The sequence below is a fragment of the Microbacterium sp. YJN-G genome, assembly GCF_015040615.1.
GTDB lineage: Bacteria > Actinomycetota > Actinomycetes > Actinomycetales > Microbacteriaceae > Microbacterium.
The window spans coordinates 2,108,965-2,165,773 of sequence record NZ_CP060402.1; the positions used below are offsets into that span (position 1 = coordinate 2,108,965).

A 56,809-nucleotide genomic window follows, 5' to 3' on the forward strand; every position below is an offset into this window, starting at 1 on the left:
GAGAAGAGCGCGGGGCTCCATTCGAAGGCGCGGTCAGGGTCGAGTTCGGGGATCTCGAGCTCGCCGAGGGCCAGCTCGGTCTCGCCGCGGTCCAGACGCGCGCCGGACATGGCGATCGCGAGGGCGACGCGCACGTCGGGCGTGAGCGCGGCACGGTCCACGCCGCGCCCCTCCTCGAGGGCACGGTCCGGACGGCCGACGCCGCGTTCGCTGTCGACGATGAGGGCGATCATGTCATCCTTGCCGGAGATGCGCCGGTAGGTGCGCAGCTCACGCAGCGCCAGGGCGAAGTCGCCGATGCCGTACGCGGTGATCGCGAGGGTCTCCCGCACGACGGCGATGCGACCGGCACGGCGGGATGCCGCGAGAGCATGCGAGTGAGCGCGCTCGGGGTCCTCGTCGATCAGCTGCGCGGCCATCGCCAGATGACGGGCGGTCTGCTCGGCGTTCTCCTTGCTGAGGGTCTTCAGCTCGTTGCGCGCCGATGGGTGCAGGTCACGTGCGGTGATCTCCTCGGGCAGCGGCGGCTCGGGGATCCGCTCGCGGACGGGCGCGTACTCGTTGTGCGGACGGTCGACGCCACCACGCGGCCGGTCGCGGTACGAGGGGCGCTCACCGGACTGGTCACGATCGCCGTACGAGCGACGCTCGCCCTGCGGGCGGTCGCCACGGTAGGGGCGGTCCCCCTGCGGGCGGTCGCCATAGGGACGACGGTCGCCCTGGGGGCGGTCGCCACGGTAGGGGCGGTCGCCCTGGGGGCGGTCACCGTAGGAGCGACGCTCGCCTTGGGGGCGGTCTCCCTGCGGGCGGTCACCGCGGTACGGACGGTCTCCCTGCGGGCGGTCGCCATAGGGACGACGGTCGCCCTGCGGGCGGTCGCCACGGTAGGGGCGGTCGCCCTGGGGGCGGTCTCCGTGCGGACGACGCTCACCCTGCGGACGGTCGCCGCCACGGTACGGCCGGTCACCCTGCCGGCGGTCACCATACGCGCGGCGCTCACCCTGAGGCCGGTCACCGTACGGGCGGCGCTCACCCTGAGGCCGGTCACCATATGGGCGACGCTCACCCTGCGGGCGGTCGCCACGGTACGGATGGTCTCCCTGCGGGCGGTCCCCATACGGGCGACGCTCACCCTGCGGGCGGTCGCCACGGTACGGCCGGTCACCCTGCGGGCGGTCCCCATACGGGCGACGCTCACCCTGCGGGCGGTCACCACGGTACGGCCGGTCTCCCTGCGGGCGGTCTCCACGGTACGGGCGGTCGCCCTGGGGGCGGTCACCGTAGGGACGGCGGTCTCCCTGAGGGCGGTCACCGCGGTACGGACGGTCCCCCTGCGGACGGTCCCCCTGCCGGCGGTCACCGTAGGGGCGACGCTCACCCGACTGGTTCCTGTCACCGTAAGGGCGATGCTCACCCGACTGGTTCCTGTCGCCATAAGGGCGACGCTCACCGTCTCGTGCGCCCTGGCCGTCGCCGCGACGCGGTGTGCGCGAGGACGAATCCGAGTAGCGCGGCCTGCGATCGGAGCCCGAACGTCGTTCGTGCGCGCCCTCGCCGTCTCGGCGGTTCCGCTGCTCTTCCGACATACTGACTCCCTGTTTGCTTGTTAACGCAAGATGGCCACCCAACCTTGGGTGGCCATCTTGCTTAAGAGAAGTCCGGCGGTGTCCTACTCTCCCACAGGGTCCCCCCTGCAGTACCATCGGCGCTGTGAGGCTTAGCTTCCGGGTTCGGAATGTGACCGGGCGTTTCCCTCACGCTATGGCCGCCGAAACACTATTGACGTGTATCAGGCAACTCACACTGTGCGTGTGGTTGTCGGTTCCCGACCGTACGTCGAGAACCACAAAGTGGACGCGTTCATCTCGCAGAAGAACAAAAGTGTTATCAAGTCATCGGCTTATTAGTACCAGTCAGCTGCACACGTTGCCGTGCTTCCACATCTGGCCTATCAACCCAGTCGTCTGGCTGGGAGCCTCTCCACCCGAAGGTGATGGAAGTCTCATCTTGAGGCCGGCTTCCCGCTTAGATGCTTTCAGCGGTTATCCATCCCGAACGTAGCTAACCAGCGGTGCTCCTGGCGGAACAACTGGCACACCAGAGGTTCGTCCAACCCGGTCCTCTCGTACTAGGGTCAGATCCTCTCAAACTTCCTACGCGCGCAGCGGATAGGGACCGAACTGTCTCACGACGTTCTAAACCCAGCTCGCGTACCGCTTTAATGGGCGAACAGCCCAACCCTTGGGACCTACTCCAGCCCCAGGATGCGACGAGCCGACATCGAGGTGCCAAACCATGCCGTCGATATGGACTCTTGGGCAAGATCAGCCTGTTATCCCCGAGGTACCTTTTATCCGTTGAGCGACAGCGCTTCCACAAGCCACTGCCGGATCACTAGTCCCGACTTTCGTCCCTGCTCGACCTGTCAGTCTCACAGTCAAGCTCCCTTGTGCACTTACACTCGCCACCTGATTGCCAACCAGGTTGAGGGAACCTTTGGGCGCCTCCGTTACTTTTTGGGAGGCAACCGCCCCAGTTAAACTACCCACCAGGCACTGTCCCTGAACCGGATCACGGTTCGAAGTTAGATATCCAGAGTGACCAGAGTGGTATTTCAACAATGACTCCACGAATACTGGCGTATCCGCTTCACAGTCTCCCACCTATCCTACACAAGCCACACCGAACACCAATACCAAGCTGTAGTAAAGGTCACGGGGTCTTTCCGTCCTGCTGCGCGTAACGAGCATCTTTACTCGTAGTGCAATTTCGCCGAGTTCGCGGTTGAGACAGTTGGGAAGTCGTTACGCCATTCGTGCAGGTCGGAACTTACCCGACAAGGAATTTCGCTACCTTAGGATGGTTATAGTTACCACCGCCGTTTACTGGGGCTTAAATTCTCAGCTTCGCCTTGCGGCTAACCGGTCCTCTTAACCTTCCAGCACCGGGCAGGCGTCAGTCCGTATACATCGACTTGCGTCTTCGCACGGACCTGTGTTTTTAGTAAACAGTCGCTACCCACTAGTCTCTGCGGCCACCACACCCTTTTCCCAGCAAGTGGGTATAAGTGGATGGCCCCCCTTCTCCCGAAGTTACGGGGGCATTTTGCCGAGTTCCTTAACCACGATTCTCTCGATCTCCTTGGTATTCTCTACCTGACCACCTGAGTCGGTTTGGGGTACGGGCGGCTTGAACCTCGCGTCGATGCTTTTCTCGGCAGCATAGGATCACCCACTTTTCATCCGCATCGTGTCTCAGCCTTGATGAACGGCGGATTTGCCTACCGTTCGGCCTACGCACTTGCACCAGGACAACCATCGCCTGGCTTGGGCTACCTTCCTGCGTCACACCTGTTAATACGCTAGCCGCACCAGCATAGGGTCGTGTGCTCCACCTCCCGGTGCCACCCGAAGGTGACGATGGAAGGCTTCGGACACTTAGCATCACTGGATTGACTTGGGCGGTTCTTCGCCGGTACGGGAATATCAACCCGTTGTCCATCGACTACGCCTGTCGGCCTCGCCTTAGGTCCCGACTTACCCAGGGAAGATTAGCTTGACCCTGGAACCCTTGGTCTTCCGGAGGACGTGTTTCTCACACGTCTTTCGCTACTCATGCCTGCATTCTCACTCGTGTGGCGTCCACGGCTGGATCACTCCGCCGCTTCACCCGCCACACGACGCTCTCCTACCCATCAACACGGCTGGACCACGAAGGCCTACCAAAAATGTCAATGCCACAACTTCGGTGGCGTGCTTGAGCCCCGTTACATTGTCGGCGCGGAATCACTTGACCAGTGAGCTATTACGCACTCTTTCAAGGGTGGCTGCTTCTAAGCCAACCTCCTGGTTGTCTAAGCAACTCCACATCCTTTTCCACTTAGCACGCGCTTTGGGACCTTAGATGGTGGTCTGGGTTGTTTCCCTCTCGACTATGAAGCTTATCCCCCACAGTCTCACTGCTGCGCTCTCACTTACCGGCATTCGGAGTTTGGCTGACGTCAGTAACCTGGTGAGGCCCATCGGCCATCCAGTAGCTCTACCTCCGGCAAGAAACACGCAACGCTGCACCTAAATGCATTTCGGAGAGAACCAGCTATCACGAAGTTTGATTGGCCTTTCACCCCTATCCACAGCTCATCCCCTCAGTTTTCAACCTAAGTGGGTTCGGCCCTCCACGACGTCTTACCGTCGCTTCAGCCTGGCCATGGATAGATCACTTCGCTTCGGGTCTAGGACATGCGACTGAATCGCCCTATTCAGACTCGCTTTCGCTACGGCTACCCCACACGGGTTAACCTCGCCACATATCACTAACTCGCAGGCTCATTCTTCAAAAGGCACGCTGTCACCCCTACTAAGGAGGCTCCAACGGTTTGTAAGCAAACGGTTTCAGGTACTATTTCACTCCCCTCCCGGGGTACTTTTCACCTTTCCCTCACGGTACTTGTCCGCTATCGGTCATCTGGGAGTATTTAGGCTTATCAGGTGGTCCTGACAGATTCACACGGGATTTCTCGGGCCCCGTGCTACTTGGGATACTCTTCACGCTGCACACGACATTTCGACTACGGGGCTGGCACCCACTACGGCCCGCCTTTCAAGACGGTTCGTCTATATCGTCACATCACGTTCACCACTCGGCAGAATGGTACGAAAAGTCCCGCAACCCCGGGCATGCAACGCCTGCCGGCTATCACACACACCCGGTTTAGCCTCATCCGCTTTCGCTCGCCACTACTCACGGAATCACTGTTGTTTTCTCTTCCTGTGGGTACTGAGATGTTTCACTTCCCCACGTTCCCTCTACCCGCCCTATATATTCAGGCGGGAGTCACCAGGTCGCACAAACGCCTGGCGGGGTTTCCCCATTCGGAAATCCTCGGATCAAAACTCGCTTATCAATTCCCCGAGGCTTATCGCAGATTGCTACGTCCTTCTTCGGCTCCAGATGCCAAGGCATCCACCGTTTGCTCTTAAAGACTTGAAATCACATGAGATGAGTCAGACCCAGGAAAAGATCTGACTCGGTTTTCTTTAAGATGCTCGCGTCCACTGTGTAGTTCTCAAAGTACGGGCGGTCCCCCAACCCCGAACCCCAACCGGGGAAACAGGAAAAGGGGCCTCGAGGTTCAGTCCCACCCACCCCCCGAAAAGAGAGCAGGCCGGCCCGGTCCCTCAGGACCCAACAGCGTGCAGCAGCCCCGCTCACCAACCCCCACGTTCCAGATCCGAAGACCGTACTAGCAGAAGTCAGCCGCGCTGACCGCATGTCAAATGTTCCACCCATGAGCTCCCGTCACACACATCCGGTGTGAATCGGGCTCTGTCAGAACCGAAGTCCTGCAGTGCTCCTTAGAAAGGAGGTGATCCAGCCGCACCTTCCGGTACGGCTACCTTGTTACGACTTAGTCCTAATTACCAATCCCACCTTCGACGGCTCCCTCCACAAGGGTTAGGCCACCGGCTTCAGGTGTTACCGACTTTCATGACTTGACGGGCGGTGTGTACAAGACCCGGGAACGTATTCACCGCAGCGTTGCTGATCTGCGATTACTAGCGACTCCGACTTCATGAGGTCGAGTTGCAGACCTCAATCCGAACTGGGACCGGCTTTTTGGGATTCGCTCCACCTCACGGTATTGCAGCCCATTGTACCGGCCATTGTAGCATGCGTGAAGCCCAAGACATAAGGGGCATGATGATTTGACGTCATCCCCACCTTCCTCCGAGTTGACCCCGGCAGTATCCCATGAGTTCCCACCATTACGTGCTGGCAACATAGAACGAGGGTTGCGCTCGTTGCGGGACTTAACCCAACATCTCACGACACGAGCTGACGACAACCATGCACCACCTGTTCACGAGTGTCCAAAGAGTTGACCATTTCTGGCCCGTTCTCGTGTATGTCAAGCCTTGGTAAGGTTCTTCGCGTTGCATCGAATTAATCCGCATGCTCCGCCGCTTGTGCGGGTCCCCGTCAATTCCTTTGAGTTTTAGCCTTGCGGCCGTACTCCCCAGGCGGGGAACTTAATGCGTTAGCTGCGTCACGGAATCCGTGGAAAGGACCCCACAACTAGTTCCCAACGTTTACGGGGTGGACTACCAGGGTATCTAAGCCTGTTTGCTCCCCACCCTTTCGCTCCTCAGCGTCAGTTACGGCCCAGAGATCTGCCTTCGCCATCGGTGTTCCTCCTGATATCTGCGCATTCCACCGCTACACCAGGAATTCCAATCTCCCCTACCGCACTCTAGTCTGCCCGTACCCACTGCAAGCCCGAGGTTGAGCCTCGGGATTTCACAGCAGACGCGACAAACCGCCTACGAGCTCTTTACGCCCAATAATTCCGGATAACGCTTGCGCCCTACGTATTACCGCGGCTGCTGGCACGTAGTTAGCCGGCGCTTTTTCTGCAGGTACCGTCACTCTCGCTTCTTCCCTGCTAAAAGAGGTTTACAACCCGAAGGCCGTCATCCCTCACGCGGCGTTGCTGCATCAGGCTTCCGCCCATTGTGCAATATTCCCCACTGCTGCCTCCCGTAGGAGTCTGGGCCGTGTCTCAGTCCCAGTGTGGCCGGTCACCCTCTCAGGCCGGCTACCCGTCGACGCCTTGGTGAGCCATTACCTCACCAACAAGCTGATAGGCCGCGAGCCCATCCCCAACCGAAAAATCTTTCCACCCACACACCATGCGGTGATGGGACATATCCAGTATTAGACACCGTTTCCAGCGCTTATCCCAGAGTCAGGGGCAGGTTGCTCACGTGTTACTCACCCGTTCGCCACTAATCCACCCCAGCAAGCTGGAGCTTCATCGTTCGACTTGCATGTGTTAAGCACGCCGCCAGCGTTCATCCTGAGCCAGGATCAAACTCTCCGTAAAAAAGAAATGCATACAACCCGGGGAAAAACCAGGCCGCAGCGAGTTTGAAACTGACCAAAGAGACAAAATCAACTGACTTCATCCAATGCCAGGCCCGAAGACCTGGTCTTTGATCCAAAGGAATTCTCAACCGACCCAAAGGCCGGACGAGGATAATTTGGCATTTGACAAGTGCACGCTGTTGAGTTCTCAAGGATCGGACGCACCCACACACCCACCCGCAAGAGCAGGACGCGCAGGGCAACTTCACTAACCTAACCGGCATCCGCGGCCGCTGTCAAAGCGGCCTGATCGGTGCCGGGTCCTCCATCCTACACCCGGGAAGTCCCGACTGAGAAGGAGGAAGTCTGTTCGCTGCTTGGAGGGGAGCCAGGCCTTCCGGCCTTCCGCTCAACCGCTTGGGGCGAACAAGTAATAATTTACGTGGATCCGGGCAGTCCGGCAAATCGCCCCAGCATCCCGGGCGTGTCGCGCTCCTCGCGCGGGCCCCGCGGGCGCTCTGTGAACCCGCCGCGCGGGCGTACAGTCGCCGCATGGACACGCACCACGAACGGCCCCGCGCCGGGCTGCGCGAACGCCTCGCTGACGAGCTCGGGCTCGACACCGCCGTCATGCCCCCACCGCCGAGACCCGTGCCGCTCTCCTCCCGGCTCGCGGTCGGTGGGCTCGCGTGGTGGAGCGTCAGTGCCGCGGGTGCCGCCCTCAGCGGCGGGGGTTCCTCGCAGCCCGACCCGGATGCGATCGCCGCGGCCTTTCGCAGCGACCGTCACCTGCTCATCGACGGCGTGCATCCCGACCCGTGGAGCCCGCTGTCCGGGTTCTGGCGCACCGCGGACGGCTGGCTGCGCACTCATGGGAACTACCCGCATCACGCGGCGGCGCTGCGCTCCGCGCTCGGGCTCACACCAGATGCCGATGCCGAGGCGGTCGGTGCGGCGCTGCAGACCACGGCATCCGGCACCGCCGAGGCCGCCATCCGCGCCGCGGGAGGCGTCGCAGTCACCGTCCGGCGGGAGGATCCGGCAGCGGATGCCGCACTGCGACAGCATCCGCTCATCGACGTCACCCGCATCGGCGACTCGGAAGCGCAGCCACTCCCCCGGTCGACCGCGGCCGCGCCGCTCGCCGGCGTGCGGGTGCTGGATCTCACCCGGGTTCTCGCTGGCCCGATCGCCACCCGCACCCTCGCGTACGCCGGCGCGGATGTGCTTCGGGTCGATCCTCCGCAGCTGCTCGAACCGGAGTGGCAGCATCTCGACACCGGGCATGGCAAGCGGTCGGCGCTGCTGGACATCGCAGCGGACCGGCCCCGGTTCGACGCCCTGCTCGCATCGGCCGACGTGGTCGTGCTCGGCTACCGGCCATCCGGACTGCGCCGGCTCGGCCTGACCCCGCGAATGCTGGCGGCACAGCATCCGCATCTCGTCGTCGCCCAGCTCAGCGCCTGGCCGGGCGAGGATTCGCCGCGCGGCTTCGACAGCATCGTGCAGGCCGACAGCGGCATCTCGTGGATCGAATCCTCTGCCGGCGACGTTCCCGGCGCCATGCCCGCGCAGGCGCTGGACCACTCCGCCGGGTACCTGCTGGCCGCCGGAGTGGCGACCGCCCTGCGGCGTCGCGCGGAGGACGGCGGTGCGTGGCTCGTGCGCACTTCGCTCCGCCGGGTCGCGGCCGAACTGCTCGGGATGCCGCGGTCGGCACCTGCACCGGCGGCGGAAGGGCCGCCTGTGACACAGAGCTTCGACGTCGGCGGACGGCAGGTGACCACGGTCGGTCCCGCCGTCCGCTGGCCGGGCTCACCCGATTCGTTCGCAGCGCTACGTCCCTGGGGTGCCGATCCTGCCGAGTGGTGAGCGCCTCTGGCCTCAGCGTGTGCCGGGCTGACGCCCCGCGCGTCCTTCCCGGCCGCGCGCCGCACGGCCCGATGCCACCACGATGGCCACGCACAGCAGCACCGTCAGCGCGCCCCACGCCCCGCACGCCCGCGGGAGCATGCGATACGCGAGATGCTGCACGGTGAACTCCTCGGTGGGCGGCCCGTACACGGCGAGCCCGATCAGCCAGGCGGTCACCAGGAACACCGGCAGCGTGAGGTACCAGGCCCAGCGCATCCAGCCGGGCAGCAGGCGCGGTCGGGCAGCCGGGCGACGCCGGCGCAGCCACAGCAGCATCCAGATCCCGATGATCAGCAGGCCGGCGACGCTCGAACCGTGCTGCAGCCACTTGTAGCCCAGCAGCGGACCCCACTGCTGCTGCAGCACCGGCACGTTCTCGACGCCCCAGCGCCCCTCGTGCGTGAACAGGTCCCACACGATGTGGGTGAGCACGCCGAGCATCAGCGAGACGACCACGACAAGCGGGTACCCGAAGCGCTCGCGCGGCGCCATCGTCTCGCGCACGGCATCCCACCCGGTGCGGCGCCATTCCGAGGGCAGCCGGGCCGCGAGAGCATCCGGTGAGAGCTCGACCAGCGCCGGCCGCAGCACCACCCGCCAGAGCAGCATCAGGACCAGCGCGATGACCGTCGTGAAGACGATGCTCGTCGCATCGTGCGTGAAGCCGTACGACAGCCCGATCCCCCGCACGAACAGCGGCAGATCGGGTGTCATCGCACCGATCGCGACGGCCGCCGGAACCAGCGGCGTGCGCATGAACGGCAGCGCGACGACCGCATGGCTCGGCGTGAACGGCATCCGTCGCCCGGGCTCAGCCGGTGAAGACGCCGGCGAGGGTCTTCTTCCCGCGGCGCAGCACCGACACCCCGCCGGGCAGTGAGCCCTGCACGGTCGCGGTGTCGTCGGCGACGCGTTCGCCGTCGAGCGTGACCCCGCCCTGGCCGATGGCGCGACGCGCCTCCGAGATGCTGGCCACCAGGCCGGTCTCGACGAGTGCGTCGGTCACCGCCGTCCCGGCGGGCAGCGTGGCGTTCGGCAGCTCCTCCAGAGCCGTGCGCAGCGTGGCGGCGTCGAGCGTCGACAGGTCGCCCTGGCCGAACAGCGCCTCGGATGCCGCGATGACGGCGGCCGTGGCCTCGAGTCCGTGCACGGTGGCGCACACCTCCAGCGCGAGGCGCTTCTGCGCCGCGCGGCGGAACGGCTCGGTCTCGACGAACTTCGCGTACTCCTCGATCTCGGCCCGGCTCAGGAAGGTGAACACCTTCAGCCGGTCGATGACGTCGGCATCCGCGGTGCCCAGCCAGAACTGGTACATGCGGTACGGGCTGCACATCTCGGCGTCCAGCCAGATCGCGTTGCCCTCGCTCTTGCCGAACTTGGTGCCGTCGCTGTTGGTGATCAGCGGGGTGCCGATCGCGTGCGCCGAGACGCCCTCGACGCGGTGGATGAGGTCGGTACCGCTGGTGAGGTTGCCCCACTGGTCGCTGCCGCCGGTCTGCAGCACGCAGCCGTACTGCCGGTACAGCTCGAGGAAGTCCATGCCCTGCAGGATCTGGTAGCTGAACTCGGTGTAGCTGATGCCGGCGTCGGAGTTCAGGCGCGCGGCGACAGCATCCTTCTTGAGCATCGTCCCGACGCGGTAGTGCTTGCCGATCTCGCGCAGGAAGTCGATCGCGCTCAGCGGCGCCGTCCAGTCGAGGTTGTTCACGATGCGCGCGGCGTTGTCGCCCTCGAAGCTGAGGAACCGCTCGACCTGCGCGCGCAGCCGGCCCACCCACTCCTCGACGGTCTCGCGGGTGTTCAGCGTGCGCTCGGCAGTCGGGCGCGGGTCGCCGATGAGGCCGGTCGACCCGCCCACCAGACCGAGCGGCTTGTGGCCGGCCAGCTGGATGCGACGCAGCGTGAGCAGCTGCACGAGGTTGCCCAGGTGCAGGCTGGGGGCGGTCGGGTCGAAGCCGCAGTAATACGTGATCGGATCCCCGCCGAGAAGGGCGCGCAGCGCCTCCTGATCGGTGGACACGTGGACCAGGCCGCGCCACAGCAGCTCGTCCCACACGTTCTCGAACGTGGGGTCGAGCGCCACGGTGCTGGTCGTCAGCGCCGTGCTCGTGGAGAGCGCGGCGGTCGTCAGAGCGGGATTCGACACGCGTTCCAGGCTATCAGCGGTGCTCCGCTCAGCTGCGCACTCCCCACCAGACCAGGAAAGCCGCTCCCAGGGCGACGACCCAGCTGACCAGGCTGCCGACGAGGAAGTACTCGGCGCGCGCGCCGGTCTCGCCGTCCTTCGATATCTCGGGGAAGCGCACGATGCCCTTCGCCGCCAGCATCGCGGCCAGCAGCGAGTATGCGGCGGCGAGGGTGAGGACTACGACGAGGATGCGCTCGAGCGGCCCGATGAGCCGGCCGCCCTGGAAGCCGGTGGCCGCCTGCTGCGGCTGGCGCAGCCGCCCGCCGCGCAGTGCGCCGCCCTGGTCGGCGGGCCGCCAGGTGCCCTCGCGGTCGAGGGCCGCCCGCACGATGAGGTTGGCGGATTCCGCCACGAACAGCACGACGCCCAGTGCCAGCATCGCGACGTCGAACCCGATCTCGCCGTCCGGTGCGGGCAGGTGCCAGACACCGCCGACGATCCCGGGGTCGGGCCGCGAAGGCATCAGCGCGGTCACCGAGACGGTCACCCCGGCCAGCAGCACGGCGGGCCAGAAGGATGCCGGGCCCGTGGCATCCAGTGGCATGGACCAGATCCACAGCGCCGCCAGCGCCACGCCGATCAGCGCCGGGACGATCGCGTCGGCGAGGACGCCGGTCGCGATCACGGCGGCGGCGAGCACGAGCAGGGCGGCGATGCGCAGCGGCCGCCTGGGCACGAAGCGGCGCAGCAGGTCGGCACCGCCGATCGCGATCAGGGTGAGGGCGGCGAGGATCATGCGGTCACTCCCCGGAACAGCGTGAGCCCCTCCAGGAGCGCGGCGGCCCCCGAGCTGCGCAGCGCCTTCGACACGGCGGGCTGGGTGATGTCCTCCTGCTCGGCGAGCGCGCGCTGCGACATCCCGCCGAGGCGCCCGTAGGCCAGCCGCCGTTCGCGTTCGCTCATGCGCACGACGATCTCGTCGCGCGCCAGCAGGTACGCGTTTGATGCGGTGACCACGGTGTCCATGACCTCATCCTGCCCGGGGCCTGCGACGATCCAGGTGCGCGCGGTCGGCACGGCGCGCTGCTGCCTGGCCTGCACGATCTCGATCGCCTCGCGCGCTGCCCACCACCCCGGTCCGTCGGAGAGCTCGCGGTGCTCGGACTCGATGGTGCGGATCTCGCCGATGCCGAGCCCGAAGCGGAACTCCACGCCTTCGGGCAGGGCCAGCTGCAGCAGCAGCAGACCGGTCAGCGCGTCATCGAGCGTGCGGTAGACGCCCTGCTGCTCGTCCCCTACCGTGGGCCTGAGAGCGCTCTCGGCAAGAGGATGCTCGCGCTCGACGCGCGCGATGGTCTCATCGAACATCCGCTGGGCCGCGGCCCTGTCGCGGAGCCGACGCGAGCCGACGATGTCGGCGATCACGGCTGCCACCATGCGATGAGCGTATCACGAATAATCACAATATATAGCTGATGGAGTTATAAGTGGCCGATATGCCCGAGACCGACATCCCTGACGGCGACGTCACCGCAGCCCACAGCGAGCAGCCTGCGGCGGCGACCCCGATCGCGTGGTCCGAGGGCACCTGGAGCGCTCCCCCCGCATCCGCCGTCGAGACCGGCGCGGATCTCGTGGTCACCGCGGTCGAGGGCAGCGACGCCTGGCGTCGCACCGCGTACGGATTCGTGCACGACGACGCACACGGGCTGCTGGCTCCGCTGGCGGTCGGCGAGGCGATGGAGGTGTCGTTCCGCGCGCGCTGGGAGGGCCAGTTCGACCAGGCCGGGATCCTCGTGCGAGCGGACGAGGAGCGCTGGATGAAGACGGGCGTGGAATACGCCGACGGTCACCTCGGTCTCGGCGCGGTCGTCACCGACACGGTGTCGGACTGGTCGGTCGGCTTCGCCGACGAATGGGCGGATGCCGTGATCACCGTGCGTGTGAGCCGCTGGCCGGACGCGCTCATCGTGCGCGCCCGAGCCGACGACGGCGACTGGCGCCTGGTGCGCGTCGCGCCGTTCGACGGCTCTGCCGCAGCATCCGCCGGTCCGTTCCTCGCCGCTCCCACCTGGGCGGGGCTGGAGGTCACGTTCTCACGCTGGGTGCGCACCGACGCGGATGCCGCCCTGCACTGACATCGCCGTCGCGGGGCCCCGATCACGGGGCCCCGCGAGGGATGTCAGAGGCGGATCTCAGAGGCCCAGGGCGTGCGCGGCGGCCTGAGCCCGCGTGATGAGCTCGGCGCGCTGCTCGGCCACCCGCACCGGGGCGGTGCCGCCCGCGCCCGTGCGCGAGGCCACCGAGCCCTCGATGGTGAGCACCTCGCGCACCTCGGGAGCCAGGTGCTCCGAGACCGAGCGCAGCAGCTCGTCGTCGGCATCCTCCAGTCCGATGCCGCGCTGCTCGCAGGCGCGCACCAGCGCGCCGGAGATCTCGTGCGCGTCACGGAAGGGCACCCGGCGCTTGACGAGCCACTCGGCCACGTCGGTCGCCAGTGAGAAGCCCTGCGGGGCGAGCTCGGCCATCCGGGCCGTGTCGAAGCGCAGCGTCGCGATCATGCCCGCGAACGCCGGCAGCACCACCTCGAGGGTCTGCACGGAGTCGAAGACCGGCTCCTTGTCCTCCTGCAGGTCGCGGTTGTACGCCAGGGGCAGGCCCTTCAGCGTCGCCAGCAGGCCCGACAGGTTGCCGATCAGGCGCCCCGACTTGCCGCGCGCGAGCTCGGCGATGTCGGGGTTCTTCTTCTGCGGCATGATGCTCGAGCCCGTCGAGTAGCCGTCGTCGAGGGTGACGAAGCCGAACTCGCGGGTGTTCCAGAGGATGATCTCCTCGCTGAGGCGGGAGAGGTCGATGCCGGTCATCGCGGCGATGAAGGCGAACTCTGCCACGACATCGCGTGCGGCGGTGCCGTCGAGCGAGTTCTCGGCCGGGCGGTCCAGACCCAGCTCCCGGGCGACGAGGGCCGGGTCGAGCCCGAGCGTGGAGCCGGCGAGCGCTCCCCCGCCGTAGGGCGAGAAGCCCGCGCGGCGGCGCCAGTCGACCAGGCGCTCCAGCTCGCGCACCAGCGGCCAGGCGTGCGCCTGCAGGTGGTGGGCGAGCAGCACCGGCTGGGCGTGCTGCAGGTGGGTGCGGCCGGGCAGGATCGCATCCGGGTGCGCCTCGGCCTGCGCGACCAGCGCGTCGATCAGGCGCAGCAGGTCGCGGGCGATGATCTGCGCGTGGTCGATGAGGTACATCCGCACGAGCGTGGCGATCTGGTCGTTGCGGCTGCGGCCCGCGCGCAGCCGGCCGCCGAGCTCGGGGCCGAGCTCGGCGATCAGCGCCTGCTCGAGCGCGCCGTGCACGTCCTCGTCACCGGGGGCGGGGCGCAGGGTGCCGTCGGCCACCCGGCCCGCCACGGCATCCAGCCCCTCGTGCATGCGGGCGGCCTCATCGGCATCCAGGTATCCGGCGGCCTCGAGGGCCTTGGCGTGGGCGTGCGACCCGGCGATGTCGTAGTGGGCGAGGATCCAGTCGAAGTGCGTCGAGCGGCTCAGCGCCGCGAGCTCGGGCGAGGGTCCGCTCGCGAACCGCGCACCCCACAGGGCGCCCTCGTTCGTGCCGTGCTCCTCGCTCACTTCTCGTCCTTCTTCGCCAGCAGCCAGACCAGCAGGGCCTTCTGCGCGTGCAGCCGGTTCTCGGCCTCGTCCCAGACGACGCTCTGCGGGCCGTCGATGACCTCGGAGTCGACCTCGTAGCCGCGGTCGGCGGGAAGGCAGTGGATGAAGATCGACTCGGGGTCGGCGAGATCCATGATCTCGGTGGTGACCTTGTAGCCGCCCAGATCCCGCAGGCGCTCGATCTTCTCCTCCTCCTTGCCCATCGACACCCAGGTGTCGGTGACGACGACGTCGGCGCCGAGCGCCGCCTCGCGCGGATCGGTGAGCAGGGTGATCGAACCGCCGGTCTCGGCCGCACGCTTCTCGGCGGCGGCGACCACGTCGGGGCGAGGGGCGTAGGCGGCGGGCGACGCGATGCGCACGTGCATGCCCGCGGTGACCCCGGCGAGCACGTAGGAGTGCGCCATGTTGCTGCGGCCGTCGCCGAAGAAGGTCAGGGTCAGTCCGCTCAGGCGCCCCTTGTGCTCGCGGATGGTGAGCAGGTCGGCCAGCAGCTGGCACGGGTGGAAGTCGTCGGAGAGCGCGTTGACGACGGGCACGCGGGTGCCGCGGGCCATCTCCTCGAGCCCGGCCTGCGCGTAGGTGCGCCACACGATCGCGGCGACCTGCCGCTCGAGCACGCGTGCGGTGTCGGCGGGGGTCTCCTTGCCGCCGAGCTGGCTGTTCGCGGTGGAGATGATCAGCGGCGAGCCGCCGAGGTCGGCGATGCCGACGGCGAAGGAGACGCGGGTGCGGGTGGAGGACTTGTCGAAGATCACCGCGACCGTCTGCGGTCCCGCCAGCGCCTTGTTCGCCCAGCGGTCCTTCTTCAGCTCGAGGGCGAGGTCGAGCACCTCGGCCTGTTCGGCCGGGGTCAGGTCGTCGTCGCGCAGCAGGTGGCGGGTCACGCGGGGTTCTCCTTGGTCGAGAGGTCGGATGCGACGGCGGCGAGCGCCGCGCCGAAGAGGGTGAGGAACTCCGCCACCTCGGCGTCGCCGATGGTGTACGCCGGGGCGATGCGGATGATGTCCTCGGTGGGGGCGTTGATGATGAGGCCTCGCTCGTGCGCGGCGGCGCGCACCTGGGCGGCCACGGGGGCGGACAGGCGGATGCCGATGAGCAGCCCGGCCCCGGTGGTGCCGGTGACCAGCGGATGCTCGGCGACGCCGGCGCGCAGCTGCGCGCCCCTGGCGTTCACGTTCTCGAGCAGCTTCGCGTCCTCGATGTGGCCGAGGACCGCGTTCGCCACGGCGCTGGCGAGCGGGTTGCCGCCGAACGTCGAGTTGTGCGTGCCGGGGTAGAACAGCTCGCTCGCCGCGCCGAAGGTGATCAGCGCGCCCAGCGGGAAGCCGGCGCCGATGCTCTTGGCGAGGGTCACGGCATCCGGCACAATTCCCTCGCGCTGGAACGCGAACCACTCGCCGGTGCGGCCCGAGCCGGTCTGCACCTCGTCGAGGATGAGCAGCGCGTCGTGCTCGGCGGTCAGCTGCCTGGCCCGGGCGAGGAAGCCCTCGGGCAGCTCGACCACACCGGCCTCGCCCTGAATGGGCTCGACGATGATCGCGGCGATGCCGCCCTCGGCAGCGGCGGCGAACCGGGCGAAAGCAGCCTCGAGGCTGTCGATCGACCGCTGCACGGTGACCACGTCGGGCACGGCGGGCAGGAAGGGGTCACGGTACACGGCCTTGGGCGTCAGCGACAGCGTGCCCATGGTGCGGCCGTGGAAGGCGCCCTCCACGACGAGGATCGTGGTGCGCCCGCGCGGGTTGCCGTGCAGCCGGGCGAGCTTGATGGCCATCTCATTGGCCTCGGTGCCCGAGTTCGCCAGGAACACGCGTCCGCTCTCACCGGTGCCGGCCAGGCGCTTCAGGCGAGCGGCGAGCTCGAGCTGCCCCGGGGATGCGAAGTAGTTCGACACGTGCGCGAGAGTGGCGGCCTGACGTGAGACCGCCTCGACGAAAACCGGATGCGCGTGACCGAGGCAGTTCACGGCGATGCCGCCGAGGAAGTCGAGGTACCGGTTGCCGTCGGCATCCCACACCCACGAGCCCTCACCGCGGGTGAGCAGTGCGAGCCGCCCGCCCAAGCTCATCAGATCGCGCGATGCGTCATCGTTCCAGTCAGTCACTTCTTCTCGTTCCGCTCGCTCGATTCATCGGCGACCACTTCCGTGCCGATCCCCTTGCTGGTGAACAGCTCGACCAGCACCGAGTGCGGCACGCGTCCGTCGATGATGGCCGCCGCGTCGACCCCGCCCTCGACCGCGTCGAGGCAGGCGCGCATCTTCGGAATCATGCCCGACTCCAGCGACGGCAGCATCTCGGTGAGTGCGCTGGAGGTGATGTGCGAGACCAGCGAGTCACGGTTCGGCCAGTCGGCGTACAGGCCCGCGACGTCGGTGAGGATGACGAGCTTGCGGGCGCCCAGCGCCGTGGCGAGGGCTGCGGCCGCGGCATCCGCGTTGACGTTCAGCGACTGACCGGGGTGGTCGAGGTCGGGAGCGATCGACGAGACGACGGGGATGCGCCCGGCTGCCAGGTGGTCGAGCACGGGAGTCGGGTCGACCTGCACGACGTCGCCGACGCGGCCGAGGTCGACCTCTTCGCCGTCCACGACGATGCCACGGCGGCGGCCGCCGAACAGGCCCGCGTCCTCGCCGCTCAGCCCCGTGGCGATCGGGCCGTGGGAGTTGATCTTCGCGACCAGGGTGGGGTTGATCTGCCCGGTGAGCACCATCCGCACGACGCTGATGGCCTCGGTGGAGGTGACCCGGTACCCGCCCTTGAACTCGCTGGGGATGGCCAGCCGGTCGAGCATGCTGGAGATCTGCGGTCCGCCGCCGTGCACGACGACCGGCTGCACGCCCACGTACCGCAGGTAGGCGATGTCCTGCGCGAAGGCCTCCTGCAGCTCGTCACTGACCATCGCGTTGCCGCCGTACTTGACGACGACGATCTGGTCGCGGAAGCGCTTGAGCCAGGGCAGCGATTCGATGAGGGTGGCCGCCTTGTACGCGGCCTCCTCGGGGGCGGTCTGCTGCAGATCTGTCATGAGGCGTAGGCGCTGTTCTCGTGCACGTAGTCGTGGGTCAGGTCGTTGGTGAGGATCGTCGCGGTGGCCTCGCCGGCCTTCAGATCGATCTCGATGAGCGTCGCACGCGGGGTGAGGTCGACGTCCTCGCGCGGGCGGTCGGGGCCGCCAGCCGAGCAGACCCGGATGCCGTTCATCGACACGTCCACGTCGTACGGGTCGAACTGCGCCGAGGTGGTGCCGATCGCGGCCAGCACGCGGCCCCAGTTCGGGTCGTTGCCGAAGATGGCCGCCTTGAAGAGGTTGTTGCGGGCCACCGAGCGGCCGACCTCGACCGCCTCCTCCTCGGTGGCGGCGTTCTGCACCTCGATGGTGATGTCGTGGCTGGCGCCCTCGGCATCCTTCTGCAGCTTCTGCGCGAGGTCGCGGCACAGCTCGGTGAGCGCGGCGGCGAACTCCTCGAGGTCGGGGCGGATGCCGCTGGCGCCGCTGACGAGCAGGGTGACCTGGTCGTTGGTCGACATGCAGCCGTCGGAGTCGAGCCTGTCGAAGCTCACGCCGGTCGCGCTGCGCAGGGCCGCGTCGGCCTCGGCGGCCTCGAGGTCGGCGTCGGTGGTGAGGACGACGAGCATGGTGGCAAGGCCGGGGGCCAGCATCCCCGCCCCCTTGGCCATGCCGCCGATCGTCCAGCCGTCGCGGCTGACGACCGCGGTCTTCGAGACCGTGTCGGTGGTCATGATGGCCTCGGCGGCGGACTGCCCGCCGTCGGCGCTGAGGGCGGCGATCCCCTGCTCGACGCCGTCGAGCACCTTGCCGCGGAAGACCTCGTCACCGGTGCCGATCAGCCCGGTGGAGCACACCAGGATGTCGCCGGCGCTGACCTCGAGCAGCTCGGCGGTCCGCTCGGCGGTGAGGTGCGTGGTCTGGAAGCCGAAGGGGCCGGTGAAGCAGTTCGCGCCGCCGGAGTTGAGCACGATCGCCTCGACCGTGCGGTCGGCGATGACCTGCTGCGACCACAGGATCGGGTTGGCCTTGGCGCGGTTGGTGGTGAACACCGCCGCGCCGACCTTGCGGGGTCCGCGGTTGACGACGACGGCGACGTCGGGCTTTCCGGTGCTCTTCAGGCCGGCTGCGACGCCGGCCGCCTCGAATCCCTGGGGTGCGGTGACGCTCACGGCGCTACTCCGTTCACGGTGAGGGCGCGGTCCTCGGGAAGGCCCAGCGCGATGTTCATGGACTGCACGGCGGCGCCGGCGGTTCCCTTGACGAGGTTGTCGACGGCGGTGACGACGGTGACGCGGTTGGCCGCGCGGTCGATCGCGAGGCCCATCAGGGCCGTGTTGGCTCCCAGCACGTCGGCGGTGCGCGGGAAACGCCCCTCCGGCAGCAGCTGCACGAAGGTCTCGTCGCCGTAGGCGTTCTGCCAGGCGTCGCGGATCTGCGCGTCGGTGGCGCCGGGGGCGATCGGTGCGGTGGAGGTGGCGAGGATGCCGCGTGCCATCGGCACGATCACGGGGGTGAAGGAGATGCGGATGTCCTCGGGCGCGACGGCCCGGGTCCCTGAGCCCGCACCACCCTGGGTCCCTGAGCCCGTCGAAGGGCCCGCGGCCGCGAGCGCTTGCCGGATCTCGGGGATGTGGCGATGCGTGCCGCCCACCGCGTACGGGTTGGCCGTGCCGAGGATCTCGCTGCCGAGCAGATGCGTCTTCAGGCTCTTGCCCGCGCCCGACGGGCCGACGGCCAGGACGCTGACGATGTCGGACGGGTCGATGACCCCCGCGGCGACACCGGGTGCCAGGCTGAGGCTCACGGTGGAGGCGTTGCAGCCGGGAGCGGCGATCCGGTGTGCGTCCCGCAGCACCTCGCGCTGCTTGCCCTCGCCGACGAGCAGCTCGGGGACGCCGTAGGCCCACGGCTCGTGGAACGCTCCGCCGTAGAACGCATCCCAGGAGTCCCGCGAGGTGAGCCGGTGATCGGCGCCGGCGTCGATCACCAGCGGGGTGTCGGCCAGCGCATCCGTGTACTGGCCGGACTGGCCGTGCGGCAGCGCGAGGAAGACGATGTCGTGTCCGGCGAGGATCTCGGGGGTGGTGTCCTGCAGCGTGAGGTGCGCGAGCGAGCGCAGGTGCGGCTGGTGCTCGGAGAGGGGCTGTCCCGCGTTCGAGTGCGCGGTGACGGTGCGGATCTCGATGTCGGGATGGGCTGCGAGAAGCCGCAGGATCTCGCCTCCCGCATAGCCGGATGCGCCGGAGACGGCGACGGAGTACGTCATGTATCTACCTTAACGGTCGAGGTTCGCCCGATGACGGGCCTTGCCGGGGCGGCGACACCGGCACTGTGCCCGTCGACGCACGACGGGAGCGCGGGGTCGCCTAGAGTCGGCGGTCGCCGCGGCGTCGGCGCACGGAAGTGACGCTCGCGGCGTCGTGGGCTTCGCCGTGCTCGCTCAGGAACCGCTGAGCGGGAGCGAGTGCGACCGAAGACATGCCGCGACAGTAGCGCCCCTGCCGCGGCATCCGCAAATCCGGCACGTCACATGGCGCACCGCCCCCTGCTCGACGCGCGGTCGGCGGGTGGTCAGCGCCGGGTCATCGCAGGTCGAAGAACGCCCTCTCGTGCTCGCACGCGGCGAGGAACGCGCGGTGCATGCGTGCGCGCTGCTCCCCGTCGGCTGCGACGGCAGCCGCCGCGACGTATCCGATCGCCCGCTCGTTCGCCGCCTCGAAATCCGGGTCGGCGTACGTCGCCAGCCACGACGCGTACGGATGCTCGGGATCGCGCGCGTACGCGCCGAAGTCGCCGGCATGCAGCCGCAGCCCGAGGTCGGTGTACAGCCAGAAGCAGGGCAGGATCGCGGCGATCAGCACGCGGTAGTCGCCGGTGAAGGCGGCGGCGCGCAGGTGGTCGAGGTACGCGGTGCACACCGCGCTCGGCGGGGTGTCGAAAGTGCCGACTGAGACGCCGGTGGCCGGCGTCAGCCATCCCGCGTGCAGTTCGAGTTCGACGGCGATCGCACCGTGCGCCGAGTCGGCCCAGAACGCCTGCTCCTGAGGGGTCGGTGCGAGCCGGGCGGCCTCGGCGAGCACCCGGGCGTACTCGCGGAGGTAGAGCGCATCCTGCGCGAGGTACTCGAGGAACAGCCTGCGCTCGAGCGTGCCGTCGGCGAGCGCACGGATGAAGGGCAGCTCGTCGATGTCGCGCCGGATGTGCTCGGCGCTGCGCCACCACTCCTCGCGGATGCTCTCGGCTGAGGGACGCGTCTCCAGGCCGCCGCGCCGCCACAGCCCCGCGAAGTGGCTGATCGGACCGTGGCCGCGGCCGACGTCGAGGGCATCCGCGTCGGTCAGCGACTCTCGCAGCCAGGCACGGCTGGAGGCGACCGCCTGCGTCCAGTCGAGCCCCCGCGCGCGCGTCGTGGCGAGGGCGGCCGAGAGTGAGCATCCGGTGCCGTGCGTGCTGGTGGTGGCGATCCGCGCACCGTCATACCCGGCGATGACGCCGCCCGGCCCGACCAGGGCATCCGGTGACTGGTCACCATCGAGGTGGCCACCCTTGGCCAGCACGAGCGCTCCGGTGCGCGCGGCGACCTCGCGAGCGGCGTCGAGCGCGTCGTCCCAGCCCTCGAGCGTCCGGCCGGCGAGCACCGCGAGCTCACCGAGGTTCGGGGTGATCAGATCGGCGCGCGCGGCGAGATCGACGAGGGCGCTCTCGGCTGCGGTGTCGAGCAGCCGGTCGCCGCTGGTGGCGACCATCACCGGGTCGAGCACGACGACCGGCGGTCGCTGCTCGTCGAGCCACGCGATGACCGTCTCGATGATCTCGGTGCCGGCGAGCATCCCGATCTTCACCGCGTCGATGCCGATGTCGTCTGCGATCGCGTCGAGCTGGGCGCGCAGGAACGAGGTCGGCGGCACGTGCACGTCGCGCACGCCCTGCGTGTTCTGCGCGGTGAGGGCGGTGATCGCCGCCATGCCGTAGCCGCCGTTCGCGGCGATCGACTTCAGATCGGCCTGGATGCCCGCCCCGCCCGACGGGTCGCTGCCGGCGATGCTGAGCACCCGCGGCGTGCGCGCTCCTCGCCATTCCCGCCGCAGTGCGCGGGCCGCGGCGCGCGGGTCGTCGGTCGCGCACAGCGCGGACACCACGGCCACGCCCGCCGCCCCGGCATCCCGCAGCGCGGCGACGTCGTCGATGCCGACCCCGCCGATCGCGACGGCGGGGACCGGGCTGGATGCGGCGAGCGCGCGGAACCCGTCGATGCCGAGTGCCGGCGGATGGTCGGGCTTGGTGGAGGTGGGCCGGATCACCCCGACGCCCACGTAGTCGACGGTGCCGGCGGGCAGCCCGCGCACGGCGTCGAGGTGCTCGGGGGTGTTCGCGGTGAGTCCGATGACGGCATCCGCTCCGAGCAGAGCACGGGCGTGCCGGACCGCGGCATCCGACTGGCCGAGGTGCACGCCGTCGACGCGCGCTCCGCGACGGCGCGCCTCGACGGCCGCGTCGAGCCGGTCGTTGACGAGCAGGAGCGCCCGCCCGTCGATCGCGTCGGACAGTTCGACGAGGCGGTCTGCGGTCTCGGCGTCGGAGGCGTGCTTGTCGCGCAGCTGCACGACCGTGACTCCGCCGGCCAGGGCTTCGCGGACGGTCTGCACCACCCCGCGGTCGCCGCAGAGCGCGTCGTCGGTGACGAGATAGAGCGACAGGTCGAGGCTCATCGCGCCGACTCCCCCGAGAGAGCGGCCTCGTCGACGCGAGCGGCATCGGCGAGCTCGGCGGGCTGGATCGCCGCCAGTTCGTCGAGCAGCGCGACGGCGAAGCTGCCGGGGCCGGATGCCGTGACGGCCGCGCGTTCCGCGGCGACCGTATAGACGAGAGTGGCGGCGGCGACGGCATCCAGCGGATCGGTGCCTGTTGCGCGGGCGGTGCCGAGGAACGCGGCCATCACCGCGCCGAGCGCGCAGCCGCCGCCGGTCACCCGGGTCAGCAGCGCATCGCCGTTGGCGATGCGCACGATCCGCTGCCCGTTCGTGATGTGGTCGACCGGGCCCGACACGGCCACGACGCTCCCCCACTCGGAGGCGAGCGTGCGGGCGGCGTCGAGGGCGGCATCCGGGGTGTCGGTGGCGTCGACTCCCCTGCCGCCTGCGCTCAGACCGGCGAGCGCGAGGATCTCGGACGCATTGCCGCGGATCGCCGTCGGCCGCTGCGCGACGAGGTCGTGTGCGAGGGCGGTGCGTACCGGCAGCGCGCCGACGGCGACCGGGTCGAGCACCCAGGGCGTCCCCGCGGCGTTCGCGCCGGCGACCGCCTCGCGTGCCGCCTCGCGCTGCTCGGGGCCGGGGGTGCCGAGGTTCACCAGCAGTCCGGAGGCGATGCCGGCGAACATGCCGGATTCGCCGACGATGTCGACCATCGCGGGTGCGGCACCCAGGGCGAGCAGCACGTTCGCGGTGAAGCCGGTCACCACCTTGTTGGTGATGCAGTGCGTGAGGGGCGCTGCCGCGCGCAGCTCTCCCAGCAGCTCGGCGGCCGTGGCCGCGATTTCGGTCGGTGGACGCAGAAGATCGCTCATTCGCGACATCCCTTCGCTAGTACGAACTAGATCAGGTTCGACGGGTGTGATCTCAGCCGCGGATGCGGCACCCCGTGTCACTCGTGGCGAGTCTAGCCCGCCTCTGACGCCGAAACCCCTCGTGGCTGCCGATACCCCTCGTGAATCACGCGATTCAGGACGGGTGTGGGCAATTAGGAGGGGTCTCGGCGGAAGGGGGACGGACGGCTCAGGCGTCGGGCCAGGGCATCGGGCGGTCGGGGTCGCGCTTGCTGTCATCGGGCAGGTGCGGCAGCTGCTCGCCGCCGGCGCGGATGCAGAGCCAGCGCAGCTCGCCGGGACTGTCGGGGTGCGCGCGCCAGGTGCGCCAGACGTCCTGGCCGACCCGGACGACCGACCCCGCGCGCACGTCGACGACATCGTCGTCGAGGCCCATCTGGCCCTGACCCTCCAGGAACACATAGAGCTCCTCGACGCGGCTGTGGGCGTGCCAGTACCCGGCCTCCTCGCCCGGCTGGAGCGCGTTGGCCGTCATGCCGATGTACTGCATGGTCAGCTCGTGGTCCACGACCCTCCTGCCGTCGCGGGAGCGTGCGGGCGCGAAGCCTCCGTAGTGTGCGCGCCAGTCATCCAGCCCGCCGATCTCGGTCACCTGATAGTCGCTCATCGCCGCTCCTTCACCGCTCGCTCTTCGTGGTCTCGCCGTTCACGATACTGCGGGTCCACGCACGGTCGGCCCGCTCGTAGACGATCCGCAGGTGCCTGCGGTCGGAGGCTCCCTGCCAGAACTCCACCCGCTGCGGTTCGAGCCACCAGCGCACCCATTCGCCGGGCTGCAGCCCCTCGCGCGCGGCTGCGGAGCGGGCGGCGAGATCGGCGTCGCTCTCCTGCCGGGGAGCCTCCTGCACCCTTCCGCGCACGCGCACGGCGCGACGGAGCGGCTGCCACCACAGGCTCAGCGCGGCGGCGGGGGCGGCGGCGAGCTGGCCGCCCTTGGCCGAGCCGCGCGGGCCGGCGAAGGCCCAGCCGCGGTCGGTGACGTCCTTGACGATCAGTGTGCGCGCGTCCGGCATCCCCTCGGCGTCGACCGTCGCGAGGGTCGCGGCGTGCGGTTCGGCGACGCCCGCCCCGGCCGCCTCGCGGATCCAGCGTTCGAACAGCACGACCGGGTCATCCGGCAGCGCATCCGTGTCGAGCGCGGGCGGCTCGCCCGCCAATGCAGGCAGGGCGCGCAGCCAGGCGGCGAACGTCGAGCTTGAGGTCATGCCCCCATCCTGCCCCGCCCCCACGACTCCCGCGCCCCTAAGCGTCGAAACCCCTCACCAGTGCCGACACCCCTCGTGAATCACGTGATTCAGGAGGGGTCTCGGCAACCAGGAGGGGTTTCGGCGGAGGAAGCGGTCAGTCGCGGATCGTGGCGGCGAAGCGCTCGGTCGCGACCGCGACACCGGCGAGCTTGGCCTCGGTGGCCTCGGCCGCGGTGAGCGTGCGGTCGGGTGCGCGGAACCGCAGCGCGAAGCTGAGGCTCTTCTGCCCCTCGCCGAGTCCCTCGCCGCGGTAGTCGTCAACCAGTCGCGCGGCCTCGAGCAGGTCGCCGGCGCCCTCGACGAGCGCGGCGCGCACCTCGGATGCCGGGACCTCGACGCCCACGACCAGCGACACGTCCTGCGTGGCGGCGGGGAACGTCGACAGGGATGCCGCGACCACCCGGTCGCCTGCGAGCGTCAGCACGCGATCCAGATCGAGCTCGAGCACCACGGCGCGGCCCGGCAGATCGGCATCCGCCGAGACCTGCGGATGCAGTTCGCCGACGTAGCCGACCTCCTCGCCGCGCACCGACAGCACACCGGCACGGCCGGGATGCAGGGCGGCGCGGCTGGTCTGTGCGACGTCGATCTCGACGCCGGCGGCCACGCCGATCACGCGCACGGCATCCAGTGCATCACCCAGGCTCGCCGGCTGCGCCGGGCGCCCCGGCTGGCGGGGGGTCATGCTGCCCGTCAGCAGAACGGCGACGTGACGCGGCTGCGGCGGGATCGACGCATTCAGCGCGGCGAGGGTCTCGTCGTCGGGACGCCGCCCCAGCGGCGGGATGAAGTCGGTGCCGTAGACCACACCCTGCTCGGGCGTGAACACGGAGCCGCTCTCGAAGATCGCGAGATCCACGAGACCGCGCGAGATGTTGCGGTGCGCGGTCTGCAGCAGGCCCGGAAGCAGCGAGCGGCGCAGGTACGGCGCCTGCCCGTCGAGCGGGTTGGCGAGGCGGATGCTGGGCAGCCGCTCCCCCGTGGCCGAGCCGTGCAGATCGTTCTGCTCCTCGGTCGTGAACGGGAACGCCGGGGTCTCGACGAACCCGGCGGCCGCCAGCGCGTCGGCGACGCGGCGGCGCCCCTGCTGCAGCGCGGTGTACCCGCGGCCCGACGGCGGGGTGGGCAGCTCGGAGGGGATGCGGTCGAGCCCGTGGATGCGGGCGACCTCTTCGACGAGGGTCCACTTGTCGGTGAGGTCGGGACGCCAGCTCGGCGGGATGACGAACCAGCCATCGCCCTGCTCGGCTCCCGAGTCCGCCGAAGGGGTGATCTCGGCGCCGATCGTCTGCAGCGCACCGGTGATCTCATCGTCGGAGTAGTCGACGCCCACGACGCCCTGCGTGAACCCGCGGGGCAGGTCGATCCCGGGGATCTCCACCTCGGCGTACAGCGCACCGCCCTCGTCGGTCAGGGTGCCGCCGGCGAGTTCGACCATGAGGTCGGCCACGCGGCGGGCGGCGACGAACGGGATCAGCGGGTCGACACCGCGCTCGAAGCGCTTGGACGCTTCGCTGGGCAGCTTGTGCCTGCGTGCGGTGCGGGCGATCGTGACCGAGTCGAACACGGCCGCCTCGATGAGCACGTTGCGCGTGTCGTCGCTCATCTCGGTGGTGCCGCCGCCCATGACGCCGGCGAGGCCGATCGGGCCCGAGCCGTCGGTGATCAGCAGGTCCTCGACGTGCAGCGTGCGCTGCTGGCCGTCGAGCGTCGTCAGCCGCTCACCCTCGTGCGCGCGCCGGACGACGATGCCGCCCTGCAGCTTGTCGAGGTCGTAGCCGTGGATCGGGTTGCCGAGCTCGAGCATGACGTAGTTCGTGATGTCGATGAGCACGCCCAGCGAGCGCATGCCGGCCAGCGACAGGCGCGCGATCATCCACGGCGGCGTGGGGCGCGACGGATCGACGTCGCGCACCACGCGCGCCACGAACTCGCGGGCGCCCGCGTTGCCGCGGATCGGATTGCGGTCGTCGACGCTGATCGCGAAGCCCGAGCCGGGCTGCAGCTCGGCGAAGTCGCGCTCGGCGGGGTCGCGGAACGCCGCGCCGGTGGCGTGCGAGTACTCACGGGCCACACCGCGCAGCGAGAACGCGTAGCCGCGGTCGGGCGTCACGTTGATCTCGACGGCGACGTCGTTCAGGTGCAGCAGCGCGATGGCATCCGTCCCGACCTCGGCATCGATGCCCAGTTCGGACAGGACCAGGATGCCGTTGTGCTCGTCACCGAGGCCCAGCTCGCGGGCCGAGGCGATCATGCCGTCGGAGACGTGGCCGTAGGTCTTGCGGGCCGCGATCGGGAACGGCCCCGGCAGCACCGAACCGGGCAGGGTCGCGACGATCCGGTCGCCCACGGCGAAGTTGCTCGCACCGCAGACGATGCCGCGGACGCCACCGTTCGAAGGGCCGACGTCGACCTGGCACCAGCGGATGGTCTTGCCGTTCTTCTGCGGCTCCTCCTCGAAGGAGAGCACCTCGCCGACCACGATCGGGCCGGAGATCTCGAAGCGGTGGATATCCTCCTCCTCGAATCCGACGGAGACGAGGGCGGCCAGCACCTCCTCCGGTGCGGCATCCGCCGCCACGTCGACGTACTCGCGCAGCCAGGAAAGCGGAACGCGCATCACACCACCATCCCGAACTGCTCGCTGAAGCGCACATCGCCCTCGGCCATGTCGCGCATGTCCTGCACATCACTGCGGAACATCAGGGTCCGCTCGATCCCCATGCCGAACGCGAAGCCGCTGTACTCCTCGGGGTCGATCCCCGCCGCGCGCAGCACGTTCGGGTTCACCATGCCGCATCCGCCCCACTCGATCCAGCGCGCGCCGCCCTTGAAGGTCGGGTGCCACAGGTCGAGCTCAGCGGAGGGCTCGGTGAACGGGAAGTAGTTGGTGCGCAGGCGGGTCTTGGCCTCGGGGCCGAACATCTGCCGCGCGAAGTGGTCGAGGGTGCCCTTCAGGTGCGCCATCGTGATGCCCTTGTCGATGACGAGTCCCTCGAACTGGCTGAACACCGGCAGGTGCGTCGCGTCGAACTCGTCGGTGCGGTACGTGCGGCCGGGGCACAGCACGTAGATCGGCACGTCGCGGTCGAGCATCGAGCGCACCTGGACGGGGCTGGTGTGCGTGCGCATCACCAGGTGCCGCGAGGTGGGGTCGACGTAGAAGGTGTCCTGCTCCTGACGGGCGGGGTGGTCGACGTCGAAGTTCAGCGCGTCGAAGTTGAACCACTCGTGCTCGAGCTCGGGTCCCTCCGCGATCTCCCAGCCCATTCCGACGAAGACGTCGCAGACCTGCTCCTGCAGGAGGGTCAGCGGATGCCGTGCACCGACGCGCGCGTGCGAGGCGACGGCCGTGATGTCGACCCGCTCGGCCTCCAGTCGCGCGGCGGTCTCGGCCTCGGCCAGCTCGCCCTCCTTGGCGGCGAGCGCCTGGGTGACCCGGCCCCGGCCCTGCCCGATGAGCTTGCCGAACGCGGCCTTGTGCTCGGGCGCGACCTGGCGCATGGAGGCGTTGAGCACCGCGAGGGGCGAGCCCTCGGCGACGTGCGCGGCACGGGCCGCCTTCAGCTGCGCGGTGTCGGCTGCGGCCTCGATCGCGGCGAGGGCTGCGGTGACCGCGGACTCCACCGCATCTGGTGTGATCTCTGCAGGCGAGGAGCTGGCTGGGATGTCTGACACGAGAATCGAGTCTACCGGCGCGCACCGACCCCGCTCGCGCGCCGACTCACACGGCATCCGGCCCTGCCGTCGGCGATAGGATCGGCGGCAACCGCGATGCATGACGACGGGAGCCCGACCATGACTGACCCGGCGATCCCCACGGCGCACAGCATCCCGCACGAGTCGGCGGTCGCGCCGTTCGTGCTGGCTATCGACATCGGCTCCGGATCCACGCGCGGATGCCTGTACGACGCCTACGCGCGACCGATCAAGAAGCGCACCGTGACGGTGTCGCACATCTTCACCGAGGATGCCGACGGCACCGCCGAGATCGACGCCGACCAGGTCGTCGCCGAGGCGGCCGAGGTCATCGACGGCGTCATCGCGGGCATCGGACCGGGACTCATCCGCGGCGTGGTGATGGACACGTTCGCCTCGTCACTGATCTGCGTCGACGACAGCGGCGACGCGATCACCCCCTGCTACACCTACGCCGACTCGCGCCCGGCGGACCAGCTCGATCGCCTGCGGGCGAGCCTGGACGAATCGGCGGTGCATCAGCGCACCGGCACCCGGCTGCACACCAGCTATCACGCGCCGAGGCTGCTGTGGCTGCAGGAGGAGCTGCCGGAGGTGTACGCCCGCACAGCCCGGTTCGTCTCCCTCGGCGAGTACGCGTTCGCGAAGCTGGCGGGTGTCGAGGGCGCCGCCACGTCGACGATGGCATGGGCGGGCATCCTCAACCGCCACACCTGCGAGCTGGATGACGAGCTGCTCGCCGCGGTCGGCGTCGACCGCTCGCGTTTCGCGCCGATCGTCGACCCCGACGAGCCGATCACCGACGTGTCGCCCGAGGTCGCGCGGCGCTGGCCCGCCCTCGCCGGCGCCGCCTGGTTCCCGGCCGTGCCGGACGGCTTCGCCTCCAACATCGGAGTGGGTGCCGCCGATCCCGCCACCGCCGCCATGTCGGCCGCCACCTCGGGCGCGATCCGCGTGATCGTCGACGGGACGCCGGAATCGCTGCCGGACGGACTGTGGGCGTACCGGGTCTCGCGGTCCCAGTCGATCGTCGGCGGGGCGCTCAACGACGTCGGACGGGTCACGCTGTGGCTGCAGAGCACGCTCGCCCCGCTGACACCGGACGAGATCGACGACGTGATGCGCGCCGAACCGGAGGAGGGCACCCCGCTGATGCTGCCCTTCCTGACCGGAGAGCGCTCGACGGGCTGGGCGGGCGATGCGCGCGCGGTGCTCACCGGCGTCTCCTCCTCGTCGGGTCCGCGTGAACTGTGGCGCGGCGCCGCCGAGGGCATCGCGATCTCCTATGCGCGGTTGTTCGATCAGCTGCGCGAGGTGAGCCCCGGGATCACCCGGCTGATCGCCTCCGGAGGCGTATCGAGCACCTACCCCGGCTTCATGCAGGTGGTGGCGCAGGCGCTGGACTTTCCCGTGCAGGTCGTCGAAGTCAAGCGCGTCACCATGCGGGGAGCCGCCGCGTTCGCGCTGTCGGTGCTGCAGCCGGGACGCCCACTGGCCACGGTCCCGGCGACGGCACTCACGGAACCGGATGCCGCGCAGCAGCCGTACTACGACCACCTGCGCCGGCGCTTCGCCGAGGCGTACCGGGCGAACGTCGCCGATTGATGAGGCCGGACGGTCCGATCAATGGCCGTTCGAGTCGCGCCTGCGCCCGCCACGTCGCTGCATGGCGATGACCTCGGTCACCGTGGACCCGTCGTGCGCGCGCGGATCGGCGGCAGCATCCGGGGTGTAGCCCTTCAGCTTCGGCGAGTGCCGGGTGCGGATCTCCAGCCACTTCGCGACGCCGGCGAGGATCAGGCAGAGCAGGATGTAGATGCCGCCGATCACGAACGCGGACTGCAGGATCGGGCGCCCCTGCTGCGAACTGAGCAGCTTGGCGTAGTAGAGCAGTTCGGGGTAGGTGATGATGAACCCGAGCGCGGTGTCCTTCAGCGTGACGACCAGCTGCGCGACGATCACCGGCAGCATGGCGCGGATCGCCTGCGGCAGCAGGATCAGCCGCATGACGCCGCTCTTGCGCAGGCCGATCGCGTAGCCGGCCTCCTTCTGCCCCTTCGGCAGCGCCTCGATGCCGGCGCGCAGCACCTCGGCGAGCACGGAGCCGTTGTAGACCATGAGCGCGAGGACGACAGCCCAGTACGGGTCCATCTTGACGCCCACGACCGGCAGTCCGTAATACAGCAGCATCATGAACACCAGCACAGGCACCGCACGGAACAGCTCGGTGATGACCGCGACGGGGACGCGCACCCAGGCGTGATCGGAGAGCCGGCCGATGGCCAGCACGAAGCCGAGCACGAGGCTCAGCACACCTGCCAGCGCGAACGCGCCGAGTGTCCGGCCCAGTGCCTCGAAGATGCTCATCCACACGTTCGTGAACGTGAAGACGTACCACTTCTGCGGCTCGAACTGTCCCGTCACGAACATGCGGTACAGGACGAAGCCGATCGCCGCGAGCACCACCAGGACGGTGAGCACCGCGAGGATGCGGTTGCGGGCGATCGCCCGCGGGCCGGGGACGTCGTACAGCACCGAGCTCATCGTGCGATCCTCCATCGGTTCTCGAGATACCGCTGCACGCCGCTCATGGCCATGACCAGCACGACGAACACGACGGCGACCCAGAGCAGCACTTCCATCGGGTTGCCAGGCCGGTCGGGTGCATCGTTGATCGTGGCGCGCAGCGCGGCCAGCTCCGCGATGGAGAAGCCGGCTGCAACCGTCGTGTTCTTCAGCAGGGCGATGAACACGCTCATCATCGGCGGCACGACCGAGCGGAAGGCCTGCGGCAGGATGACGAGCGTCATCACCTGACCGAACGGCAGGCCGATCGCACGGGCGGCCTCGGCCTGCCCGACGTGCACGGTGTTGATCCCGGCGCGCAGCACCTCGGCGACGTAGGTCGCCGTGTAGATGCCGATCGCGAGGATGCCGAGAACGGTGTTGCCCAGCTCCGGCAGCCCGAGCTGCGGGTAGCCGAAGACGAAGAAGAAGAAGACGAGGGTGAGCGGGGTGTTGCGGATGATGTTCACGTAGGCGGTGCCCACGGCCCGCGCGATCGGCACCGGCGAGACGCGCATGGCGCCGACGATGATGCCGAGCACCAGCGCGATGACGCCGCCGACGAAGAACACCAGCAGAGTGTTCCCGATGGCGTCGCCCCACAGGTCGAGGTTCCCGAAGATGACGTCCACGCCACCCTCCCCTTCTCAGGCTGTCCCGGGGCGGCCCGGTCGTGCCGGACCGCCCCGGAGGATGATCAGTACGCGTCGACCTGCGGCTGGTCGACCTTGATCCCGGACGAGCCGAGGTTCTTGTCGAAGATCGCCTGCCAGGTGTCGCCGCCCTCGGTGAAGAGGTCGTTGATGTGCGCACGCAGCGCGTCATCGCCCTTCGTCAGGCCGACGCCGTAGCGCTCCTCGGTGAACAGGCCGCCGGTGACCTTGAGCTCGTCGGGGTACTGGGCCGCGTAGCCGATCAGGATCGCCTGGTCGGTGGTGACAGCGTCGACCTTGCCGTCGAGCAGGTCCTGCACGCAGGCGGAGTACAGGTCGTACTCCTGCGTCTGGATCTCGGGGAAGTTGGCCTTGATGTTCTGGATCGGCGTGGAGCCGGTCGCCGAGCAGACCTTCTTGCCGTTGAAGTCCTCGAGCTTGTCGGCCTCGGGTGCGTCCTTCGCGACGAGCAGTCCCTGCCCGGTGATGAAGTAGGGACCGGCGAAGTCGATCTGCTCCTTGCGCTTGTCGTTGATCGAGTAGGTGCCGACGTAGTAGTCGATGTCGCCGTTCACGATCGCCTGCTCGCGGTTGGCCGAGGCGATCGGCTTGTACTCGATCTGGTCGTCGCCGAAGCCGAGCGAGGCGGCGATCCAGCGTGCGATGTCGATGTCGAAACCGCTGCGCTCACCGGTGGTCGCGTCGAGGTAGCCCAGACCCGGCTGATCCTCCTTGACGCCGATGATCACGCCGTCGCGCTCGGTCATCGCCTCGAATGTGGGGCTGCCGTCGAGCGAGACGTCCTCGGCGACCTCGAACAGCGGCTTGTCGCCGCCGTCACCGCCGTCGCCGGTGCCGCCGCCCGGCGTCGCGGGGCTGCCGCTGTTGCAGGCGGTGAGGGCGAGCAGTGCCGCCGCGCCGATTCCGATACCTGCGAGTGCTCGTGTGCGTCGCATGTCCGTCTCCTTCTTGTGCTGTGATGCGGATGGTTCAGGGATGTCAGTGAGTGAGCAGCTTGGAGAGGAAGTCCTTCGCCCGGTCACTCTTCGGGTTCGTGAAGAACTCCTCGGGCGTCGCCTCTTCGACGATCTGCCCGTCGGCCATGAACACCACGCGGTTCGCGGCCTTGCGGGCGAAGCCCATCTCGTGGGTGACGACGATCATCGTCATGCCGTCCTTGGCCAGGCCGACCATGACGTCGAGCACCTCGTTGATCATCTCGGGGTCGAGCGCGCTGGTCGGCTCGTCGAAGAGCATCACCTTCGGGTGCATCGCCAGGGCGCGCGCTATCGCCACGCGCTGCTGCTGACCGCCGGAGAGCTGGGCGGGTAGCTTGGACGCCTGCTGAGCGACGCCGACGCGTTCGAGCAGTGCCATGGCCTCCTTCTCGGCATCCGCCTTCTTGAGACCTCGCACCTTGATCGGGCCGAGGGTGACGTTCTCGAGGATCGTCAGGTGCGCGAAGAGGTTGAACGACTGGAACACCATGCCGACCTCGGCGCGCAGGTTCGCCAGACCCCTGCCTTCGGCGGGGAGCGGCTTGCCGTCGATCGAGATCGTCCCGCTGGTGATCGTCTCAAGCCTGTTGATCGTGCGGCACAGCGTCGACTTGCCCGAACCGGACGGACCGATGACGACGACGACCTCTCCCTTGTCGACCGTGAGGTTGATGTCCTTCAGAGCCTGAAAATCGCCGTAGTGCTTCTGCACGTTGTCGACGACGACCAGCGCTTCCGCTGTGCTCATGCTGTCTCCTTCGGGACGGGTGATCCGACGGAGCCGCGCCTTGTGGCCGTGCGCGATGTCAAAGGTCTCCGTCGAATCCACTGATCGCTTCAGGATATGCACGCGGTGATGGCCGGGCCAGTCCCTTGAGTGTTTCTTGAGTGTGCCGGAGTGTTTCTTGAGTGTGCGGACGCTCAGCCGTGCGCGCCGCGGTAGTACTCCGCTGCGCCGGGATGCAGCTGGATGGGATCGGTGAAGATCGCCAGGCGCCGATCCAGGAGGGCTGCCGCCGGCACCTCGCGGGCGATCTCGGTGCGCGAGGAGAACAGCACTGTCAGCACGTCGCGGATGAGCCCGTCGGGGGCGTCGGCCGAGGTGACGAGGTAGTTCGGCACGGTCATCGCGGCGGTGGGCTGGTCACCGCCGTAGGCTCCCACCGGGAATTCGGCCTCACGGTAGGAACCGGCGTGGGCCAGGCCCGCCCGCTCGACAGCATCCGCATCGATCGAGAGCAGCCGGATCTCGACCTCTGCGGCGAGCCTCTCGATCCCCGGCGTCGGCAGTCCGCCGACCCAGAAGAACGCGTCGATCCGCCGTCCGGTCAGAGCGGCGATCGAGGCGTCCAGGCCGAGTCGGTGATCATCGACGGTCGACTCGTCGACGCCGGAGGCCGCCAGCACCCGCCGTGCGACCACGCTCACTCCCGAGCCGGTCGCGCCGAGTGAGAGGCGACGGCCCGCGAGGTCAGAGATGTGGCGGATGCCGGAGTCGTCGCGCACGACGACGTGCACGTACTCGTCGTACAGACGCGCCACCGCGCGGATCGGCAGCGGACTACCGAACTCACCGGCCCCGGCGACCGCGTCGGCGACGACATCGCTCTGGGCGAAGCCCAGCTGTGCCTCGCCCGCGGCGATCCGGCGCAGATTGTCGACTGAGCCGTTCGTCTCGATGAAGCGGACGTCGGCGTCGAAGTCATCGGAGAGCTTCTGCACCAACTGCTGACCATAGTCGTAGTACACGCCGGTGACGCTTCCGCCTGCGAGGCGGAAGGGTTCGCCCGCCCACTCCGGGTGCACCGGTGCGCATCCGGAAGCCAGCAGCAGAGCGGCCGTGACGAGGGTCGCCCAGGCACTCCGGCCCGGCCACCGCAGCGGTCGCCACGGCTTCACGCGGTGCCGGCGCGTGCTCATCGTCGCTCCTCGTCGGGCAGGTCGAAGCAGACGCGAAGGCCGCCTCCCTCCGCCCCCTCGACGCTCACACGCCCGCCGACGGAACGCAGCAGGTCACTCGCGATGGCGAGGCCGAGGCCGGAGCCGGGCGTGTTCTGATCGCGGGAGCTGCGCCAGAAGCGGTCTGTCGCCTGATCGAGCTCGCCGGGTTCGAGCCCCGGACCCCGGTCGCGCACCGAGATGCGGCATCCCTCCGCGGTGCGGACGGCGCTGACGTCGATCCGTCCGCCGTCCGGCGAGAACTTCACGGCGTTGTCGAGCACCGCATCCAGGGCACTCTCGACGATCGCGGCATCTGTGAGTGTGCGCACGGTGGCATCCCCGTCGGTGACGAACCTGACGTCCCTGCGTGCCGCGACCTCCTGCCACGCCGCGGCCCGGCGTCGCACCAGCGTCGTGAGGTCGACGTCCGCGACGGCGGCGTGCTGCCCGCCGCGCCGCGCGAAGCCGAGGAGCGTGTCGAGAATGCGGGTCATGCGCGCCCCCTCCTCGCGGATCTTCTCGACGTCCGCCGCCCCCACCTCGCCGATGTCGGTGGCGAGCACCTCCACCCGCAGCAGCAGGGCGTTGAGCGGGTTGCGCAGCTCGTGCGAGGCGTTCAGCGCGAACTCCTGCTGCCGCGACACGACCCGTTCGATCTCGTCGGCCATGCGGTTGAACATCAGGATCATGTGGTGCAGCTCGGCGGGACCCGTCTCGTCGGCGATGCGGGCATCCATGTCGCCGCGCTCGATGGCCTCCATCGCGCCGTCCAGCCGACGCAGCGGCCGCAGCACCCAGCCGGCGAGGCGGAACACGATGAACAGCCCGGCGCCGATCACCGCGAGCACGACCGCTGCGGTGAGCAGCCACTGCCTGACGATCTCGGCGCGCGGCACCTCCACGCTCGCCGACATGACGACCGCGCCGATCACGTCGCCGCCGTCGAAGACCGGCTCGACCAGCGACAGATCCGAGAACTGCCACGGCAGCACGTCCTGCGGCAGCTCGCCGCGGCGCCCGGAGAGGGCGAGCGCGATCTGCGCCGCGACCTCCTCGCTCTCGATGACCCGCTCGGCGTCGTCCGGCGCCCAGGGGCGCCCCGTGCGGTCGACCACCACGATGCGCGTGCCGTAGAGGCTCCGGTAGCGATCGGCCTCGCCGTCGAAGGCGTCGCTGCTGCCCGAGAGCAGCGACTGACGGGCGCTGGTGGTGAAGTACGCCAGGTCGCCGAGCTGCTCGGCGTAGAACTCCTGCTGCACGCTGCGCGCGGCGCTCCACGCGAAGGCGCCGCCGAGAACGGTCACCACGAGCACCAGCGGCAGCAGGAAGACGATGATCAGCCGTCTGCGCATCGGTCAGCCCTCCAAGCGGTACCCGACGCCGCGCACGGTCTCGATCAGGGATGCACGGCCGATCTTGCGCCGGATCGAGGCGACGTGCACCTCGAGCGATCGGGCGAAGCTCTGCCAGTCGGTGTTCCACACCTCGCGGATGATCCGCTCACGCGGCACCGGGACTCCCGGGTACCGGGCGAGCACCGCGATGATGTCGAACTCCTTGCGGGTGAGGTCGACCTGCTGCGCGTCGACGAGCACCCGGCGGGCGGCGAGGTCTATCCGCACGCCGTCGATCTCGAGCTGCGAGTGGTCGCCGGGTGCGGACTGCAGTGCGTGGATCGGCTGCAGCCGGCGGGTGACAGCCTCGATGCGGGCGAGCAGCTCGCGCACGTCGTACGGCTTGACGACGTAGTCGTCGGCGCCGGCGCGGAGCCCCCGGATGCGCTCCTGCACATCGGTGCGGGCGGTGGCGATGATCACCGGCACGCCGCTCTGCGCCCGGATGCGGCGGCAGAGGTCCACCCCGTCGATGTCGGGCAGGCCGAGGTCGAGCAGCACGACCTCGGTGTCTGACCCCAGCAGGTCCAGCGCCTGCGCGCCGTCCTGTGCGCGCACCGTCGCGTACCCGGAGCGGCTGAGGAACGTCGCGAGTGCCTCTGCGACGCGGTCGTCGTCTTCGACGATCAGGATGCGCACGGCTCCGCTCAGTCCGCAGCGCGCTGAGCGAAGGCGCTCTCGTAGAGGCAGACGCTGGCGGCGGTCGCGAGATTCAGCGACTCGGCGCGCCCGAAGATCGGCAGCCGCAGCGCACGGTCGGCGAGCTGCAGGGCTTCGTCATCGAGTCCGCGCGCCTCGTTGCCGAACAGCCACGCGGTCGGGCCTGCCAGCACGCCACCCGCGCGCGCCGCGAGCAGGTCGTCGCCCTTCACATCCGCCGCGAGGATCTGCATCCCGGCGCCATGCGCCCGCTCGACGACGTCGTTCAGGTCGCCGCCGACCGAGATCGGCAGGTGGAACAGCGAACCGGTGGTGGAGCGCACCACCTTTGGGTTGTACGGGTCGACGGTGCGGCCCGTGAGCACCACGGCATCCGCACCTGCGGCATCCGCCGCGCGGATGATCGTGCCGAGGTTGCCGGGATCGCGCACCTCCTCGCAGATCGCCACCAGGCGGGGGGATGCCGCGAAGATGTCGCGCACCGACGTGGGCGTCTGGCGTGCGACGGCGATGATGCCCTGCGGCGTGACGGTGTCGGCCATCGCCGAGAGTACGCCCTCGGTGACGTACTCGACGTCGATGCCGTGGTCGGCTGCGAGAGCGCGCACGTCGCCGTGCCTCTCCCAGGCGGTCGGCGTCGCGAACAGCTCGACGATCGCGTCGGGCAGGTAGCCGAGCGCCTCGCGGACCGACTGCGGTCCCTCCAGCAGGAACAGTCCGGTCTCGGTCCGGGCGCTGCGCTTGGTCAGCTTCGCGACGGCACGGACTCGGGGCGAGCGAGGATTCTCCAGCACGTCCTCAGTCTAGAGGGGGCCGGAAAGACGGAACGGGCGCCTCCCCGAGGGGAGACGCCCGTTTGCGGAACCGATCGATCAGGCAGCGGCCTTCGGAGCGTTGACGTCCGAGGGAAGAGCCTTCTTCGCGACCTCGACCAGGGTGGCGAACGCACCGGCGTCGGTCACGGCGAGCTCGGCGAGCATGCGGCGGTCGACCTGCACACCGGCCAGGCCCAGACCCTGCATGAAGCGGTTGTACGTGATGCCGTTCTGGCGGGCAGCGGCGTTGATGCGCTGGATCCACAGGCGGCGGAAGTCGCCCTTGCGCTTGCGACGGTCACGGTACGCGTAGACGAGCGAGTGGGTGACCTGCTCCTTCGCCTTGCGGTAGAGGCGCGAACGCTGGCCACGGTAACCCGAGGCGCGCTCGAGGATGACGCGACGCTTCTTGTGCGCGTTGACTGCGCGCTTGACTCTTGCCATTTTCCTGGATTCCTATTCGTACGTTCGGGCGACGATCAGCCGCGGCCGAGAAGCTTGTTGGCGACCTTCGTGTCGGCCTTGGAGAGGACCTGGTCCTGGTTCAGGCGACGGGTCTGGCGGCTCGACTTGTGCTCGAGGTTGTGGCGCATGCCGGCCTGCTGCTTCTTCAGCTTTCCGCTGCCGGTGATCTTGAAGCGCTTCTTAGCACCCGAGTGGGTCTTCTGCTTCGGCATCTTCTCTTCCTTCGTGTGGCGCCCTGGCGGGCGACGGTGGGTTACCCGCACGGAGCGGGAGCTGGGGAGCGGCTCACGCCGCGGAGTCGTCGTCCTCTGCGGCCGGGCCGGTGGAGTTCTTCGCATCGCGAGCGGCCTGCTTGTTCGCGGAGCGGACCGCGTTCTGCTCGGCCTTGGCCTCGGACTTGTTCTTCAGCGGAGCGACGACCATGACCATGTTGCGTCCGTCGATCGTGGGGTTCGACTCGACGGTGCCGAACTCGGCCACGTCCTCGGCGAACTTGCGCAGCAGACGCACGCCCTGCTCGGGACGCGACTGCTCGCGACCGCGGAACAGGATCATGGCCTTGACCTTGTCACCGGACTTCAGGAAGCCCTCGGCGCGCTTGAGCTTGGTGATGTAGTCGTGCGCCTCGATCTTCAGGCGGAAACGGACCTCCTTGAGGACCGTGTTCGCCTGGTTGCGGCGCGCTTCCTTCGCCTTCTGGGCAGCCTCGTACTTGAACTTGCCGTAGTCCATGATCTTGACCACGGGCGGCTTGGAATTCGGGGCGACCTCGACGAGATCGAGATCTGCCTCCTGGGCCAGACGCAGCGCTGCCTCGATGCGGACAACACCGATCTGCTCACCCGCGGGGCCGACGAGGCGGACCTCGGGGACGCGGATGCGCTCATTGGTACGGGGATCGCTGATGCGGAGCTCCTTAGACGGGGGTTTCGGCCACCAGGATGCGGTATGCGTCCCGGGCGAATTCGGAGTCTCCCACCCGCCGGCGCATCCAGAAGCACCGGCTTGTGACACCCTTTCCACCGGCATCCGGCGGGGTGCAGAACCCGGTAGCCTGGAACGGCAAGCGCGGGTGGGAAGTGAATCCTCTTTCGTACCGGAGCATGACACTCCGGAGCCCGCAGAAGTCTATCAGAAAGCATCCCGAAGTGACGATTCCCGCCGAGCACGCCGATGACCGCCACGAGCGCTGGGCGCAGCAGGAGCAGGCCGCAGCCGCCGCGACGCGCGACATCGCCGATGTCCCCGCAGTCGAGGTGATCACCACGACCGCCGTGCACCTGATGAGCGCCGCAGCCGTCAAGCTCGGCCTGGCGGACGACCCCGAGGCGCAGCTCGACCTCGACGAGGCGCGCAAGCTCATCAACGCCCTCGCCGGCCTCATCACGGCCGGCGCGCCGGAGATCAGCAGCGCTCACGCCAGCCCGCTGCGCGACGGCCTGCGGTCGCTGCAGCTCGCGTTCCGCGAGGCATCGCCCATCCAGGATCCCGTGGGCAAGGGCCCCGGCGAGAAGTGGACCGGGCCGGTCAACTGACCGTCGCGCGGCAGCGGGTCGGATGCTGAGGCTCAGCCGGCGGAGCGGGTGAGCCTCACGGTCAGCGAGTCGACCAGGACGGCCATGCGGTCATCGGCCGCCCAGCGCTGAGCGAGCCGGGCCAGCACGGCATCCAGCGTCTCCCGGTCGAGTCCGTCGACGAGTTCGAGGGTCACGACCAGCTCGGGTCCGCGCATCCGGGCGTCCGGGTCGCCCGGCGCCACGGCGATGTCGATCACGGCCAGCTCGTGCGCGATGCTCTCGCGCAGCGCCGTGAACACCTCGGGAGAGAGGAAGCTCGGCTCCCAACGCTGCCCCTGGGCGATCGCCCAGACCGCGGGACGGCGGATGACGAACTCGGTCTCGCCCGCGGCATCCAGCACGATCAGGTCGGTCTCCTCCCCCGACGCCGAGAGCGCGACCCGCACCGCCTCGACGGGGATGGGGCGCGCCGCGGCGTCCCAGCGCCGCATGGTGTCGACCGAGGAGAACACCGGCTGCACCCGGCGGCCGTCAGGGGCGGCGACGGTGACGATCGACAGCTCCTGCGTCTTGTCGACCTTCAGTCCGGTGGGGCCGATGCCCTCGTCGCCCTTCTCGGCCACCAGGGGCACGAGCACGCGCGCGCTGCGGAACGCGTCGACGACCTCGGTCTGACTCCCGGTTCCCGCGCGGAAACGCGTCAGGGCGGCGAGCAGCGCCGGATCCGCCGACCCGTCATCCGTGGCGTTGGCGTTGGGCTGGAAGCTGCGACCCGCCCAGGGCACGCCTGCGGAGTCGCCGGTGCTGCCGTGGTCGCCGGCGCTGCAGTGCTCGCCGGTGGTGCCGTGGTCGCCGGTGCTGCCGTGGTCGCAGGCTCCGTCAGTCTCCTGCGACATCCAGCGCCTCGACCAGGGTGAACTGGCCGGCGTATAGGGCCTTGCCGACGATGGCGCCCTCGACGCCGATCGGCACGAGCTCGCGCAGCGCGATGATGTCGTCGAGGCTCGAGACGCCGCCCGAGGCGATCACGGGCTTGGGCGTGCGCGAGGTGATCTCGCGGAGCAGTTCGAGGTTCGGACCGCGCAGCGTGCCGTCCTTGGTGACGTCGGTGACCACGTAACGGCTGCAGCCGGCCTCTTCCAGGCGCTCCAGCACCTCCCAGATGTCACCGCCGTCCTTGGTCCAGCCGCGCGCCGCGAGCGTGGTGCCGCGCACGTCGAGTCCGACGGCGACGGCCTCGCCGTAGCGCCCGATCACGTCGGCCGCCCACTCGGGGTTCTCCAGCGCCGCGGTGCCGAGGTTGATGCGGTTCGCCCCCGACTCCAGTGCGGCCTCGAGGCTGGCGTCATCGCGGATGCCGCCGGAGAGCTCGATGTTCACCCCGCGGTACTGCTTGATGACCTTGCGCAGGATCGAGGCGTTGCTGCCACGGCCGAAGGCCGCATCGAGGTCCACCAGGTGGATCCACTGCGCGCCCTGATCGACCCACTCGCCGGCGGCGTCGATGGGGTCGCCGTAGCTCGTCTCGGTACCCGCCTCGCCCTGCGTGAGGCGGACGGCCTTTCCGCCGGCCACATCGACCGCGGGGAGGAGGATCAGCGGGGGAGACTGTGCGAAGTCGTTCATGACGTCCTTGGTTCGGGTGCGCGTCCGCGGCGTGCGAACACGAGACACGAGACTAGTCCGCACCGTTGCCCGGTTCAACACGGGTGCCGCGGTGTGACCCAGCCCGGCGTCGCGGGAATGCTCAGGGCAGTGATTCGGTCCAGTTGCGCAGCAGGCGGATGCCGGCGTCGCCGGACTTCTCCGGGTGGAACTGCGTGGCCGACAGCGGGCCGTTCTCGACCGCGGCGAGGAACCTCTCCCCGTGCGTGGCCCAGGTCACAGCGGGCTGCGGGAACGGCGCGGTCACGTCGAGGGTCCAGCTCTTCGCGGCGAAGGAGTGCACGAAGTAGAAGCGCTCCTGTTCGATGCCGCGGAACAGCACGCTTCCCTCACCCGGCTCGACGGTGTTCCAGCCCATGTGCGGCAGAACCGGTGCGTCGAGCTCGGCGACGATGCCGGGCCACTCCCCCAGCCCCTCGGTGTTCTGTCCGCGCTCGACGCCACGCTCGAACATGACCTGCATGCCGACGCAGATGCCCAGCACGGGGCGTCCTCCCGCCAGGCGCCGGTCGATGATCTCGTCGCCGCCGTGGGCGAACAGCGCATCGCGCACAGCGGCGAACGCGCCGACGCCGGGGACGACGAGCCCGTCGGCCTCCAGCGCCCGGTCGCGGTCACGCGTCAGCTCGACGTCGGCGCCGGCCGCAGCCAGAGCCTTGACCGCCGAGTGGACGTTGCCCGACTCGTAGTCGAAGACGGCGACCCGCGCAGCGCGGCTCACAGCGCCCCCTTGGTGGACGGGATCCCCTCGACCAGCGGATCGGCGGCCTTGGCCTGCCGGAAGGCGCGGGCGAAGGCCTTGAACTCGGCCTCGGCGATGTGGTGCGGGTCGCGCCCGCCCAGCACGCGCACGTGCACGGTGAGACCGGCGTGGAAGGTGATCGCCTCGAAGGCGTGACGCACCAGCGAGCCAGTGAAGTGCCCGCCGATGAGGTGGAACTCGAAGCCGTCCGGTTCACCGCTGTGCACGAGGAACGGGCGCCCGGAGATGTCGACGACGGCCTGGGCGAGCGCCTCGTCGAGCGGCACGAGCGCGTCGCCGTACCGGGAGATGCCCGACTTGTCGCCGAGGGCCTCGCGGATGGCCTGGCCGAGCACGATCGAGATGTCCTCGACGGTGTGGTGGGCGTCGATGTGGGTGTCGCCGGTGGCGCGCACGGTGAGGTCGGTCAGCGAGTGCTTGGCGAACGCCGTGAGCATGTGGTCGAAGAACGGCACCGAGGTGGAGATCTCGCTGCGTCCCGTGCCGTCGAGGTTCAGCTCGACCTCGACGGTCGACTCGGACGTGCTGCGGGTGCGCTGCGCCGTACGCGGCTGCGGTGCGGTGCCCGTCTCAGGGCTGAGTGCGCTCATGAAGACGATCCTATCGACGCCAGTGCGTCCAGGAACGCGGTGGTCTCGGCCTCGGTGCCCGCTGTGACGCGCAGGTGGCCCGGGATGCCGACGTCGCGGATCAGCACGCCGCGGTCGTAGAGCGCCTGCCACACCGCCCTCGGGTCGTCGACGCCGCCGAAGAGCACGAAGTTCGACCAGGAGGCGTGGGGGGTGTAGCCGAGCGCCTCGAGCGTAGCGGTGATGCGGTCGCGCTGCTCGACGATCTCGTCGACCATGCGCAGCATGGTGGCCGAGTTGCGCAGTGCCGCGGTCGCCGCCGCCTGGGTGAGGGCGCTGAGGTGGTACGGCAGGCGCACCAGGCGTAGCGCGTCGATGAACGCGGGGTCGGCGGCCAGGTACCCGACCCGGGCGCCGGCGAACGCGAACGCCTTGCTCATGGTGCGCGAGACGGCCAGCCGCGGGCGCCCCGGCAGCAGGGAGAGAGCGGATGCCGCATCCTTGGGCGCGAACTCGTGGTACGCCTCGTCCACGATCACGATGCCGCGGGCGGCCTCGTAGACGGCCTCGACGACGTCGAGGCCGAGAGGGGTGCCCGTCGGGTTGTTCGGCGAGCACAGCAGGATCACGTCGGGGTCCGCGTCGCGCACCTGCGCGGCGGCATCCTCGGCGGTGATCGTGTAGTCGTCCTCGCGCGTGCCCGAGATCCACCGCGCCCCGGTGCCCTGCGTGATCAGCGGGTACATCGAGTACGTGGGTGCGAAGCCGAAGGCGGTGCGCCCGGGGCCGGCGAAGGCTTGCATGATGTGCTGCAGCACCTCGTTCGAGCCGTTGCCCGCCCAGATCTGGTCGGCGGTGAGACCGTGCCCGAGGTAGCCGGCGAATGCCTCCCGCAGAGCAGTGAACTCGCGGTCGGGGTAGCGGTTGACGTCGGTGAGGGCGAGGGCGATGTCATCGAGGATGTCGCCGACCACGGCATCCGGCACGGGATGCGTGTTCTCGTTCACGTTCAGCGCGACCGGCAGCGGCGCCTGCGGCGCGCCGTAGGGGGTGAGCCCGCGCAGATCAGCGCGGAGGGGCAGCTCGTCGAGGGAGGTCACCCCTCAATCGTAGGACGCCGGATCGGGCCCCTTCCCCGCGTGACGCCACTGGTCGTCGCGCGCGTGGGCGCGGATTCTGCCCCGTTCGCGTCAGCGCGCGTACTCGACAGGGATCGCGATCTCGTCGCCGATCTGGATCATGCCGGTGCTGAGGTTGTTCAGCCGCTGGATGTCGTCGATGACATCGCGCGGGTCGTCGTTCGGTGCGACCGTGGAGGCGATCGACCAGAGCGTGTCACCCGGCATCACGGTGACGGTCTGGAACTGCACGTTCGCCGCCTGGTCCCCCGAGGCGAGGGCGGAGCCGCCCGCGAACACGGAGAAGGCGAGGACGGCGACGACCGGTGCCGCGGCGAACGCGGTGAGGACGCGGCGGCCGCGTGCGGTCAGGCGCAGGCGGGTGCGGGAGGCCGACCGCGCACCGGCGGACACGCGAGCGATCGCGGGGACCTGGATGCTGATGGTGCTCATGTGACGCTCCTCTGTCTTTCCCCGCGCGCCGGCGGGACTGGTACAGCTTTCGCATCCGGCATCCGGCCGGGGATGCCGGATGCGAAGCTGTGTTCCGAACTTATCTTCGATATCGAACATCTGTCAAGAATTCTTCGACAATCGACCCGAATCCATCCCGACACGCTCGAACAGATCTTCCGTTTTCGGTGATTCCTCGGATACGGTTTCGATATGGAGAGCCCATCACGGGCCACCGACATTCGAACCGGACGCCCGCGCTGGCGCGGATCCGCACCGGACGGCACGCATGAAGGAGCACCGATGAGCGACATCCCGGCCCCCGCCTCCGAGGCTCCGCGCACCCGGCGGCGCAAGAGCCTCAGCGCCAAGCAGATGGCGATCCTCGAGGTCATCCAGACCTCCATCGCGCGGCACGGCTATCCGCCGAGCATGCGCGAGATCGGCGATGCCGTCGGGCTGAAGTCGCTCTCGAGCGTGACCCATCAGCTCGGCCAGCTCGAGCTCAGCGGCTACCTGCGCCGCGACCCGGGCAAGACGCGCGCCATGGAGGTGCTCATCGACCTGCCGGGCACGAGCGCCGAGAACCCCGCCGACACCGCGCCCGCCGTCGGCGATGCCGCCCTCGTGCCGCTGGTCGGGCAGATCGCGGCCGGCGTGCCCATCACGGCCGACCAGCAGGTGGAGGAGATCTTCCCGCTGCCGCGTCAGCTGGTCGGCAAGGGCGAGCTGTTCATGCTGAAGGTCAACGGCGAGTCGATGATCGACGCCGCGATCTGCGATGGCGACTGGGTCGTCGTGCGCACGCAGAACGATGCGGAGAACGGCGACATCGTCGCGGCCATGATCGACGGCGAGGCGACGGTGAAGGCGTTCCGCCGTCGCGACGGCCACACCTGGCTGCTCCCCCGCAATTCGGCCTTCGAGCCGATCCTCGGCGATGAGGCCGTCGTGCTCGGCAAGGTCGTGGCGGTGCTGCGCGCCGTCTGATCTCCCGCCGAAACCCCTCAAGGTTGTCGAAACCCCTCCTGAATCTCGCAATTCAGGAGGGGTTTCGGCACTGCTGAGGGGTTTCGGCGTCTGACGACGCGTCTGACGACGAGACTGACGACGTCGCGCGTGACGACGTCGTCAGTCCCACTTCACGCGTCAGGCGGGGACGACCACGTCCTCACGCACGCGGCGGGTGGCCTCGACGATGTTGCGCAGCGAGGCGACCGTCTCGTCGTAGCCGCGGGTCTTCAGACCGCAGTCCGGGTTGACCCACAGCTGACGCAGCGGCAGCTCGTCGACGGCGCGGCGCAGCAGCGACTCGATCTCGGCGACGCTGGGAATGCGGGGCGAGTGGATGTCGTACACACCGGGGCCCACGCCGTGGTCGAAGCCGTACCGTGCGATGTCGGCGACGACCTCCATGCGGCTGCGGGCGGCCTCGATCGAGGTGACGTCGGCGTCGAGCGCGCGGATCGCGTCGATGACCACGCCGAACTCCGAGTAGCAGAGGTGCGTGTGCACCTGCGTGGGAGCGGCGGCGCCGCCGGTGGCGAGGCGGAACGAGCGCACGGACCAGTCGAGGTAGGCGGGCTGGTCGGCCTTCTTCAGCGGCAGCAGCTCGCGCAGCGCGGGCTCGTCGACCTGGATGATGGCGATGCCCGCGGCCTCGAGATCGGTGATCTCATCGCGCAGCGCCAGGGCCACCTGGTTCGCGGTCTCGCCCAGCGGCTGGTCGTCGCGCACGAACGACCAGGCGAGGATGGTGACCGGGCCGGTGAGCATGCCCTTGACGGGCTTGACGCTCAGCGACTGCGCGTACGCCGCCCACGACACGGTGATCGGGGCCGGGCGCGACACGTCGCCCCACAGGATCGAGGGACGGGTGGCGCGCGAGCCGTAGGACTGCACCCAGCCGTTCTCGGTCACGGCGAAGCCGTCGAGGTTCTCGGCGAAGTACTGCACCATGTCGTTGCGCTCGGGCTCGCCGTGCACCAGCACGTCGAGGCCGAGGTCCTCCTGCAGCGCGACGACGCGGTCGATCTCGGAGCGCAGGAAGTCCTCGTAGTCGTCCTGCGGCAGCTCGCCACGTGTGAACTGGGCGCGCGCACGGCGGATGTCACCGGTCTGCGGGAACGAGCCGATCGTGGTCAGCGGCAGTGCGGGCAGGTTCAGCGCCTGCTGGGCGTTCTCGCGCTCCTGGTAGGGGGCGCGCGAGAAGTCGTCCTCGACGAGCGCACGCCGGCGCACGGCGCCGTCGCGCACGCCGGGCGCCTCGCGGCGGTCGGCGAGGGCTGCGGATGCGGCATCCAGTTCCGTCGCGACGGCCTCGCGGCCCTCCGCGAGCCCGCGGGCGAGGGTGACGACCTGTGCGACCTTCTGGTCGGCGAACGCCAGCCATGACACCAGCCGCGCGTCGAGCTTCGACTCGTCCTCGACATCGTGCGGTACGTGCAGCAGCGAGGTCGAGGTCGAAGCGGCGACGGTACCGGCGCCGAGGGCGCGCAGCGCCTCGAGCTTGCCGAACGCGCCGTCCAGGTCACCGCGCCAGATGTTGTGTCCGTCGATCACACCGCCGACGAGCACCTTGCCGCCGAGATCGGGCAGCGAGGCGGGCACGGCACCGCGCACCAGGTCGATTCCGATGGCCTCGATGGGCGCCGCGGCGAGCACGGCGAGGGTCTCCCCCAGCTCGGCGTACGGGGCGGCCACGAAGATCGACGGGCGCTCGGCGGCGCCGCCGAGCACGGCGAGGGCGCGCTGCGCGGCATCCGCCAGCCGGCCCGTCGAGGCAGGCAGCGACTCGCTGACCAGCGCCGGCTCGTCCAGCTGCACCCACTCGGCTCCTGCGGCCTTCAGTGCCGCGAGCAGCTCGACGTAGACGGCGACGACGTCGTCGAGGCGCGAGAGCGGGTCGAAGCCCTCAGGCGCGTCGTCCGATGCCTTGGCCAGGGCCAGGAGCGTGACGGGACCGACGATGACGGGGCGGGTGCGCAGTCCCGCTGCGGCGGCCTCGGCGACCTCGCGCACGAGGCGGTCGCTCGAGAGCGAGAAGACCGTCTCGGGGCCGATCTCGGGCACCAGGTAGTGGTAGTTCGAGTCGAACCACTTCGTCATCTCGAGCGGGGCGCGGTCGCCCTCGCCGCGGGCGACCGTGAAGTACGCCGGCAGGCCGATGGTGCCGTCCTCGTCGCGCAGGTCCTCGAAGCGCGCGGGGATCGCACCGACGGTCACGGCGGCGTCGAGCACCTGGTCGTAGAACGAGAACGACTCGGGGATCGACGAGTCGTCACGTCCGAGGCCGAGGCCGGCGAGGCGCTCGCGGTTCGCGGCACGCAGCTCGGCTGCGGTGGCCTCGAGCGCGCTCTCATCGATGCGGCCGGCCCAGAAGGCCTCGACGGCCTTCTTGAGCTCGCGGCGACGGCCGATGCGGGGGTAGCCGAGGATCGTCCCGGTGGGGAAGGCGGTCATGGGGTTCCTTTCGATGCGGAGGAGAGCTGCGGCTCGGTCAGGATGCCGGCCTGAGCGAGGACGTCGAGCACGGTCTCGTGCTGGTTGAAGGCGTACAGGTGCACCCCCGGTGCGCCGCCGGCGACCACGTCGCGGGCGAGATCGGCGGCCTGCTCGATGCCGATCTGCCTGCGCCCTTCGGCGGTCGGCTCGACGTCGAGGGCGATCGAGAGCTCGCCGGGGAGTTCTTCGCCGGTGAGCTCGAGCACGCGCGCGAGCCGGGCGGGTGAGGTGATCGGCATGATGCCGGGGAGGATCGGTATGGTCACGCCGGCGCGGCGGGCGCGCTCGACGAAGGCCAGGTAGTGGTCGGCGTGGAAGAACAGCTGCGTGATCGCGAGGGTGGCGCCTGCGGCCTCCTTGGCGAGTAGCGCGTCGACGTGCTGGCTGCTGTACGCCGAGCGCGGGTGGCCGTTCGGGAAGGCGGCGACGGCGATGCTGACCTTGCGTCGCGGTGCGACGCGCACGGCACCCGGGTTTCCTGGCACCGGTGATTCCTCGTAGGGGGCGCGCTCGGCCTGGACGCGGTCGATGAGCTGCGCCAGCTGCGCCGAGCTCTCCAGGTCGCCGAGGAACGGCTCGTTCTCGTCGTGGCCGGCGGGCGGGTCGCCGCGCAGGGCCAGGAAGCTGAGGATGCCGGCATCGAGGAACTCGCGGATGAGGCGCGCGGCCCCCGCGTAGGTGTTGCCGACACAGGTGAGGTGGGCCAGCGGCTCGACGTCGGTGTGCGTGCGGATGTGCCGCAGTACCTCGAGCGACCGGCCGCCGGTGGAACCGCCCGCACCGTAAGTCACGGAGAGGAAGTCGGGCCCGGCTTCGGCCAGGCGCGCGATGGTCTCGTGCAGGGCCGGCGAGCTGGCCGGCGAGCGGGGCGGGTACAGCTCGAACGAGAAGGGGACGCTGCTCATGGCTGACTCCTCTCCGATGCGGGCCGTGTGCGTTCCCAGCACGGTAGAACGACGACGTATCCCGGCGCACACTGTGTGACGTCGTGTGTCGGATGCTGACCCCGGATGTCTGCGCGCCCGCCTGGATAGGCTCGTTCCCATGACCATGCCGTACGGTTCCTGGCCCTCGCCCCTCTCCGCCGCCGACGTGTCGGAGGCGGCTCCCCGCATCGAGGGAGCGCGTTTCGTGGGCGACGATATCTGGTGGGGTGAGTCGGTGCCGTCGCAGGGCGGGCGGATCACCGTGCGCACCTCGGCGGGCGCCGAGCTGCTGCCCGAGCCGTGGAGCGCACGGTCGCGGGTGCACGAGTACGGCGGCGGATCGTGGACGGCGGATGCCGACGGCATCCTGTACTTCGTGAACGGCCCGGACCAGCGGGTGCATCGGATGCCGCGCAGCGGCGCGCCCGAGCCGCTGACCGCACCCGCACCGCTGACGCCGTCCGGCGCGAACTTCGGAGGCCTGACGCTGCAGCAGGGGCGCCTGTTCGCCGTGCGCGAGGATCTGCGCTCCGAGCCCCATCTGCGCGCGATCGTCGAGATCCCGCTCGACGGCTCCGCCGCCGACGACGAATCGGCCGTGCGCGTGCACGCGGAGGGGCCGGGGTTCTACGCGCACCCGGCACTGTCGCCCGACGGCACGCGGCTGGCGTTCGTGGAGTGGACCGACTCCCACATGCCCTGGGAACATGCGATAGTCGCCGTCGCGCATCTGGAGTCCGGATCACTGACGACGGTCCCCTGCCTGGCCGCTCTGCAGCCCGAGTGGCTCTCCGACGACGAGCTGCTGTACGCCGACGACGCCACGGGACGCTGGAACCTGCACGTCGCACGGCTCGGCGCCGACACGCCGCCTCCCGCCCAGACGCCTCCCGCCACCACCGAGCCGTTCGCCCTGGCGGATGCCGACACCGGCGGCGGGCTGTGGGTGCTGGGCAACCGCTGGTACCGCGTGCTCGCGGACGGCAGGATCGTCGCGGTGCGCACGAACGGCGCCGACGAGGTCGTGCTGATCGACCCCGCCTTCGGGGCCATGCGCACTCTCGCGGTGCCTGCGACCGGTGAGACCAGCATCGACGACATCACCGGCACCCGCGTGCTCGTCTCCGGCAGCGGCGCCGCTGTCGCACGCGGCCTGTGGAGCGTCGACGTCGACAGCGGCGAGGTCGCTGCGGTGCGCGGCGGCGAGGCGGTCGATCCGGCGTGGATCCCCATCGCCCGCCCGATGACCTTCGACGGCCCGCACGGCGAGGTGCACGCCTTCGACTACCCGCCGTCGAACCCGGATGCCGTCGCCCCGGCGGGTGAACTGCCGCCGTACATCGTCATGGTGCACGGCGGCCCCACCGCTCACGTGTCAGGGGTGGCGTCCACGGCGTACGCGTACTGGACCAGCCGCGGCATCGGCGTGCTGGATGTGAACTACGGCGGCTCCACCGGGTACGGACGCGAATACCGCGAGCGGCTGAACGGTCAGTGGGGCGTCGTCGACGTCGACGACGTGATCGCCGCCGCCCGCGGACTGGCCGACGCAGGGCTCGCCGACCCGCGCCGCATCGCAATCCGCGGCGGCTCGGCCGGCGGCTGGACCGTGCTCAGCGCCCTCGTGCGCGGTGGCACGTTCGCGGCGGGGATCAGCCGGTACGGGGTCGCCGATCTGCGGATGCTGGCCGCCGAGACCCACGACTTCGAGAAGCACTACCTGACCGGCCTGGTCGGCCCGCTGCCGGAGGCGGAGGACGTCTACATCGAGCGGTCGCCGCTCACGCACGCCGAGCGCATCGACGTGCCGGTGCTGCTGCTGCAGGGCGAGGAGGACCGCGTGGTGCCGCCCTCGCAGTCGGAGGCGATCCGCGACGCGCTGGCCGCGCGCGGCGTCCCGCACGAGTACGCGCTGTACCCCGGCGAGGGGCACGGCTTCCGCCGTGCCGAGACGATCATCGCGTCGCTGGAGACCGAGCTGCAGTTCCTCGGCACCGCCTTCGGCTTCGAACCCCGCGTCTAGAGGGGCTACTCCCCCGTGCGGTTGCGCAGCCGCATGGCGCGCTCGGCCTCGCGGGTGTCCTGGCGCTCGCGCAGCGTCTGCCGCTTGTCGTACTCCTTCTTGCCCTTCGCGAGGGCGATCTCGACCTTGGCGCGGCCGTCGGAGAAGTACAGGCGCAGCGGGATCAGCGTGTAGCCGCCCGCGGACACCGCGTGCTCGAGCTTGAGGATCTCGTCGCGATGCAGCAGCAGCTTGCGGATGCGCTTGGCGGAGTGGTTGGTCCAGTGGCCCTGGGAGTACTCCGGGATGTGCACGGCGTCCAGGAACGCCTCGCCGCCCTTGATGTACGCGTAGCCGTCGCTGAGGTTGGCGCGTCCCTGGCGCAGCGACTTGACCTCGGTGCCGGTGAGCACGAGGCCTGCTTCGTACGACTTCTCGAGGTTGAAGTCGTGACGCGCGCGACGGTTGGTCGCGATGACCTTCTCACCGCGTTCCCTGGGCATGTTCTCTCCTGACGATGGACCAGCCCATCAGTTTATATGCTCAGGTGCGCAGCCAGCGGCGGATCGCGAAGCCGGCCGACAGCGCCGACAGCAGCACGCCGATGCCGATCAGCACAGGCACGACGAACGCGGCATCCTGCATCCCGACCAGCGGCCTCATGAACGGCACCCGTTCGGCGATGTATCCCTCGACGCCGAAGCGCACCCCGGTGAGCACCGCGCCGCTGGCGAGCACCGAGCCGAGCAGCGCCGCGAAGACGCCCTCGAGCACGAACGGGGTCTGGATGGAGCTGTTCGAGGCGCCCACCAGCCGCATGATCCCGATCTCCTTGCGGCGCGCGAACGCCGAGAGCCGGATCGTGGTGGCGATCAGCAGCACTGCGGCGACGAGCATGAGCGCGGCGACGCCGACGGCGATGTAGGTGGCGACGGTGAGTGCCGAGAACAGCGGGTCGAGCAGCTTGCGCTGATCCTTCACGGCCTCGACGCCGGTCTCGCCCGAGAACGCCTCGGTGATCACCTCGGACTGCTGCGGGTCCTTCATCGTGATGCGGAAGTCGACCGAGGTGTTCTCCACGCCGATCACGCCGGCCTGCTCCTCGCCGAGCTGAGCGACGATGTCGCCGAACGCCTCTTCCTTGGTCTGGAAGCGCACCTCGCTGATCAGCGGTGCGAGAGCCTCGCCCTTGAGCGCCTGATCGACCTTGTCGATCTGCTCCTGGGTGGCCTCGCCGCCGACGCAGTTCGGCACGGTCGACAGCGGCGAGCACATGTAGACGGTGACCTCGGCCTTGTCGCCCCAGTACGCACGCATGGTGCTGATCTGGGTCTGCATAAGGATCGCCGCGCCGACGAAGGTGAGCGAGACGAAGGTGACGAGCACCACCGAGATGACCATGGAGAGATTGCGGCGCAGGCCCAGGAGGGCTTCGCCGACGATGAGTCCGAGATTCATGAGGTCGGGCCCACTTCCTCTTCGTCGTCCCCGGAGAGGCCGAGGCGATCGGCCACGCCGAGCTCCTCCACCTGCACGTCGGGGAGGAAGATCGGGTTGGTGCGCGGCCCTACGGCCGCCGGCGACTCCTCGGGCGGGGTGGCTGCGGCGGGCGGTTCGGGGGCACGGACGTCGGATGCCGCGGCATCCGCTCTCTCCTGCGCGGCCGGACGCTCGGCGGCCGGACGCTCTGCGGGCGCCGGACGCTCGGCGGCGGGACGGTCAGCTGCAGGGCGGACGATGTCCGGGGATGCCGGACGCTCGGCCGCCTCGCGCATCACGGGGATCGCGACGGTCTCGCGCTGCACCTCCTGCACGGCGGTGAGCGCCGCCGCGGCGGCGGCGCCAGGCACCGCTTCGGGCTGCAGGCGCGGGATGGCGGAGGTGTCGCCGTATCCGCCGCCGACCTCGTCGCGCACGAGCACACCCTGCTTCAGTTCGATGACGCGGCGCTGCATCTGGTCGACGAACGCCGCCTCGTGCGTGGCCATGACCACGGTCGTGCCGCCGGCGTTGATGCGCGTCAGCAGCTGCATGATGTCGACGGAGGTGGCCGGGTCGAGGTTTCCAGTGGGCTCGTCGGCGAGCAGCACCTTGGGCCGGTTGACGATGGCGCGCGCGATCGCGACGCGCTGCTGCTCACCGCCGGAGAGCTCGTGCGGCATCCGCTTGGCCTTGCCGTCGAGCCCGACCAGGGCGAGGGCCTCGGGCACCGCCTGCTGGATGAACCCGCGCGAGGAGCCGATCACCTGCAGGGAGAACGCCACGTTCTGCGCCACGGTCTTCGACGGCAGCAGCCGGAAATCCTGGAACACCGAGCCGATGTGGCGGCGGAAGTAGGGCACCTTCCGGTTGGCGAGCGAGCGCAGGTCGCGCCCGAGCACGGCGACGCGTCCCGTCGTGGGGACGTCCTCGCGAAGGATCAGGCGCAGGCAGCTCGACTTGCCGGAGCCGGAGGCTCCGACCAGGAAGACGAACTCCCCGGACTCGACGTTGAAGTCGACTTCGGACAGTGCTGGGCGTTTGGTGCCGCGGTAGCGTTTGGTGACATTCTCGAACCGGATCATGGCCCTACGAGCCTATGCGCGACGCCGCGCCGCACGCCCAGCGACACTCCCGACCCGGGTGCGACGCCCGATCGGACACCCGCGCGTCGACCCCGACTGGTATACACATAGGGGCGCGTTCGCGCCACCGAGGGGGCCTCGCGTCAGTGCACGCGGGCAGAGACGACGAGGAGGGCGCGATGAGCGTTCCCGCTGGATGGTACGACGACGGCTCAGGGCGGCAGCGCTGGTGGGACGGGCAGCAGTGGACGGAGCACTACGCCCCGGCCGATCAGGCGCCCGCCGCCGATGCGGATGCGGCTCAGGGAGGAGATGCCGCTCAGACCGCGGATGCCGCGGACGCGAGCGCACAGCCCGGCGCAGCCGCGGCCGACGCCGCGCAGGGCGCGTACACCCCGCCGACGGCATCCGGTTACGCAGACCCGAACCAGACCGCGGCGTACCCGGCGGCCCCGGTCGCCGGCGACCCGTACGCCGCCCCGGGCGGCGCGTACGGCGCACCGGGTTACGCCGCCGCGCAAGCTGCAGGGCCGAAGAAGACTCCCGTGCTCGGCTTCATCGGCCTCGGCCTGGCCGTGCTCGGCACGATCCTCGCCTGCATCCCGCTGCCGGTCACGTTCGGCATCGGCATGTTCCTGCTGTTCGCGGCGCTGGTCGTCTCGATCATCGCGGTGTTCCAGAAGAACACGAAGAAGTGGCCCTCGATCACCGGCATCATCCTGTCGATCCTGGGCGGCATCATCGGCATCACGATCTTCGTGATCGCCTGGCTCGTCGGCATCGCGAACACCGCGGCCGAGACGTTCCCGACCGAGTTCACCTCCGAGGCACCGATCGAATCGCCCACCGACAGCGACTCGGGTGTCATCGGCGGCGAGGGACGCCCGTCGACGGACGAGGTCGAGACCGGACTGCGCGAGATCATCGCATCCGTCGGTCAGGGCGAGGCCTTCACCGACGAGCACTACCAGTGCTACGCGCAGTACTTCGTCGACTCCGACATCCCGGACGACACGCTGTGGACGATCGCCTCGGGCGAGGACGCGCTGATGGACATGGATGCCGCCGGCGAGTTCAGCGAGAAGTTCAGCTCGGGCATGACGACCTGCCTGATGCCCTGACCCGCTTCATTGCAGAACCGCCCCGTGACCGGAAGGTCGCGGGGCGGTTCTGTATGAGCGGTGCGCTGCGCGCGGCGCGGCGCGCGCGGTCAGTCCTCGGTCTTGCGCTTGCGCCAGCGGATGCCGGCCGAGATGAAGTCGTCGAGGTCGCCGTCGAAGACGCTCGCGGGGTTGCCCGACTCGTGCCCGGTGCGCAGGTCCTTGACCAGCTGCTGGCCGTAGAGGAAGTAGGAGCGCATCTGGTCGCCCCAGCTCGCGGTGATGTTGCCGGCGAGCTCCTTCTTCTTGGCGGCCTCCTCCTCCTTCTGCAGCAGCAGCAGGCGGGTCTGCAGCACGCGCATGGCGGCGGCGCGGTTCTGGATCTGCGACTTCTCGTTCTGCATCGAGACGACGATGCCGGTGGGAAGGTGCGTCAGGCGCACCGCCGAGTCGGTGGTGTTGACCGACTGGCCGCCGGGCCCGGATGAGCGGAACACGTCGACGCGGATGTCGTTCTCGGGGATGTCGACCTCGGTCGCCTCCTCCATCAGCGGGATGACCTCGACGGCCGCGAACGACGTCTGGCGCTTGTCGGCCGATCCGAACGGGCTGATGCGAGCGAGGCGGTGCGTGCCGGCCTCGACCGACAGCGTGCCGAAGGCGTAAGGCGCGGTGATCTCGAAGGTGGCCGACTTGATGCCGGCGCCCTCGGCGTAGGAAGTGTCCATGACCTTCACGGGGTAGCCGTGCTGCTCGGCCCAGCGCAGGTACATGCGCATGAGCATCTCGGCGAAGTCGGTGGCGTCGTCGCCGCCGGCCCCGGAGCGGATGGTGATGATCGCGTTGCGCTCGTCGTACTCGCCGTCGAGCAGCGTCTGCACTTCGAGCTGGTTGACGGTGTCGGTGAGGGCCGCGAGCTCCTTGCGCGCCTCTTCGGCGGAGTCGTCGTCCTGCATCTCGTTGGCGAGATCGACGAGCACCTCCAGGTCGTCGAGACGGCGCTCGACGTCGGTGACGCGCTTGAGGTCGGCCTGCTTGTGGCTGAGTGCACTGGTGACCTTCTGCGCCTTGTCCGGGTCGTCCCACAGATCAGGGGCGCCGGCTTCCTCGCTGAGGCGCGCGATGTCCTCGCGCAGCGCGTTGACGTCGACGACCTCGCGGATGTCGCCGAAGGTGTGTCGCAGGGCCTGGATGTCGGCGGAGAGATCGAGTTCGAACATGGCAGTCCAGCCTATCGCGCCGGGCGCGCGGTTCCAGACCTGCGGGGATGTCGCCGCATCGGATGCCGTGGCGCGGGCTAGCGTGGCCTCGTGAGCGAGAGCGCGGGGAAGGTCCTGAGGCAGTTCGGGCCGATGGTCTACATACCCACGGTGCTCTTCGCACTCGGCGAGGGCGCGGTGCTGCCGCTGATCCCGATCCTGGCCACGCAGCTCGGCGCGGATGTGCCGCTTGCCGCGCTCGTGGCATCCGCGCTGGTCATCGGCCAGCTGTGCGGCAACCTGCCCTCGGGGTGGCTGGTCGCGAGGATCGGCGAGCGGCTGACCATGGTGTTCGCGGGCGTGGCGGCACTGGCCGCGGGTGCCGGGATGCTGCTCGCGGATTCGCTGCCGCTGTTCACCGCCGCCGTCTTCCTGCTCGGTTTCTGCGCGGCGGCATTCGGCCTTGCCCGGCACGCGTTCATGACGACGCGGGTGCCGATCCGTTTCCGGGCACGGGCGCTGTCGCTGCTGGGCGGCTGCTTCCGCTTCGGCGTGTTCGTCGGTCCGTTCGTGGCGGCGGCGCTGATCCGGCTGACCGGCACCGAGCTGTCGACGATCTGGTTCCTGATCGGCTGCGTGGTCGTGCTGATCGTGCTCGTGCTGTTCGGCCCCGACCCCGAGCGCAGCAGCCCGGCACTGCTGAAGCCGACCGGTGCGGCCGTGGCCGAAGACACCGGCGAGGTCGTCACGGGCTCGATCCCGATCGCCGACCAGCGCGGGGTGTTCGGCACGATCTGGCACTACCGCGCCGTGCTGTCGCGGCTGGGCCTCTCAGCCGCCTGCCTGTCGGCGGTGCGTTCGGCCCGGCAGGTCATCCTCCCCCTGTGGGGTGTCTCGCTGGGACTGGACTCCGAGACCATCGCCCTGGTCATCGGCGTGACCGGGGCGATCGACTTCGCCCTCTTCTACGCGAGCGGACAGGTCATGGACCGGTTCGGACGCATCTGGGCGGCTATGCCCGCGCTGGTGCTGATGGGGCTCGGCTTCGCGGCGCTGTCGCTGACGCACGACCTCGACTCGGCCACGCTCTGGTACGGCACGCTCGCGGCGGTGCTCGGAGTGGGCAACGGTCTCTCCAGCGGCATCCTGCTCACGTTCGGCGCCGATCTCGCGCCCGAACGCGACCCGGCCGCGTTCCTGGGGTCGTGGCGGACGCTGACGGATGCCGGCGGCGCCACCGCGCCGGTGGTCGTCTCGGCGGTCACCGCGGTCGCCTCGCTGTCCCTCGCCACCGGACTCATGGGCGTGGTCGCCCTGCTGGGCGCCGCCGGGTTCGTGCGCTGGACGCCGCGCTACCTCCCCCGCGCCGACGACTGACACTCGCTCACTGCAGCGCTTTCACCACAGCGCCGTCACTGCAGCACCGTCACCGCAGCGCGGTGCGGGTGGTGGCCGTCGACTCGATCTGAACGCCGCCGGGCACGAACGGTGAGACCAGCGGCGGATGCCACACGGTGCTGACCGTGACCTGCGCCGAGACGCCGTCGGGTGTGCCCGCCGACACGAGACGCGCGTCCTGCGAGACGGCCGCGACGACGGCATCCGCCTGCTCGCGTACGCCGGCGTCGGTGAGCTCGGCGTGCACGTCGCCGCCGTCGACCTGCAGGGTGAAGCCGTCGGCCCCGGCGAGCGCTGCGGCGTCGGCGAGCGAGTCCAGCCGTTTCTGCGCGATGTACAGGTCGGTGGCGCACACGCAGGCGAACAGCACGGCGACGGCCAGCAGTGTGTAGCCCAGGATGAGGGG

At 69.4% G+C, this 56,809-nt stretch carries 50 protein-coding genes, 3 rRNA genes and 1 riboswitch (2 of these 54 running past the window's edge); of the genes, 9 read left to right on the forward strand and 44 right to left on the reverse strand.

The window, feature by feature from the left end:
* Positions 1-419, reverse strand: the 5' portion of a protein-coding gene (locus H7694_RS10160; RefSeq protein WP_193596403.1) for a hypothetical protein. Its footprint begins 364 nt before the window's first position; 419 of the gene's 783 nt are visible here — the first part of the coding sequence; it begins with the start codon at positions 417-419; its stop codon lies beyond the left edge, outside the window.
* 6 nt (positions 420-425) lie between these two features.
* On the opposite strand from H7694_RS10160, the gene H7694_RS10165 reads away from it, so the two are divergent.
* Positions 426-1,610 carry a hypothetical protein gene (locus H7694_RS10165; protein ID WP_193596404.1) on the forward strand — a complete coding sequence of 395 codons (1,185 nt, stop codon included), beginning with the start codon at positions 426-428 and terminating at the stop codon, positions 1,608-1,610.
* Positions 1,611-1,656: 46 nt separating this feature from the next.
* Here H7694_RS10165 and rrf read toward each other — a convergent pair.
* The 3 genes from rrf to H7694_RS10180 all read right to left on the reverse strand — a co-directional run bounded on the left by rrf (position 1,657) and on the right by H7694_RS10180 (position 6,883).
* Positions 1,657-1,773, reverse strand: a 5S ribosomal RNA gene (gene rrf / locus H7694_RS10170).
* Between the two features lie 110 nt (positions 1,774-1,883).
* Positions 1,884-4,989 (reverse strand): 23S ribosomal RNA (locus H7694_RS10175).
* 369 nt (positions 4,990-5,358) lie between these two features.
* Positions 5,359-6,883, reverse strand: a 16S ribosomal RNA gene (locus tag H7694_RS10180).
* Together the 16S, 23S and 5S rRNA genes form the textbook arrangement of a ribosomal RNA operon.
* 533 nt (positions 6,884-7,416) lie before the next feature.
* Between H7694_RS10180 and H7694_RS10185 the strand changes: the two genes are divergently transcribed.
* Positions 7,417-8,736, forward strand: coding sequence for a CoA transferase (locus tag H7694_RS10185; RefSeq protein WP_227468066.1), 1,320 nt, complete (start codon positions 7,417-7,419; stop codon positions 8,734-8,736).
* A gap of 12 nt (positions 8,737-8,748) precedes the next feature.
* Here H7694_RS10185 and H7694_RS10190 read toward each other — a convergent pair whose 3' ends face one another.
* The 4 genes from H7694_RS10190 to H7694_RS10205 all read right to left on the reverse strand — a co-directional run bounded on the left by H7694_RS10190 (position 8,749) and on the right by H7694_RS10205 (position 12,343).
* Positions 8,749-9,576, reverse strand: coding sequence for a DUF4184 family protein (locus tag H7694_RS10190; protein WP_193596405.1), 828 nt, complete (start codon positions 9,574-9,576; stop codon positions 8,749-8,751).
* Between the two features lie 13 nt (positions 9,577-9,589).
* Positions 9,590-10,876 (reverse strand): tyrosine--tRNA ligase, encoded by a 1,287-nt coding sequence (gene tyrS / locus H7694_RS10195; RefSeq protein WP_193599172.1) that lies wholly within the window; start codon positions 10,874-10,876, stop codon positions 9,590-9,592.
* Between the two features lie 76 nt (positions 10,877-10,952).
* Complete coding sequence (locus H7694_RS10200; protein ID WP_193596406.1) at positions 10,953-11,702, reverse strand: hypothetical protein; 750 nt, start codon at positions 11,700-11,702, stop codon at positions 10,953-10,955.
* Positions 11,699-12,343 carry a SatD family protein gene (locus H7694_RS10205; protein ID WP_193596407.1) on the reverse strand — a complete coding sequence of 215 codons (645 nt, stop codon included), beginning with the start codon at positions 12,341-12,343 and terminating at the stop codon, positions 11,699-11,701. The genes H7694_RS10200 and H7694_RS10205 overlap by 4 nt, the downstream gene beginning before the upstream one ends.
* Positions 12,344-12,402: 59 nt before the next feature.
* On the opposite strand from H7694_RS10205, the gene H7694_RS10210 reads away from it, so the two are divergent.
* A complete protein-coding gene (locus H7694_RS10210; RefSeq protein WP_193599173.1) occupies positions 12,403-13,044 on the forward strand; it encodes a DUF1349 domain-containing protein in 642 nt (213 codons plus the stop codon).
* A 57-nt stretch (positions 13,045-13,101) separates the two neighbouring features.
* On the opposite strand, the gene argH is transcribed toward H7694_RS10210, so the two are convergent.
* From argH to pheS, 12 genes are all read right to left on the reverse strand, one after another.
* Entirely contained in the window at positions 13,102-14,526 is a 1,425-nt protein-coding gene (gene argH / locus H7694_RS10215) for an argininosuccinate lyase (RefSeq protein ID WP_193596408.1), read from the reverse strand.
* Entirely contained in the window at positions 14,523-15,455 is a 933-nt protein-coding gene (gene argF / locus H7694_RS10220) for an ornithine carbamoyltransferase (protein ID WP_193596409.1), read from the reverse strand. The genes argH and argF overlap by 4 nt, the downstream gene beginning before the upstream one ends.
* A complete protein-coding gene (locus H7694_RS10225; protein ID WP_193596410.1) occupies positions 15,452-16,675 on the reverse strand; it encodes an acetylornithine transaminase in 1,224 nt (407 codons plus the stop codon). The genes argF and H7694_RS10225 overlap by 4 nt, the downstream gene beginning before the upstream one ends.
* Positions 16,672-17,598 carry an acetylglutamate kinase gene (argB, locus tag H7694_RS10230; RefSeq protein ID WP_193596411.1) on the reverse strand — a complete coding sequence of 309 codons (927 nt, stop codon included), beginning with the start codon at positions 17,596-17,598 and terminating at the stop codon, positions 16,672-16,674. Before argB ends, H7694_RS10225 begins: the two co-directional genes overlap by 4 nt.
* On the reverse strand, positions 17,595-18,752 hold the full coding sequence (argJ, locus tag H7694_RS10235; protein WP_193596412.1) for a bifunctional glutamate N-acetyltransferase/amino-acid acetyltransferase ArgJ: 1,158 nt from the start codon (positions 18,750-18,752) through the stop codon (positions 17,595-17,597). The genes argB and argJ overlap by 4 nt, the downstream gene beginning before the upstream one ends.
* A complete protein-coding gene (gene argC, locus H7694_RS10240; RefSeq protein ID WP_193596413.1) occupies positions 18,749-19,849 on the reverse strand; it encodes an N-acetyl-gamma-glutamyl-phosphate reductase in 1,101 nt (366 codons plus the stop codon). Before argC ends, argJ begins: the two co-directional genes overlap by 4 nt.
* A gap of 316 nt (positions 19,850-20,165) precedes the next feature.
* Positions 20,166-22,292, reverse strand: a complete 2,127-nt coding sequence (locus H7694_RS10245; RefSeq protein ID WP_193596414.1) for a bifunctional hydroxymethylpyrimidine kinase/phosphomethylpyrimidine kinase — start codon at positions 22,290-22,292, stop codon at positions 20,166-20,168.
* Complete coding sequence (gene thiM / locus H7694_RS10250; RefSeq protein WP_193596415.1) at positions 22,289-23,149, reverse strand: hydroxyethylthiazole kinase; 861 nt, start codon at positions 23,147-23,149, stop codon at positions 22,289-22,291. The genes H7694_RS10245 and thiM overlap by 4 nt, the downstream gene beginning before the upstream one ends.
* A riboswitch (TPP riboswitch) is annotated at positions 23,141-23,234 on the reverse strand. (Overlaps the previous gene by 9 nt.)
* 123 nt (positions 23,235-23,357) lie before the next feature.
* Positions 23,358-23,795, reverse strand: coding sequence for a cupin domain-containing protein (locus tag H7694_RS10255; RefSeq protein ID WP_193596416.1), 438 nt, complete (start codon positions 23,793-23,795; stop codon positions 23,358-23,360).
* Between the two features lie 10 nt (positions 23,796-23,805).
* The gene (locus H7694_RS10260; RefSeq protein ID WP_193596417.1) at positions 23,806-24,393 is read right to left on the reverse strand and encodes a pyridoxamine 5'-phosphate oxidase family protein; all 588 of its coding nucleotides are present in this window, start codon (positions 24,391-24,393) and stop codon (positions 23,806-23,808) included.
* Between the two features lie 136 nt (positions 24,394-24,529).
* Positions 24,530-27,055, reverse strand: a complete 2,526-nt coding sequence (pheT, locus tag H7694_RS10265; RefSeq protein ID WP_193596418.1) for a phenylalanine--tRNA ligase subunit beta — start codon at positions 27,053-27,055, stop codon at positions 24,530-24,532.
* Complete coding sequence (pheS, locus tag H7694_RS10270) at positions 27,055-28,113, reverse strand: phenylalanine--tRNA ligase subunit alpha (protein ID WP_413782914.1); 1,059 nt, start codon at positions 28,111-28,113, stop codon at positions 27,055-27,057. The genes pheT and pheS overlap by 1 nt, the downstream gene beginning before the upstream one ends.
* A 120-nt stretch (positions 28,114-28,233) precedes the next feature.
* On the opposite strand from pheS, the gene H7694_RS10275 reads away from it, so the two are divergent.
* Positions 28,234-29,739, forward strand: a complete 1,506-nt coding sequence (locus tag H7694_RS10275; protein ID WP_193596419.1) for a gluconokinase — start codon at positions 28,234-28,236, stop codon at positions 29,737-29,739.
* Between the two features lie 18 nt (positions 29,740-29,757).
* Here H7694_RS10275 and H7694_RS10280 read toward each other — a convergent pair whose 3' ends face one another.
* From H7694_RS10280 to infC, 11 genes are all read right to left on the reverse strand, one after another.
* Positions 29,758-30,678 (reverse strand): amino acid ABC transporter permease, encoded by a 921-nt coding sequence (locus tag H7694_RS10280; protein WP_193596420.1) that lies wholly within the window; start codon positions 30,676-30,678, stop codon positions 29,758-29,760.
* Positions 30,675-31,331, reverse strand: coding sequence for an amino acid ABC transporter permease (locus tag H7694_RS10285; RefSeq protein WP_193596421.1), 657 nt, complete (start codon positions 31,329-31,331; stop codon positions 30,675-30,677). Before H7694_RS10285 ends, H7694_RS10280 begins: the two co-directional genes overlap by 4 nt.
* 65 nt (positions 31,332-31,396) lie before the next feature.
* Positions 31,397-32,308, reverse strand: a complete 912-nt coding sequence (locus H7694_RS10290; protein WP_193596422.1) for a glutamate ABC transporter substrate-binding protein — start codon at positions 32,306-32,308, stop codon at positions 31,397-31,399.
* Positions 32,309-32,351: 43 nt separating this feature from the next.
* Positions 32,352-33,098, reverse strand: coding sequence for an amino acid ABC transporter ATP-binding protein (locus H7694_RS10295; protein ID WP_413782915.1), 747 nt, complete (start codon positions 33,096-33,098; stop codon positions 32,352-32,354).
* A gap of 173 nt (positions 33,099-33,271) precedes the next feature.
* Positions 33,272-34,270 carry a TAXI family TRAP transporter solute-binding subunit gene (locus tag H7694_RS10300; RefSeq protein ID WP_193596423.1) on the reverse strand — a complete coding sequence of 333 codons (999 nt, stop codon included), beginning with the start codon at positions 34,268-34,270 and terminating at the stop codon, positions 33,272-33,274.
* Positions 34,267-35,643: a sensor histidine kinase gene (locus H7694_RS10305; protein ID WP_193596424.1), complete on the reverse strand. Its 1,377-nt coding sequence runs from the start codon at positions 35,641-35,643 to the stop codon at positions 34,267-34,269. Before H7694_RS10305 ends, H7694_RS10300 begins: the two co-directional genes overlap by 4 nt.
* A gap of 3 nt (positions 35,644-35,646) precedes the next feature.
* The gene (locus H7694_RS10310; protein ID WP_193596425.1) at positions 35,647-36,324 is read right to left on the reverse strand and encodes a response regulator transcription factor; all 678 of its coding nucleotides are present in this window, start codon (positions 36,322-36,324) and stop codon (positions 35,647-35,649) included.
* An 8-nt stretch (positions 36,325-36,332) separates the two neighbouring features.
* On the reverse strand, positions 36,333-37,139 hold the full coding sequence (locus tag H7694_RS10315) for a TrmH family RNA methyltransferase (protein WP_193596426.1): 807 nt from the start codon (positions 37,137-37,139) through the stop codon (positions 36,333-36,335).
* A gap of 78 nt (positions 37,140-37,217) precedes the next feature.
* Positions 37,218-37,604, reverse strand: coding sequence for a 50S ribosomal protein L20 (gene rplT, locus H7694_RS10320; RefSeq protein WP_193596427.1), 387 nt, complete (start codon positions 37,602-37,604; stop codon positions 37,218-37,220).
* Positions 37,605-37,639: 35 nt separating this feature from the next.
* The gene (gene rpmI, locus H7694_RS10325) at positions 37,640-37,837 is read right to left on the reverse strand and encodes a 50S ribosomal protein L35 (RefSeq protein WP_193596428.1); all 198 of its coding nucleotides are present in this window, start codon (positions 37,835-37,837) and stop codon (positions 37,640-37,642) included.
* A gap of 73 nt (positions 37,838-37,910) precedes the next feature.
* A complete protein-coding gene (infC, locus tag H7694_RS10330; protein ID WP_193599176.1) occupies positions 37,911-38,531 on the reverse strand; it encodes a translation initiation factor IF-3 in 621 nt (206 codons plus the stop codon).
* A gap of 248 nt (positions 38,532-38,779) precedes the next feature.
* Here infC and H7694_RS10335 point away from each other — a divergent pair, with 248 nt between their 5' ends.
* A complete protein-coding gene (locus H7694_RS10335) occupies positions 38,780-39,160 on the forward strand; it encodes a DUF1844 domain-containing protein (RefSeq protein WP_413782942.1) in 381 nt (126 codons plus the stop codon).
* 32 nt (positions 39,161-39,192) lie between these two features.
* Here H7694_RS10335 and H7694_RS10340 read toward each other — a convergent pair whose 3' ends face one another.
* The 6 genes from H7694_RS10340 to H7694_RS10365 all read right to left on the reverse strand — a co-directional run bounded on the left by H7694_RS10340 (position 39,193) and on the right by H7694_RS10365 (position 43,710).
* Positions 39,193-40,038, reverse strand: a complete 846-nt coding sequence (locus H7694_RS10340; protein ID WP_193596430.1) for an SseB family protein — start codon at positions 40,036-40,038, stop codon at positions 39,193-39,195.
* On the reverse strand, positions 40,022-40,768 hold the full coding sequence (gene priA / locus H7694_RS10345; RefSeq protein WP_193596431.1) for a bifunctional 1-(5-phosphoribosyl)-5-((5-phosphoribosylamino)methylideneamino)imidazole-4-carboxamide isomerase/phosphoribosylanthranilate isomerase PriA: 747 nt from the start codon (positions 40,766-40,768) through the stop codon (positions 40,022-40,024). Before priA ends, H7694_RS10340 begins: the two co-directional genes overlap by 17 nt.
* Positions 40,769-40,889: 121 nt before the next feature.
* Positions 40,890-41,528: an imidazole glycerol phosphate synthase subunit HisH gene (hisH, locus tag H7694_RS10350; RefSeq protein WP_193596432.1), complete on the reverse strand. Its 639-nt coding sequence runs from the start codon at positions 41,526-41,528 to the stop codon at positions 40,890-40,892.
* The gene (gene hisB, locus H7694_RS10355; protein WP_193596433.1) at positions 41,525-42,160 is read right to left on the reverse strand and encodes an imidazoleglycerol-phosphate dehydratase HisB; all 636 of its coding nucleotides are present in this window, start codon (positions 42,158-42,160) and stop codon (positions 41,525-41,527) included. The genes hisH and hisB overlap by 4 nt, the downstream gene beginning before the upstream one ends.
* Positions 42,157-43,239, reverse strand: coding sequence for a histidinol-phosphate transaminase (locus tag H7694_RS10360; protein ID WP_193596434.1), 1,083 nt, complete (start codon positions 43,237-43,239; stop codon positions 42,157-42,159). The genes hisB and H7694_RS10360 overlap by 4 nt, the downstream gene beginning before the upstream one ends.
* 90 nt (positions 43,240-43,329) lie before the next feature.
* On the reverse strand, positions 43,330-43,710 hold the full coding sequence (locus H7694_RS10365) for a LysM peptidoglycan-binding domain-containing protein (RefSeq protein WP_193596435.1): 381 nt from the start codon (positions 43,708-43,710) through the stop codon (positions 43,330-43,332).
* A 303-nt stretch (positions 43,711-44,013) separates the two neighbouring features.
* Here H7694_RS10365 and lexA point away from each other — a divergent pair, with 303 nt between their 5' ends.
* A complete protein-coding gene (gene lexA / locus H7694_RS10370) occupies positions 44,014-44,700 on the forward strand; it encodes a transcriptional repressor LexA (protein ID WP_193596436.1) in 687 nt (228 codons plus the stop codon).
* Between the two features lie 159 nt (positions 44,701-44,859).
* Here the strand turns inward: lexA and metE are convergent, their stop codons facing one another.
* Both metE and H7694_RS10380 read right to left on the reverse strand, forming a co-directional pair.
* Positions 44,860-47,172: a 5-methyltetrahydropteroyltriglutamate--homocysteine S-methyltransferase gene (metE, locus tag H7694_RS10375; protein WP_193596437.1), complete on the reverse strand. Its 2,313-nt coding sequence runs from the start codon at positions 47,170-47,172 to the stop codon at positions 44,860-44,862.
* Positions 47,169-48,119: a methylenetetrahydrofolate reductase gene (locus H7694_RS10380; RefSeq protein ID WP_193596438.1), complete on the reverse strand. Its 951-nt coding sequence runs from the start codon at positions 48,117-48,119 to the stop codon at positions 47,169-47,171. The genes metE and H7694_RS10380 overlap by 4 nt, the downstream gene beginning before the upstream one ends.
* Before the next feature lie 139 nt (positions 48,120-48,258).
* On the opposite strand from H7694_RS10380, the gene H7694_RS10385 reads away from it, so the two are divergent.
* The gene (locus tag H7694_RS10385; RefSeq protein ID WP_193596439.1) at positions 48,259-50,163 is read left to right on the forward strand and encodes a prolyl oligopeptidase family serine peptidase; all 1,905 of its coding nucleotides are present in this window, start codon (positions 48,259-48,261) and stop codon (positions 50,161-50,163) included.
* Between the two features lie 5 nt (positions 50,164-50,168).
* Here the strand turns inward: H7694_RS10385 and smpB are convergent, their stop codons facing one another.
* From smpB to ftsE, 3 genes are read right to left on the reverse strand one after another with little or no spacing between them, the layout of a single operon-like run.
* Positions 50,169-50,645: an SsrA-binding protein SmpB gene (smpB, locus tag H7694_RS10390; RefSeq protein ID WP_193596440.1), complete on the reverse strand. Its 477-nt coding sequence runs from the start codon at positions 50,643-50,645 to the stop codon at positions 50,169-50,171.
* 40 nt (positions 50,646-50,685) lie between these two features.
* Positions 50,686-51,600, reverse strand: coding sequence for a permease-like cell division protein FtsX (gene ftsX / locus H7694_RS10395; RefSeq protein WP_193596441.1), 915 nt, complete (start codon positions 51,598-51,600; stop codon positions 50,686-50,688).
* The gene (gene ftsE, locus H7694_RS10400; protein WP_193596442.1) at positions 51,597-52,706 is read right to left on the reverse strand and encodes a cell division ATP-binding protein FtsE; all 1,110 of its coding nucleotides are present in this window, start codon (positions 52,704-52,706) and stop codon (positions 51,597-51,599) included. The genes ftsX and ftsE overlap by 4 nt, the downstream gene beginning before the upstream one ends.
* 179 nt (positions 52,707-52,885) lie before the next feature.
* On the opposite strand from ftsE, the gene H7694_RS10405 reads away from it, so the two are divergent.
* The gene (locus H7694_RS10405) at positions 52,886-53,827 is read left to right on the forward strand and encodes a DUF2510 domain-containing protein (protein ID WP_193596443.1); all 942 of its coding nucleotides are present in this window, start codon (positions 52,886-52,888) and stop codon (positions 53,825-53,827) included.
* Positions 53,828-53,916: 89 nt separating this feature from the next.
* Here the strand turns inward: H7694_RS10405 and prfB are convergent, their stop codons facing one another.
* Positions 53,917-55,026 carry a peptide chain release factor 2 gene (gene prfB, locus H7694_RS10410; protein WP_193596444.1) on the reverse strand — a complete coding sequence of 370 codons (1,110 nt, stop codon included), beginning with the start codon at positions 55,024-55,026 and terminating at the stop codon, positions 53,917-53,919.
* Between the two features lie 132 nt (positions 55,027-55,158).
* Here prfB and H7694_RS10415 point away from each other — a divergent pair, with 132 nt between their 5' ends.
* Positions 55,159-56,382 carry an MFS transporter gene (locus tag H7694_RS10415; RefSeq protein ID WP_193599177.1) on the forward strand — a complete coding sequence of 408 codons (1,224 nt, stop codon included), beginning with the start codon at positions 55,159-55,161 and terminating at the stop codon, positions 56,380-56,382.
* A 49-nt stretch (positions 56,383-56,431) separates the two neighbouring features.
* Here H7694_RS10415 and H7694_RS10420 read toward each other — a convergent pair whose 3' ends face one another.
* Positions 56,432-56,809: the 3' portion of a pilus assembly protein TadG-related protein gene (locus H7694_RS10420; RefSeq protein WP_193596445.1), read on the reverse strand. Its footprint extends 57 nt past the window's final position; the window shows 378 of its 435 coding nt (coding positions 58-435); the start codon falls outside the window, past its right edge; it ends in the stop codon at positions 56,432-56,434.

Excerpts from the sequence above, each read along its gene's own strand:
- H7694_RS10300 (WP_193596423.1), bottom strand. The coding sequence starts at position 34,270 with ATGAGCACGCGCCGGCACCGCGTGAAGCCGTGGCGACCGCTGCGGTGG.
- smpB (WP_193596440.1), bottom strand. The coding sequence starts at position 50,645 with ATGCCCAGGGAACGCGGTGAGAAGGTCATCGCGACCAACCGTCGCGCG.
- H7694_RS10385 (WP_193596439.1), top strand. The coding sequence starts at position 48,259 with ATGACCATGCCGTACGGTTCCTGGCCCTCGCCCCTCTCCGCCGCCGAC.
- H7694_RS10185 (WP_227468066.1), top strand. The coding sequence starts at position 7,417 with ATGGACACGCACCACGAACGGCCCCGCGCCGGGCTGCGCGAACGCCTC.
- H7694_RS10415 (WP_193599177.1), top strand. The coding sequence starts at position 55,159 with ATGGTCTACATACCCACGGTGCTCTTCGCACTCGGCGAGGGCGCGGTG.
- H7694_RS10405 (WP_193596443.1), top strand. The coding sequence starts at position 52,886 with ATGAGCGTTCCCGCTGGATGGTACGACGACGGCTCAGGGCGGCAGCGC.
- metE (WP_193596437.1), bottom strand. The coding sequence starts at position 47,172 with ATGACCGCCTTCCCCACCGGGACGATCCTCGGCTACCCCCGCATCGGC.
- H7694_RS10165 (WP_193596404.1), top strand. The coding sequence starts at position 426 with ATGACGGGCGGTCTGCTCGGCGTTCTCCTTGCTGAGGGTCTTCAGCTC.
- H7694_RS10290 (WP_193596422.1), bottom strand. The coding sequence starts at position 32,308 with ATGCGACGCACACGAGCACTCGCAGGTATCGGAATCGGCGCGGCGGCA.
- H7694_RS10275 (WP_193596419.1), top strand. The coding sequence starts at position 28,234 with ATGACTGACCCGGCGATCCCCACGGCGCACAGCATCCCGCACGAGTCG.
- H7694_RS10200 (WP_193596406.1), bottom strand. The coding sequence starts at position 11,702 with ATGATCCTCGCCGCCCTCACCCTGATCGCGATCGGCGGTGCCGACCTG.
- rplT (WP_193596427.1), bottom strand. The coding sequence starts at position 37,604 with ATGGCAAGAGTCAAGCGCGCAGTCAACGCGCACAAGAAGCGTCGCGTC.
- argB (WP_193596411.1), bottom strand. The coding sequence starts at position 17,598 with ATGACAGATCTGCAGCAGACCGCCCCCGAGGAGGCCGCGTACAAGGCG.
- H7694_RS10305 (WP_193596424.1), bottom strand. The coding sequence starts at position 35,643 with ATGCGCAGACGGCTGATCATCGTCTTCCTGCTGCCGCTGGTGCTCGTG.
- H7694_RS10340 (WP_193596430.1), bottom strand. The coding sequence starts at position 40,038 with ATGTCGCAGGAGACTGACGGAGCCTGCGACCACGGCAGCACCGGCGAC.
- H7694_RS10260 (WP_193596417.1), bottom strand. The coding sequence starts at position 24,393 with ATGACCTCAAGCTCGACGTTCGCCGCCTGGCTGCGCGCCCTGCCTGCA.
- ftsE (WP_193596442.1), bottom strand. The coding sequence starts at position 52,706 with ATGATCCGGTTCGAGAATGTCACCAAACGCTACCGCGGCACCAAACGC.
- argC (WP_193596413.1), bottom strand. The coding sequence starts at position 19,849 with ATGACGTACTCCGTCGCCGTCTCCGGCGCATCCGGCTATGCGGGAGGC.
- ftsX (WP_193596441.1), bottom strand. The coding sequence starts at position 51,600 with ATGAATCTCGGACTCATCGTCGGCGAAGCCCTCCTGGGCCTGCGCCGC.
- H7694_RS10210 (WP_193599173.1), top strand. The coding sequence starts at position 12,403 with ATGCCCGAGACCGACATCCCTGACGGCGACGTCACCGCAGCCCACAGC.
- rpmI (WP_193596428.1), bottom strand. The coding sequence starts at position 37,837 with ATGCCGAAGCAGAAGACCCACTCGGGTGCTAAGAAGCGCTTCAAGATC.
- H7694_RS10245 (WP_193596414.1), bottom strand. The coding sequence starts at position 22,292 with ATGAGCCTCGACCTGTCGCTCTATCTCGTCACCGACGACGCGCTCTGC.
- H7694_RS10280 (WP_193596420.1), bottom strand. The coding sequence starts at position 30,678 with ATGAGCTCGGTGCTGTACGACGTCCCCGGCCCGCGGGCGATCGCCCGC.
- H7694_RS10190 (WP_193596405.1), bottom strand. The coding sequence starts at position 9,576 with ATGCCGTTCACGCCGAGCCATGCGGTCGTCGCGCTGCCGTTCATGCGC.
- thiM (WP_193596415.1), bottom strand. The coding sequence starts at position 23,149 with ATGAGCGATCTTCTGCGTCCACCGACCGAAATCGCGGCCACGGCCGCC.
- lexA (WP_193596436.1), top strand. The coding sequence starts at position 44,014 with ATGAGCGACATCCCGGCCCCCGCCTCCGAGGCTCCGCGCACCCGGCGG.
- H7694_RS10380 (WP_193596438.1), bottom strand. The coding sequence starts at position 48,119 with ATGAGCAGCGTCCCCTTCTCGTTCGAGCTGTACCCGCCCCGCTCGCCG.
- prfB (WP_193596444.1), bottom strand. The coding sequence starts at position 55,026 with ATGTTCGAACTCGATCTCTCCGCCGACATCCAGGCCCTGCGACACACC.
- priA (WP_193596431.1), bottom strand. The coding sequence starts at position 40,768 with ATGAACGACTTCGCACAGTCTCCCCCGCTGATCCTCCTCCCCGCGGTC.
- H7694_RS10255 (WP_193596416.1), bottom strand. The coding sequence starts at position 23,795 with ATGAGCGACTATCAGGTGACCGAGATCGGCGGGCTGGATGACTGGCGC.
- pheT (WP_193596418.1), bottom strand. The coding sequence starts at position 27,055 with ATGCGCGTTCCGCTTTCCTGGCTGCGCGAGTACGTCGACGTGGCGGCG.
- H7694_RS10365 (WP_193596435.1), bottom strand. The coding sequence starts at position 43,710 with ATGAGCACCATCAGCATCCAGGTCCCCGCGATCGCTCGCGTGTCCGCC.
- hisB (WP_193596433.1), bottom strand. The coding sequence starts at position 42,160 with ATGAGCGCACTCAGCCCTGAGACGGGCACCGCACCGCAGCCGCGTACG.
- H7694_RS10205 (WP_193596407.1), bottom strand. The coding sequence starts at position 12,343 with ATGGTGGCAGCCGTGATCGCCGACATCGTCGGCTCGCGTCGGCTCCGC.
- H7694_RS10295 (WP_413782915.1), bottom strand. The coding sequence starts at position 33,098 with ATGAGCACAGCGGAAGCGCTGGTCGTCGTCGACAACGTGCAGAAGCAC.